We start from the raw sequence: 57,671 nt of genomic DNA on the forward strand, positions 1-57,671 counted from the left end.
TGGTTATTCAACAGGCGTGAAGAATAATAGTTCCCTAAACCTTTCAGCTAAGTCTCCAAACTTGGCTCATTCGCTACATATTCGAAGCAAAATTCCGCTTCATTCGCTTCCTTCAGTTATAGACAATGCGGATAATTCCAACATGCTGTATACATGGGCAAACACAGAATATAAACCTGATAGTGAGGATTACTATCGCAAATGTAATATCCAAATCGTTAGAAATGAAAACACAATCCGAGATATTACGTTTACACACGCTTATGTAGATAAGTATCAAGAACAGATTGATACCAGCAAAGAGATTCTTGAGTTTGAACTTGTTTTAAAACAAAAAGAAGATCAATTTGGAAAAATTCAGTACAGTCCTCAGGTAGAACCTAAGGAAACAAGAGAACAGGATCAGTCTGATGTCTCGCAAAAAATACTGGAAGGCGCATATAGTAAGAATATGCTAGTGTATGCAGGAAATAATACTTTTCCGTTTGAAAATCCGATGGTAGAACTAGAAAAAACTTGGGTACGAGGCGTAGAGAAGGTAAAGGATTCGACAGACACTGTAATACATTATCCTGATCGTAAAGCATTTACATTAGTAGCTGTTCCTATAGCTCGAAAGAAGTACGGGGACATCACAGCCAATTTACTTAAACATTCACTTGATTACAAACCAGGAAATTTAAACTTTAACGAATGGTCATATGAGGCGCAGCAAGTTAAAAAGTCTAAAGAGCACATCGCAATAGTTAATGATGAAGTCAAAAAAGCTAATGCTAAAAAAGTTAAAAGTTTTTCTTATAATGGATCTGAGCAATTAGAAAGTGATAGAGATTTATATAATGCTTTTCACAAAATGAAGTACAAAATAGATGGAACATATGTAAACGGGCAATGGAAAATTACTACAACGTATTCTGATGTCTATAATTTTGAGTATAATTTTAAGCAAATGTTTACTGGGAACAACAAACTTGGTTGGGCTGCAGCAAACCTAACAAATTTAATGGAATCATGGGGAACACTAAATGAGTATACGTCTTATGTAACAGTAACTGATACAAGAAAAGCTTGGAAGTGAGGTGTGAATTGCAGATGAAGCGTAGATATATCTTTATTTTGATCTTGATCTCTCTACTAGTTATAACTACTACTCTAATTTTCTTGGTGAATTCCGGGGATAATACGAAGTATAAATACCCATCAGGCAAAGATACCGTAGAATATTTTGGTGACGGGACTTTTCAAATTTTGAGAGGGGGGCCGCAAGACCCTTTAATACTTTATAATCATCTTGCTGATCCACTAGAAAAAGCTGTTGATAATATTGTGTCATATAAGATAAAAAAAAATATCGTATATGTGGTTGGTGAAAATGGCTTTATTAAATTGGATTCAAGTACCAACACGTACGAGCAAAAGAAACGGATTAACGACTTTACTTCCAAAGATAGAGAGATATTTAATAAATTAATGGAAAAATAAAAGTAAAGTCTCCAGACCTACCTAGAGCTTTTTTATGGTATAATTTGGATCGTGCGACAAAACGGCTATAAAGGGCGGTCGGCTAATCTCCCGGAAGGGAGATGATGCTTGTGGAGGTTAAGATGCTTTGACATTAATGATGATGTTCGGCACGTTATTAATTACGTTGATCGGATTTATCGTTACGATTGTTATTGCGCTGAACCAAGACAAAAGAAATAGACCGCCCCCACTAAGGATACGGTCTTATTCCTAGATCAACACCTTAAACGCCGACCGCTCTTATATCGGCAAGTCGTGCAGGGGAGCGGTGGTAGCCGTTCCCTTTTTCTATTCTTATGTTACCACACGGAAATTATTCAGGCAATAAAATTGCCTTTGTTGACTATGGTCAAATATTAAAACCCCGGATTGCTCCGGGGCTATTTTACCAATCGCGTTTCCAACTATATTTGGTTACCTACTCTGCTTCTACTTCATCACATAACCTCTGAGCCATTTCTGGATTGCCGTCTTTGATAGCTGCTGCAACTTCTATAAATTTCTCTTTTACGTCTTTATCAAATGATTCAGCAGAACTTTCTACAGCAGACGCAATTGTTTCTTGCATGTCAGAGTCTTCTTTTACATCATCATAAAGTCGCGCTAGTCTTACAGTCGTAGCAATGAACCTTGTTTCATCATCTACGTATACAATATCGTCCTGCGGATCATTAGTAATTTCACTATCAGATGTTTGTGTTTGTTTAGGAGCAGGTTGCTCACCATTGGTTGCACAACCTGAAATCAAAAGGATAAGTATGAATAGAAAAGTAAATGTTGTCTGCCTAAACATCTGACCCCAATTGTTCCGCCTCCTTATTAATGGTCATTGAGGGTGTTTCTTTTTTATGTTCAAAGCGATCCAGAATAAAAAAGAAGCATCCAAGTACAGCGAACACAAGGGAAGCAACCCCATATAGCATACCTCGCATACCCATTATAATGTAATTGTACGCATCACCGCCTACAACATGGCCCATCTTATCCCACGAGTTGTCATGCAACGAAGAGTATTCCGCATTATAATCTCCATAGTGATAAGCAACTACAAAACCAGTTATAAGTAATACACACGAAAGCAAAAAGAAAAAATACGAAGCCTGTTTCATCTTTAAATCTCCTTTAGGTCTTTGTTTCAGCCCGTTTTAATAACTTTTAACAAGAATCCATTAGCGTAGATTTCAAAGCGGTAGATGTTCATGATGCGCTCTCCTTTAGAAGTACCGTATATAGTAACATTTTTTAAAGTTCCAAAGGAGAAAAAGCAAACAAAATGTAGGGGGCGAATTGGGGCCGAAATGTACAATTAACCTCTTAGTCCACCTTATAGCCTTAACCTATCACTTCTATAGATATCATATCTTGGATCAATCAAGCATGTCGTGGTATATTGTTGACATCCAAGAGAAAGCCGTACAGCCTTCTCTATAATTAGGTTCGAAAAACACAGGGGTGAATGTTGATGAGCAATAAGACTATGTTCGAGAAAATTTGGGATAACCATGTCATCTATCAGGAAGAGGGAAAGCCGAGTATTTTGTACATTGACCTTCATCTAGTACATGAGGTGACCTCGCCGCAGGCGTTTGAGGGGCTTCGTCTTAGCGGACGCAAGGTGCGTCGTCCAGAGCTTACGTTTGCGACGATGGATCATAACGTACCGACGCAGGATCGTTACAATATTACGGACCCGATTTCCAAGCAGCAGATTGATACTTTGACTCAAAATTGCCGTGATTTCGGTGTCACACTGTATGATCTGGATACGATTGATCAAGGTGTCGTTCACGTTATGGGACCGGAGCTCGGTCTGACTCACCCGGGTAAAACAATTGTTTGTGGTGACAGCCACACCTCCACACATGGCGCGTTCGGAGCGCTCGCTTTTGGTATCGGAACCAGCGAAGTAGAGCATGTAATGGCAACGCAATGTCTACAGCAAACAAAAGCAAAAACAATGGAAATCCGCTTTGTGGGCCGCCGCAAGCCGGGTGTGACAGCAAAGGATATGATTCTGGGTGTCATCGCCAAATACGGCACGGATTTCGCTACCGGTTATGTTATTGAATATACAGGTGAATCTATCCGCGAATTGAGCATGGAAGAGCGCATGACCGTGTGCAACATGTCTATTGAAGGCGGAGCCAGAGCGGGTATGATTGCGCCGGATGAAACAACCTTTAACTACTTGCGTGGACGTCAACATGTAGCGCAAGGAGCTGCTTTCGAGCAGGCGGTTGCTGAGTGGAAAGATCTTGTTACAGATGAAGGCGCTGAGTTTGATATCGTGCTAGAGTTTGATGTGGATGCTTTGATTCCACAAGTAACCTGGGGGACTAGCCCGGGCATGGGTACAGATATCTCTGCCACAGTACCGATTCCGGCAGAATTGCCAACAGAAAACGAACGTAAAGCTGCTGAAAAAGCGCTTGAATATATGGATTTGAAGCCAGGCACACCGATTACGGATATTGCGATTGATTATGTATTTATTGGCTCTTGTACCAACGGGCGAATTGAAGATTTGCGCGCTGCGGCCGAGGTGGCCAAAGGCTATCAGGTATCCGACAGGGTAACAGCAATTGTCGTACCAGGCTCAGGACGTGTGAAAATTCAGGCCGAGGAAGAAGGACTGGACGTCATTTTCAAGGAAGCAGGATTTGAGTGGCGTGAAGCGGGATGCAGCATGTGTCTTGCGATGAATCCGGACGTACTTCAACCGGGACAGCGCTGTGCGTCGACTTCTAACCGTAACTTTGAAGGTCGACAAGGACGTGGAGGCCGTACTCACCTCGTATCTCCGGCAATGGCAGCCGCTGCGGCGATTCATGGACATTTTTTCGATGTGCGGGACTGGAAGTTCAAGCAGGAAGCAGTAGTCCACTAGGATACGGAGGAGGAATTTACAATGGAAGCATTCACAACTTTAAAAGGGATTGTAGCACCTGTGGATCGGGTGAACGTAGATACAGATGCTATTATACCCAAGCAGTTTTTGAAACGAATCGAGCGCACAGGTTTTGGACAGTTTCTGTTTTACGAGTGGCGTTTTGATGAGGAAGGAAATATAAATCCTGATTTTGAACCGAATAAGCCTCGCTATGCAGGGGCATCTGTTCTGATCTCCCGTGCCAACTTTGGCTGCGGCTCCTCCCGTGAGCATGCGCCGTGGGCAATCATGGACTATGGATTTCGTTGCGTAATTGCACCGTCTTATGCGGATATCTTCTACAATAACTGTTTTAAAAATGCTATTTTACCGATCAAGCTGTCTGAGGAGCAAGTAGAGGATTTGTTTCAACGCACAGCCAAGCATGATAACTACCAATTGAACGTAGACCTGGACGAAAAAACAATTACCGACGATTATGGTCTGCATATTGATTTTGATCTGGATGAGCATCGACGTCAATTTTTGCTGCAAGGTTTGGATGACATTGGCTTGACGCTCCAGCATGAGGCTGAAATTCTGGCTTATGAACAGAAGCGTGCTGCGAAGCAAGGCGCATAATTCCAGCTCAGTATGAGTTTGTAGCGATAAAGTGAACTGGTTTGTTGGACAAAAAGCCCGTACTGGCAATTTTTTTGCCTGCGGGCTTTTGTCATATTCATAAGATAAATTGGTAAATAAGGGGTTGACGGTTCGTCACAGCATGGTATGGTAAATGTATAATTGTTGAAGGACTATGCCTATGTAGTAGAACAAAAAAATACATATATTAAGTTAGGGGAATGAGGATGAAGAAATATAGTTGGTTGATACTGGCGGCTATCTTAATTTGGTTGTGGCCGTCCTCCTCTCATGTGAATGCGGCTGGAGCAGATTTGTTTTTAGATGGAAAAAGGATAGAAGCACCTTCAGATGCCAAGCCTGAAATGGTTAATGGAAAAGTCATGGTTCCGCTTCGAGTGGTTGGTGAACAGCTTGGCTATCAATTTAAATGGGAACCACAAGCCTATAAAATCTCAATCCAAAAAAACAGCACGGATATGTCCATGTATGTAGGCCGTACATCGGCTGATGTGAATGGAAAAATGGTCAATTTGGATGCACCTCCTGTGCTGCGTGGTAACTCCACGATGGTTCCGTTACGTTTTGTCGGGGAGCAAATGGGGCTGAAGGTAGATTGGAATAATAAAAATAAATCCGTGAATCTCAGTCAAAAGGTGACAGACCAGCAGACAGAAAAACAGTCTCCATCCCAAAAAACATCACAAACGCAGACACAGATCACGAGTACACTAAAAACGTCTTCGTCAACAACAACGACTACAAAGCTGACTGGATCAGACAAGCTTACACAGGACGAACTCGCATCATCCAAGCAGCAGGATACAGAACAGCTACAAGTAAATACACTACTGGTACAAAACATTACCTTTCAAGATGAAGCATTACAGATTTCATTGAACAGGGGTGTAACGCCCAAAGTGACCCAAATGACGGGACCTGACCGCATTGTTGTAGATCTGGCAGAAGCGGCGCTGACGTCGGAGCTTTCTCAGCAATTTCCGGTTCGTAGCGATGGATTACGAGTGCTGACGAATATTGACAGTGGGGATGTGCAGGAAGTCAGGTTTGCCCCCGCCGATGGACAAAAGGGCGGCGTCCGTATTGTAATTGTTTTAAACCAGGTACGTGACTACGAGCTTTCAACTAACAGCACAGGTGAAATCACACTCCAATTGCGTGAACGCAGTGTTGATCAGGCTGTGACACCAACCAACAGCGGCGGACGGAAAATAGTCGTCATTGATCCAGGGCATGGTGGCAGAGATCCCGGAGCAGGCAGTATCACTGGAAGACACGAAAAGGAGTTTGCACTGGCTGTAGGGTTAAAGGTCAAGCAGCTCTTGCAAAACGATCCTGATATTCAGGTAGTCATGACCCGCAATGGAGATACGTATCCTACGCTGGATGAACGCCCCCAGCTAGCAAACGAACAGCAGGCGAGCGTGTTTGTTTCGATCCATGGAAACAGTATGCTGCCCTCCAATAAAGGAAAAGCTAATGGTTCTGAAACCTACTATGCACGTCAGGGAAGTCTGGCTCTGGCAACAACGATGCATAAGCATCTTGTGGCAGCAACCGGATTTAAGGATAACGGGATTAAGGTGGCGAATCATATCGTAACGAGAAAGGCTCAAATGCCAGCCGTGTTGCTGGAATGTGGCTACCTTAGCAATCTGTCTGATGAAGCAGCCATGTTCTCGGAAGAAACACAGCAAAGGATTGCGGAAGGGATTGTGGACGGTCTAAAGGAATATATGGGGACTGTGACGGTTAACGACACGAGTGATTCTATCAACTCATAATTTTGAAAATTTTAAATGAGATCGTATCAAACTCACCAAAAAGCTGCTTTTTCTCCCTATCCATGTTTAGGGAGAAAGCAGTTTTTTTTGTAATCCGATCAATGACTTTAGCCGCAAAGCGAATGAACTATATTTTTAGCTATAATTCGACAAAATTAGTTCTTTGGCACGTAAATTTCTGTTATGATGGAATATATTCGCAACTTTTGGTGTGGAATAACGTCTAAAAGGTTGTCTGATATTACATAAGCGCGTATATCAGGTCGCCGCACCGGAGCATGTGGCAAAAAAATTATGAATGGAAGGGTGACGAATGAAGAAATTTGGTTTTTTGTTGTTATTATTTGTCTTCATGTGGGCGGTTCCGGGTTATGGACATGCGGCTTCGAGTGGAACACAAATCTATCTCGACGATCAACAGTTAAGTGTCCCGAACGGTGCTAAGGCACAAGTGATTGGCGGAAGTACAATGGTTCCGCTACGGGTAATTTCTGAAAATTTAGGTTATGACGTGACATGGAAGCAGCAGGCGCGAACCATAACGATTGAGAAGGACAGTACCTTGATCCGAATGATAATCGGAAGCAAGACAGCGACTGTCAATGGAAGCGACATTAGTCTGGATGCTTCGCCTCTGCTGCGTTCCAATTATGCTCTTGTACCGCTTCGCTTTATCGGCGAGCAAATGGGACTGGACGTAAAATGGGACAGTAGCTCCAAGTCCGTAAAATTATATACCCGCAGCAGCGGGTCGGGAAACGGGGAATTTACTCCTCCTAAATCTGGGAATAGCAGCACAGATACTGGAAGTGTAACTTTACCAACGAATAATGCCAGTTCAGGTGTAATGCAGGTACAAGGAATCAGTTTCAGTCAAAACCGCTTAACCATTACGACTATGGGTGAAGTGAAGCCAAAAGCATTTACAATGACTGCCCCTGATCGAGTAGTTGTGGATTTGCCGGCTACGGCTTTTGCTGACAACTTTGGGGCCCAGCAAAAGCTGGACAGCAGCCAGAATGGTTCACTGGATATTCAGGATGAAGCGGATGTATCCGGTATCCGTTATGCTTTATTCCAAAAGGAACCTTCAACGGTTCGTGTTGTTATTGATCTGAAGCATGTCATGAATTATACCGCATACAATGACGGCTCGAATCGCGTTATCGTCGATCTGGCATCGAAGGATTCAGTGAATACAGCACCTGATGCTACCTTACCGGATGGGTCACAGACCTCACCAGTTAACAGCAATGGCAAAAAAGTCGTTGTTATTGATGCCGGTCATGGAGCGAAGGATTCAGGAGCCGTAGGGATTTCTAAAAAAAATTACGAAAAGACCTTCAACTTGGCTATGGCTCTGAAAGTAGAAAGCATTTTGAAGCAGAACCCTAATCTTGAGGTTGTGTTGACACGCAGCGATGATACGTTTTTGGAGCTTAAACAGCGCGTAAAAGTGGCTGAAAATCTCAATGCCAACGTATTCGTGTCCATTCACGCCAACAGTAGCGGCAGCTCGGCTTCCAATGGTACAGAGACGTATTACCAGCGTAGTGCAAGCAAAGCGTTCGCGGACGTCATGCATAAGTACTTTGCACCAGCGACAGGTTTGACAGACCGGGGCATTCGTTATGGCAATTTCCATGTCATTCGGGAAACGACGATGCCTGCTGTTTTGCTTGAGGTAGGATATCTCAGTAATGCGAAAGAGGAAGCTACATTGTTTGATGAAGATTTCCAAAACCGGGTAGCTCAAGGGATTGCAGATGGCATCACAGAGTATCTTGGTGTAAAATAAATCTTCAACAAATCGCTTGCCAACGTCAAGCAAGGAGGGGGACATATGAACAAGAAAATCGTAATCGCAGGTCTGCTGGCACTGTTTGCTATTGCAGGTGCAGGCTGCGCTTCCAAGGAGACAGCCGCTCCTGCTGCTCCATCTCAGGAAACGGAAACGTCTGCGGCGCAAAATAGCACACCAGAACAAACGACCCCTGATTCATCGACTCAGTCTGTTGAAAATAACGGAGCGAGTCAAACACCTGCATCCTCGTCAACCGAGCCTACAAACACCAAGACGGATACGGTAAAATCAGGAGACCGCCAAACTCAACAGATCACGGTGTACTACACTGATACACAAGAGACAGGCTTGAAGGAACAGAAAAAGGAAATTACCTACCCAAGCGAGCTGGAAAAATTCCAAAAGGCGTTTGAAGCTCTGCAAAAGAGTGGGAATTCTACCCTGATACCGTTATGGTCTGAGAAAATTTCCGTGCATAAAATCAAATTGGACAATGGAGCATTGACGTTTGATATTTCCCTGCCGGACGAGGCTCGTCTGGGTGCAGGTGGTGAGGACTTGGCTATTGACGCTTTGAAGAAAACGATGTTCCAGTTCAAGGAAGTCAAAACGCTGGATCTGCTCGTAGATGGTCAATCCCTGGAATCCTTAATGGGACATGTAGACCTGGAACATCCGATGAACCGTTAACAGATCAGACTGTATGAAAATTTCTTGGGAATTACACACTTTTCTCGTGCAATCTGTGACAGTTAATGTTAATATAGGAGTGTATTTCTCGCCTATGCAGGCAGTCATGCACAAATAGTATTCGTTTCTTTCCGGATGATTATTTAGAGTGACCGTCTTGATGCGGGCTATCCCGTATCAAGACGTTTTTTTTGGTAGGAGGTAGGATTCCGTGAATGCAGCAACCGCACGTTATATATTGGACACCATCGGTACGATGTTTCCGGATGCCCATTGTGAGTTGAACCATGACAATGCTTTTGAATTAACGATTGCTGTGTTATTGTCCGCTCAATGCTCCGATCAGATGGTGAATAAAGTAACGGCAGACCTGTTTCAAAAATACAAGACACCCGAGGATTATTTGGCTGTTCCCATTGAAGAACTGGAGCAGGATATCCGCAGAATAGGCTTGTACCGGAACAAGGCTAAGCATATTCATAACCTGTGCCGTTTATTGATAGACCAGTATGGGGGAGAAATACCGTCTGAGCATGATGAGTTGGTCAAGCTTCCCGGTGTTGGGCGCAAGACGGCTAATGTCGTTGTGTCCACCGCTTTTAATGTACCAGCTATTGCGGTAGATACGCATGTAGAGCGTGTTTCCAAACGACTGGGCTTTGCGGGATGGGACGATTCAGTGCTAGAGGTGGAGAAAAAGCTGATGAAAAGGGTACCTAGGGACGAATGGTCCTTGACCCATCACAGGCTCATTTTTTTCGGCCGCTACCACTGCAAAGCGCAAAATCCTCAATGTCAGGTATGTCCGTTGCTCGATGTATGCAGGGAAGGCAAGAAACGTATGAAAACGTCCCCGATCAGGAAAGATAAGGAACGTAGAGCTTAAAGACCCCGTAGAAATTTCGAGGGTTTAACCATTTATGTGTAGAAAAGGATGAAGAGTATGAAATGCATTTCGGTATATACAGACAATTTTGAGGCTTTTTCCGATATTTTTGAGCAAATCGTAACATCGGAGTTTGCTGAAAACGAAGAGCGCGAGCTTGAAGGAATCACAGTTAGCCATTCTGGTGATGTACCGGAGCATTATCTGGAGCGTATGTCTCAAAAGCCGGAAGTAGTCGTAATGAAGGACAAATCCCGCGGAATTACGATTTTGCAACATGGTCAAGTATTCGAAATTTTGTTGCCAGTGCTTGAGACGGCAACAAATTAAGTTCAATTAGCGGACATGCTTGCATGTCCGCCGTAGGCGGCTCGGCTGGTCTAACCAGCCTGGGAACGCATGGTGTATAACTTACAGAGGAGTTATTCTTAAATGAGCATTTATGATTATTCAGCCGTTGCAATGAACGGCAAGGAAATCTCCCTTAGTGATTTTAAAGATAAAATGGTGTTAATTGTAAATACAGCCAGCCAGTGCGGTTTTACATTTCAATATCAGGATTTGCAGCGTTTGTACGATCACTATAAGGATAGAGGTTTAGTGATTCTCGGCTTTCCGTGTAATCAGTTTGCCGATCAGGAGCCGGATTCCAATGACAGCGTGCATACTTTTTGTACCCTGAATTATGGCGTAACGTTCCCCATGTTCCAAAAAGTGGATGTACGTGATAAGCAGGCTCATCCGTTGTTTACATATCTTGCTTCATCGTTGCCCTTTGAGGGCTTTGATGAAACGCATTCGGTTGCCAAAATACTTATTCCTTTAATTCATGAGCGTCATCCTGAATACTTAGCTGGAGATTCGATCAAATGGAATTTTACAAAATTCCTGATTGATCGGAACGGGAAAGTGGTCAAACGCTTTGAGGCGACGACGGATCCCCTGGATATGGAAGAGGATATTGAAGCTTTGCTGTAAAGATCAGTTTTGGACAGAATGAGATGAACTTGTTGGTACTATTGATAAAAAGGCGGTTTCCCAAAGTCATGTACATGACTTTGGGAAACCGCCTTTTTTTAACATCTTTTTTAATTCAGGATTTTGCAAAATTAGAATCCAGTCGCTCCAAGGTGCAACATATAGATGAATAAAATCATTTCGATCTATATATTGCTGGTTACACGTCGCTTTGTGGATTTTTTGCGAAATCCTCAACTGTGATGATTCTCACAGCGCCTAAGGAATGCTACAATAAAGCTATTTGAGGCAGCTAAGGGACAAGGAGTGGAACTATAGCTTATGATGCAAACGATTACAGGGAATGCTCGGGAAGAAATGAATACGATAGAACAGTTACGGAATTTTTTGCGCACAGCCGGGGATGAGGAAGGAGCGAAAGCCGTAGCAGACTTGCTGGCTAAGGCGGAAGCAGAGGAATTGACCATTGCATTTTGCGGGCATTTTTCCGCTGGGAAATCGAGCTTGATCAACAGTCTGTGCGGCAAAACGGTGCTGCCATCCGGGCCGGTTCCTACGAGTGCTAATGTGGTGTCCATCCGTTACGGACATTCGAGAGCACGAATTCACCTGGCTAAAACATTTGAAAACCCGGAGCCGGAGGTACTGGAAACCTCTCTGTCCGAGCTGGCTGAATATTGTAAAAATGGCGGAGCTTACGAATCGGTTCAGGTATGGGAGGATGTCCCGATGTTAGCTGGTGGAGGGGTACTGCTGGATACACCTGGTGTCGATTCTACAGACCGCGGCCATGCGCTGGCGACACATTCTGCTTTGCACTGGGCGGATATTGTTTTTTATGTGATGGATTATAACCATGTTCAATCGGAAAATAACTTGTCCTTTGCCAAAAGTCTGTCGGATTGGGGCAAGCCGTTATATTTGATTATTAACCAAATAGATAAGCATCGAGAGCGAGAGCTTTCATTTACACGTTATCGTAGTGAGGTGGAGGCCAGCTTTCATGCTTGGCAGGTTCATTACGCGGATATACTGTTCACCTCCTTGAAAGAGCAAAACCATCCTTTGAACCAATGGGAAGAGCTGTCGTTGCTGATCAAAGCACTGTTGGAGCGAAAAACAGAGCTATTGTCGTACAGTTTGGTTTCCTCCATGCGCCATTTGGCGGATCAACATGTGGAGGTTGTGCAGGCTGCCGAGGAAGAGGAACTGAATACGTTGCTGGAAGAGGCAGGCGGGGAGGAAGTCATTTCGCGTCTGGATATGGAGCTGGAAGTTTTGCAGCAAGAGGATGAACACTGGAATATACTACCAGAGCAGGGGCATAAACGACTGCGGCAAGAACTGGATCATGTACTGGAGCATGCCCATTTGACACCTGCAGAGCTGCGTGAGGCGGCGGGCGAATATTTGGAGAGCCGCAAGCCGGGCTTCAAGGCCGGGCTATGGTTTGCCGGAGGAAAGACGGAGCGGGAGAAGGAAAACCGTTTAGAACGACTGACTGGTATGCTGGCTGATCAGGTGGAGGGGCAGTTGCTTCCTCATGTGCGAGAGCTGCTGCGTTCCTGGGGGGATGGGCATAATTTGTGGTCGGCTGCGTTGGAACAGGGGCTGGACGAAATTCGTCCTGTGACGGATCGGGGACTGATTGAGCAGACGGTGAAGGAAACAGCGTTGTCGCCGGAGTATACGCTGAACTATTGCAAGGATCTGCGCAGCGCCGTCACGGCAGATTGCCGCCGCAAGGCGCTGGCGCTGGCAGACCGCCTGCTGGCGCAGCTAGCTGCGCAGGCCGAAGCACGCCGCGCGGCGCTTGCGTCCGCGCGCACCGAGCTGCTGGCGCAGGCGGACGCGGCAGGCCGTTATCGCGCCCGCCTAAGCGCCTCGGCTGCATACGCGACCGCGCTGCGCAGCCTGCTTCCGCAAGCAGCCGCGCCTGACGCGTTGCCTCAGGCGGCGGCGCCAGCGCCTGCGGCGGAAACCACCGCTGCGGCTTCGGCCACGCCAGCGGGCGCTGCGCGTACTGCCGCCGCTGGCGCACACGCCGCCGCTGGCGCACACGCCGCAGCGGCGCAGCCGCTTGCAGGCACGACGGCAGCACAGCCCGCCGCCGGAGGCCGCCGCACGCGGCTGGATGCAGCAGCGTCCCGGTTGGAGGCCGCTGCTGCATTGTTGAGCCCGTACCCTGCCATGCAAGCGGCAGTACGGGATTTACGCGCCCGCGCCGCTGCGCTGGAGGGCGGGCGGTTCACGCTGGCGCTGTTCGGAGCATTCAGCGCCGGGAAGTCCAGCTTCGCCAACGCTTTGCTGGGCGAAGCGGTGTTGCCTGTATCGCCGCATCCGACGACAGCGGCGATTAACCGGATTATGGCGCCCGCAAGCCAGGAGCGCCATGCCACCGCCGACGTCCATATGAAATCAGTGGACGCTTTGCGGGAAGACCTTAAATACTCGTTTCGGCTGTTAGGGCTGGGAGAACCGGGTGCAGAGGGATGGCAGGATACCGTACATGCGTTGTCCCCGGAAGGCATTCACCCTGCCGGGCGGCCCCATTACAGCTTTTTGAAGGCTGCCGCCGCTGGATGGGAAGAAGCTGAACGTTTGCTAGGCCAGCAGCTTCAAGTGAATCTGGAGCAATACCGGGATTTTGTTGCATCCGAGCATAAGTCATGCTTTGTGGAGCATATTGATCTTTATTATGACTGCCCTCTGACCCGTCAGGGGATCGTGCTTGTGGATACGCCTGGAGCGGATTCAGTCAATGCGCGTCACACAGGTGTGACCTTCAATTATATGAAGCATGCGGACGCTCTTGTATTTGTCACGTACTATAATCACGCGTTTACCCAAGGAGACCGTCAATTTTTGAACCAATTGGGCCGGGTGAAAGAGACGTTGGCAATGGATCAGACCTTTTTTATCGTCAATGCAGCAGACCTCGCTTCGTCCGAAGAAGAGCTGCAATCCGTAACCCGGCATGTGCAGGAGCAACTGCAAGCGAACGGGATTCGTAAGCCGCGTATTTATCCGCTGTCTAGTATGCTGGCGCTGGAAGCAGCCGAGCAAGGAGAGGCTTCGCTGCGTGCCGCTTCACGTTTTGATGCGTTTGAAGATGATTTTTCAGCATTTGCAGCCGAAGAACTGGCCGGACTGTCCATCGCTTCCGCCATGCAGGAGCTGGGTCGGCTGCGAAGCAGGATAGTGCAGCACGCCGCAGATGCCAGATATAGCGTGGAGGAACGCGAAGGACGGTTGGAGCGATTAACCCATATCCGTGAGGAACTGGAGCAAACATTATTGAGCTTGTCTGATAGCAGTGGTGCAGCTGTGTTGTCTGGGGAAACCGATGAACTGCTGTTTCACGTACGTCAACGGCTGGCTTATCGGACTGGAGAGTTTATCGCGGAGGCGTTTCATCCGTCTGTCCTGCGGGAAGGTGTGGGCGATCTTCGTTCAGCCTTTGCTTCCTGTGGTCGTGAACTGATGCGCCTGATCGAACTGGAACTGTCACAGGAATTGCTGGCAACCACGCTGAGGCTGGAAAAAACGGGGCAAAGCTTGGTACGCAAGGCTATACAGCGGTGTGTAGAGGACATAAACCATCAGCTGGAAGGACTGGATTGCACGGTTCCAGAACCCAGAGAATGGGCTGTTCCCGAATGGAGTGATATTTCCCTGCAGGAGTCCATCCATTGGAAAGAATATTGGGGCAGCTTTAAAAATCCTAAGCTATTTTTTGAAGGATCCGGCCGTGCAGGTCTGCAAGCCACACTGGAGCCGGTGCTGCGTGAGCGAGTCGGGGAAGCTGTAGAGCAACAGCGAGAACGAATGTCCTCTTTTTACATTATGCTGGTACAGGAGGAACAAACGTGGCAGACGACTCAGCTTCGGGAGCAGATGCTGGAGACAATTCGCGGTATGGAGCATGCACTTACGGGTGGTGAGCAGCCACAGGTTTGGGAAGAGCTTGCCAGTCGGATCGCCGCCTTGGAGCAGGAAGAATCGCTAACGTAATTCTTTTCGCACATTGCCAAAGTTCATTTTTCAGATGGCCTAATCAGCCGCCTAATAGCATTCCATTCATAGCTTGCGGGCTACCGCCGCTTCATGGACAAGCTATCTTTCATCAGGACACCGGGTTGCGGGACAACCCGGTGTTTTACGCATGCTTCAAAAAGACAGCAATACCGAGTAATTAGCCATATTCAATGATAAGAAAGCGATTTAATTTGTCTAATCACCCGCCAATTGCGAACCTGCCTGAAAACGGTCAGTTATCCTCTTTGCCCCCTTGGAATGCGAATGGTAAACTTCACTAAGCCATATAACAACGTCGTGCAACTAATGGAGGGACATTGACATGGAAGTGCTCAGGCAATTGCAGGGCTTTTTTCGTGAGAGGAGACATTATCTATTTCTTTCCATTCTATGCCTTGCGATAGCGACGGCCCTGGGACTGGTGTATCCAAACCTGCTCCAAAGGCTAATTGATAACGCTATCATTCCCGGTGACTTCGGGAAAGTCCCCGCGCTGGCTCTAACTGTGCTGGGAGTCGTGATCGTCAAAGGCTTTATGCAATTTTTACACGGTTTTTTTGGTGGACGGCTGGGTAACTATCTGGCATACCGACTCCGCAATGCTTGTTATGAAAAGCTTCAATTTTTGTCCTTCAGATATTATGACACTGCCAAAACAGGGGATCTCATGTCCCGTTTGACGGGTGATTTGGAGGCGATTCGCAACTTTATCGGGTTTGGTTTTGCCCAAATCCTCAATGTGGTACTGATGGTCGTATTCGGATCAATAATGATGCTGTATATCAACTGGCAGCTCACCCTCATTACGATGATCAGCATGCCCTTGCTGCTCTTCGTCACGTTTAAGTTCGAATCCCGAATTCACCCCACCTTTCAGGAAATGCGGCTTGCGCTCAGCGCCTTGACGACAGCGGTGCAGGAAAATATAACAGGTGTGCGCACCGTCAAATCATTTGCCCGCGAATCATATGAGGTTGAAAAATTTTCAGTGCGAAATGAGCAATACAAAAATAATCAAATTCAAGCTGCTTCCCTGTGGAGCCGTTTCTTCCCCGCCATGGAACTGATTGCTTCGGTCAGTGTCGTTCTTCTACTGGGCATGGGGGGCTATCTGGTCATTGAAAAGTCGCTGACTCTGGGTCAGCTTGTCGCCTTTTTTAGCTTAATTTGGTACATTATCGGCCCCATCTGGAACATTGGCTTCCATATCAATAACTATACCCAGTCCAAAGCTTCCGGTGAACGGGTCTTGGAGCTACTGAATCAATCGGTGGATGTTACCGATGAAGCTGATGCTCTGTCGCTCGATGCTAATGAGGTAGAGGGCCATGTCACCTTTGAGCATGTCACTTTTGCTTACGGGAATAAGCTGCCCGCTGTCGTTGACATCAACCTGGATGCGCCCCCGGGATCAGTCATCGGTATTTTGGGCGGAACCGGATCAGGTAAATCCACCATTATTCAGCTGCTTATGCGAGCTTACAATGTGAACGCAGGCAGCATCAAGCTGGATGGGACGGATATACGCCATTTGAAAATCCGTGATTTACGTGCTCAAATTTCTTCCGTGTTCCAGGAGACGTTCCTGTTCTCATCTTCCATCCGTAACAACATTGCTTATGGATTAAGCCATGTCAGTAAGGATGACATTATACGCGTATCCAAGCTGGCCCAAGCGCATGAATTTATTACCGAGCTGCCATTGGGTTATGACACAGTTGTCGGTGAACGGGGACTGGGGCTGTCTGGTGGGCAAAAGCAACGGATTGCCATCGCGCGCGCACTACTTAAAAATCCGAAAATTCTGGTGCTTGATGATGCGACCAGCGCGGTCGATATGGAGACGGAGCATGAAATCCAGACCGGTTTTCAAGAGGTTATGCGGGGACGGACGACCTTTATTATTGCTCATCGTATTTCTTCACTTCGCCATGCTGATGAAATTGTAGTGCTGGAGGAAGGGCGGATAGCCCAGCGAGGAACGCATGAACAGCTCATTGCCACTCCAGGTCCGTATCAGGATGTGTATCATATTCAATACGCCGACTACATAGCCCAGACTCCTGACGGTGCATCCGAAAGGCAGGTGAGATCATGAATGTACCCGCTGAAAAAGCCAAAACGATTCAAAAACCAATGAATGAGCGATTTGTGTACCAGGATGATGATATCATCGACAAACCGTTTAACTGGAACGAATTCAAACGGTTGCTCGCATACATGAAGCCTTACGCCCGGCAGATCCTGCCGATACTACTGGTCATGATGATTCTTGGTACCATCACCAAGCTGACTGTACCCTATTTGATCAGTCTGGCCATTGACAAGGCGATTGCTCCCGTAGGGCCTGCACTGCCGAGTGTAAAATTGCTGCTGCTTATAACGGGAGCAGTGCTGTTGCTATATTTAATTCAATGGGCAGCCAGTACGTACCGCATTAAATTCACCAATATTATCGGTCAACGTGTCATTTACGATCTGCGTGAGGATCTGTTCAAGCATATTCAGAAGCTTTCTTTCAACTTTTTTGATAAAAGACCGGCTGGATCTGTCTTGGTACGCGTTACGAATGACATCAACTCGCTTCAGGATCTATTTACGAATGGTGCGGTGAATGTCCTGATTGACTGTGTACAGCTCACTGGAATCATCGTCATTTTGCTGCTGATTAACTGGAAGCTTGGTCTGGCGGTCATCGTGACTGTTCCGATCATGTTTTTAATCTCTACCAAGCTGCGTGTGCGCATCCGCCGTGCCTGGCAGGAAGTACGCATGAAGAATTCCCGTATCAACTCTCATCTGAATGAATCCATTCAGGGTATCCGTGTGACACAGGCGTACACGCAGGAGCAGGAAAACATGGCTTATTTCGATAACATGAACAGCTCCAGCAAGCGATCTTGGGATAAAGCATCTGCCATGAATCAGATATTCGGCCCGCTCATTGATATTACCGGAGGCTTGGGTACGCTTGTGCTGTTCTGGTTCGGAGCGCATCTGATTCAGACGGATCAGCTTACGGTAGGTCTGCTGGTTGCGTTTGCCAACTATGTGGGGAACTTTTGGGACCCGATTAATCGACTGGGCCAGATGTACAACCAGTTGCTGGTAGCGATGGCTTCGTCGGAAAGAATTTTTGAGTTTATGGATGAACAGCCGAATATTGCGAATAAGCCGGGAGCCCAAGACCTGCCGTCTATTCGTGGCGATATCCATTTTGAAGAAGTTATTTTTGAATATGAAAAGGGGCGTCAGGCGCTTAAAGGCATTCATCTCTCTGTCGAGGCGGGTCAATCCATTGCGCTTGTCGGGCATACCGGATCTGGTAAAAGCACAATCATTAACCTGCTCAGCCGGTTTTATGACATTACATCAGGGCGACTTACGATTGACGGTCATGATGTGCGTGACGTAACGGTGGAGAGCTTGCGTAGCCAAATTAGCATCGTACTTCAGGATACATTTATTTTTTCAGGTACGATCCGCGATAATATTCGATTCGGTCGACTGGATGCAACGGATGAGGAAATTGAAGCGGCTGCGAAGGCAGTCAATGCTCATGAATTCATCGTTCATTTGCCGGGCGGCTATGAAACAGAGGTAGAGGAGCGGGGCGGGATGCTGTCCATGGGCCAGCGGCAGCTGCTATCCTTTGCCCGCGCTTTACTGGCTAATCCACGTATTCTCATATTGGATGAAGCCACAGCCAGTATAGATACGGAAACAGAGCTGAAAATTCAGGAGGCTCTTCAGGTGCTGCTGGAAGGCAGAACCTCCTTCATGGTTGCTCATCGTTTGTCCACCATTCGGAATGCGGATCATATCGTCGTGCTGGATCACGGGCAGATCCAAGAAAGTGGGAATCATGAACAATTGATGAAAAAACATGGAATTTATCGGGGGCTGGTGGAAGCACAATTTAGATTTTTGTAAAAAAAAGATCAAAAAATCGCGATTTTTGTAAATTTAAATGCGGAGCGCTATTGCATTCTTGGAGCTAAACCCTGAAAATAAAGATGAAAAGAGATCAGAGCAATATCTTCAGAGGGGGAAGAGTTCAAGATGTGGGGTGCTCCTTTTTCTGCCGGGGCTAAAAAGATGCTGCTTCTGGGTAGCGGCGAATTGGGAAAAGAAGTCATTATTGAAGCTCAGCGGCTTGGCGTGGAATGTATTGCTGTAGACCGCTATGAACTGGCTCCAGCAATGCAGGTGGCTCATCGTTCTTATGGTTTGGATATGCAGGATGCTGAGGCATTGAAGGCACTGATTCGCAAGGAAAAGCCCGACATAATTGTACCTGAAATCGAAGCTATTGCTACGGGTGCTTTGGAAGAATTGGAGCAAGAGGGATTTCACGTAGTTCCAACGGCCCGGGCCGCTCGTCTTACGATGGACCGGGAGGGTATTCGCAGGCTTGCTGCCGAGAAGCTGCTGCTTCCGACCGCCTCCTACCGCTTTGCAGATGATTTTGAGCAGTTGCGGTCAGCGGTTCATGAGCTGGGCACGCCATGCGTGGTCAAGCCCTTGATGAGTTCGTCGGGTAAAGGGCAGTCTGTATGCCGGACACCCGAAGACGCGGAATCCTGCTGGAATACAGCGTTGGAAGGCGCACGTGCCAAAACAACACGTGTCATTGTTGAAGCTTTTGTTCCGTTTGAAAGTGAAATTACGTTATTGACTGTCAGATCGGTATCGGGTACGACTTTTTGCCCACCGATTGGCCACATTCAAAAGGATGGGGATTATGTCGAATCTTGGCAGCCTCATGGCATGACGGACAAGCAACTTTCGGACGCGGAGGACATTGCCCGTACGATTACGGATGAACTGGGTGGTTACGGATTGTTTGGCGTGGAGCTGTTTTTAACGGCTGATGGCGTCGTATTCAGTGAAGTATCCCCCCGTCCGCATGATACGGGAATGGTAACAATGATTACGCAGGATTTGTCGGAATTTGCGCTTCATGTACGGGCCATTCTCGGATTCCCGATACCGTCTGTTACACTGCTAACCCCTGGGGCTTCGGCTACCTTGAAGGCAGAACAAGCTACACGGGATTTTGTAATCGGTGGTCTGCATGATGCATTATTGCTACCCCGGACACAGGTGCGAGTGTTCGGTAAGCCAGAAACCAAGCCGGGACGCCGGATGGCTGTAGCGCTTAGCGCTGCGGGAGATGTGGAAACAGCACGGAAGACGGCCAAAGAAGCTGCCAATATGCTGAAAGTGGAGGTAAATCATGTCTAACAGTGTGATGATTCCAGTACTGACAATTCGTTCCGTAGAGCTTGGCGATTGCGAAGCCGTAACAGGACTGCTAAGAGAAGTCGGATATCCGATGACTTGTGGTGTGATGAAAGAAGTTATGGGAACTACGCAGGAGGACTGCCAAGCCAATATGATGGTCGCAGAAATGGATGGTCGTGTTGTCGGCGTAATCGGCATGCATACGGCTCAAAGCCTGGCTTATCCTGATCCTGCCGTACAAATCACCATGCTGGTCGTGAGCAAGGAGTATCGCGGCGAGGGCATCGGCAAGCGCTTGGTGGCCTGCGGTGAGGAGTGGGGACGTGCACAAGGAAGCTTTCATTTGTTCATTACCGGAGCAAATAACCGCATCAAACAAATAGAGGCCCAGGCATTCTACAACCGAATCGGCTTTGAAAAGCAAGGCTATCGTTTTAGCAAAAAGCTTAAATAACAGCCCTGTACAAGCCCGGATTATATTCAGAGCCTCATTACCATAGATCAGTTCCGTTTAGGCCATTGCCGAACGGGGCTATTTTTTTTCCAACTTTTATACCATTGATCCTGCTATGAAACATGTTATACTGCTAGAGTAAAGATTACAAAGTTGTAACCAGGCAGGTTCACAACAAGGCATTATACAATAAGGAGATGACGAAATGAAGAATATGTTGAAAAAAACACTGGTGATGGGAAGTTTAACCGCTATGTTATCCGCAGGATTCATCGTTCCGGCATCAGCTTCACCAGCTGACGATTTGTCTGCCCAATTACAACAATGGTTCCAGGATAACGGATATACGGTGAATACCTCTAACGGAACGACTACGATTACGAAGACCGTAATTCAAGATTTGTCCGGACAGGCTCAAGCGAAAACAAAGACAACGAATCCTTCTTCCGACAAGCAAGTAGCAAAGCCTGCTAACCAAAAAGGTTCACAGCCTGCTACCAACAAACAGTCGAAAGCTCAAAATACGAATTCAGGAGCAGGTCAGTCCGCCGGGTCGGATGCACAGCTCAGTAAGTCTCAATTTGCTGTAGAAGTAGTAAAGCTGGTGAATAACGAGCGTAGCCAAAAAGGTTTAAGCCCACTCGCTTCTAACGCGAAGCTTACCGAAGTAGCTTTGGCCAAGGCAAAGGATATGAGTACAAACAATTACTTTTCCCATACATCACCGACTTACGGCTCACCTTTTGATATGATGAAGAAATTCGGCGTAACTTATACGTATGCGGGTGAAAATATTGCGATGGGACAACAAACACCGCAAGAAGTTATGAAAGCCTGGATGAACAGTCAGGGACACCGTGAAAATATTTTGAAGGCAGAATATACACAAATCGGTGTGGCTTACTATAATGGATACTGGGTACAGGAATTTACACGTAACTAAAAGTCGATCATAAAAAAAGCGTTTCAAACGTCATTATGATATTATACTGACAACCTAACGCTAAATTCAAGGCCTGCTGACACGTTCAGCGGGCTTTTTACGTTGTTTTCCCCTCTATTGGTGCGCTTATCTATCACTTTTACTTATATGCAAGAACAGGCATAAGTGCGACAAGTATAGTATGATAACACTAAACTATATTGATAACTGATAACTGATAACTGATAACTTATGGGAAAGTCAGGTGAACGAATGAGCTACGAAATTGTGCATGAAGGTGCCTTTGCTATGCTCAAGGTACAGATGAACCCTGGAGAAACGATTAAAGCGGAGATGGGAGCTATGGTTTCCATGTCTTCCAGCGTGGATATAAAGGGGACTGTGGATGGTGGGTTGTTGCGCGGCTTAGGCCGGATGCTGAGCGGGGAGAAATTCTTTTTTCAGGAGCTGAGAGCATCTCGAGGGCCAGCTGAGGTGCTGCTTGCTCCGGCAAGTATAGGCGATGTACAAGCAGTGGAATTGGACGGTACGTATAGACTTTTGGTGCAAAAGGATGGCTTCCTGGCGTGTACGGAGGGCATTGAGGTCAGCACTAAAATGCAGAATCTGATGAAAGGATTGTTCTCGGGCGAAGGTTTTTTTATCGTTGAAATTAGCGGTCGCGGAACTGTGTTTTTATCCTCTTACGGAGCCATTTATCCGATTTATGTTGCACCCGGAGAAGAGCGTATTATTGATAACGCTCATCTGGTGGCATGGCCGGACTATATGGATTACAAAATTGAAAAAGCGTCCAAAGGCTGGTTGTCCAGTGTAACGAGCGGAGAAGCACTTGTATGCCGTTTTCGCGGCGAGGGGACGATATTGATCCAAAGCAGAAATCCGGGCAGCTTCGGACAATGGATCAAAAGCTTTATACCCGATACCAAGTGAGTTTTTCAGCTATGCAGAGGTAAAGGACGAACTGTATGAACCAAAAAGTCGTAATAAAAAGGATGGCGATATGCCATCCTTTTTAGCATGCTACAGCATTTTGCATCATTCGATTCCCAACGCTCGAAAGTACAATAGATAGACGAACTAAACCGTTTCGATTTCTATATTGCTGATTTGAAATAGCTCTTGGGATTGTTGCAAAATGCTCATGTATGCTTCATAACACTCAGAACGGTTTATTTGCAAAATGATATGAGAAGCTTTATGTTTATTTCACTAAGTTATCAGGAGGGAACACGAGTGAATTCATCAAAATGGATCTGGCGGTCTGTCGGTTCCGTGTCCATCGCCGCCACACTGCTATTATTGTACGGATTTATTGCCGCAGTACGAAGCATTACGGCTCCAGAGCCGCTCGTTAGCACCAAACCTGTAAATTCGGGTTCATCGCAGATACAAAATGCGCCATCCGCTGCAACTCAGACGGGGGAGTTTCGGGTAGCTGCCATTGGAGATTCGCTGGCGAAAGGAACTGGCGATGACTCAGGCAGCGGTTTTGTACGACGGTCGGTGACCTTGTTAAATGATCAGGAAGGCCATAAGGCTCAGCTCATTAACAATCTGGGCATTAACGGCCTGACGACTCAGGGACTTTTGACCAAACTGGATGAGCCTGGCGTGGCCTATGTGTTGAAAAAGGCCAATGTTATTATTGTGTCCATTGGCGGAAATGATTTGTTTCAGGGGGCACAAGCTGCCCAAACCGGCAAAGAGCCACCTACGCTTAATGGCTTGCGCAAGGCTCTGCCTGATGCAGCCAAGCGTTTACAAAAAGTGCTGTTAAAAGTCGGGAAAATCAATCCTAAGGCAAAAATTATATACGTTGGACTATATAATCCATTCAGTGACCTGCCGGAAATGAAAATTCCGGGAAATCTGGTCGTGACGGAATGGAATTTGGCTGCTATGGCAATTACCAATAAAAACAGTCATATGACGCTGATTCCAACCTTCGATTTATTTCAGCAAAATTTGCCGGTTTATTTATCCTCCGATCATTTTCATCCTAACGGACAGGGCTATCAGGCAATTGCTGAGCGAATCGCTCAAGGGTTTGCAGTAGCAGCAGCGGCTAAGGAAGGCGACAATACGGGGGATGGACAACAGTCCACGAGCAGTCAACCTGCTGAAGTGAAGAAGGGAGGGAACAAGTGATGAGCATCCAATCTGCTGACAAGACTGAGTCCGATGTAGCCAAAGATTCGACAAGGATGAATGGAGCATCCGGCTATCATTCCGACTACCAGATCGGAAGTCAAGACGGAGGCAGAAGCAACAACGAAACGGTTCTCTCTGTTCAGCACGTCAAAAAGCGTATTGGACGCAAAATGATTATTCAAGATGTAACCTTCGATGTGCGTGCGGGTGAAATTTTTGGCTTTCTTGGTCCCAATGGGGCTGGAAAAACGACGACCATTCGGATGCTGGTCGATCTGATCAAGCCTACGGAGGGCACCATTACTGTGTGCGGTCATAATGTGAACCGTGATCCGGAGCAGGCTTTGCGGCATATTGGTTCTATTGTGGAAAATCCGGAGGTATACAGCTATTTGACAGGGTGGGAGAATCTGGAGCATTTTGCCCGCATGCAGCGTGGCGTGAATGAACAGCGCATTCGTGAAGTGGTGGAGCTGGTGCGGCTGGATCGCCGTATTCATGATAAAGTAAGTACGTATTCTCTTGGGATGCGCCAGCGTCTCGGTATTGCTCAGGCATTGCTTGGCAGACCCAAGCTGCTTATTCTGGATGAACCGACAAACGGATTGGACCCCAAGGGGATCAAGGAAATGAGAGCTTTTATACGTCTGCTAGCGGCAGAGGGCATGGCTGTATTTGTTTCCAGTCACTTGCTTAGTGAAATCCAGTTGCTGTGTGATCGTGTCGCGATTATTAGCAGGGGAAGGGTGCTTGCTGTTGGCGGTGTGAGGGAATTGGTTGAAACACATTCGCGTATGGCGGTATGGCAACTGGAGCCCCATGATCAGGGTCTTGCCCTGTTGGAAGGCTCTCCGCATGTACAAATCATTACAAACGCCGATGAACTGATTGATGATAGCATTGTTGCAGGCAGCGGAGCGGATGCTATTTTTACAGAAATGGACGAAGAGCATATCGCGGAGCTGGTCGTACAAATGGCGGCTTCCGGCATTTCCGTTAAAGGTGTAACCAAAATCAGCCCTACACTGGAGCAGTTATTCCTGAAAATGACGGAAGGTGAGATTCTTGAATAACATTTTACCGCTCGTACAAAATGAAACACTCAAAATCATCAAGAAGAAACGATTTTATGTCATTTTACTTGTTTTGCTTGTGCTTGTGCCGATTTTTACGTACGCTCAGATGAAGGTGGCAGAAAATAACCGCGAAAAATTCGGCAATGACTGGCGGCTGGAGCTGCGTCAGGCCATTACCGACAACCAAAATTCGCTGGGCAGCGACCGGGTTCCGGAGGAATGGAAGACCTACAGGCGTGTATTTGTCCAACAAATGCAATATTATCTGGAAAATGACGTGAACCCGAATGAACCAAGTGGTGTAACCTTTACCAGAGAGTTTATGGACAATTCCATTAATTTGTTCGTTCCATTGCTTATTATGGCGATTGCCTCCGATCTGGTTTCAGGAGAACGGACGACGGGTACGATAAAAATGCTGCTGACCCGCCCTGTCAGGCGGTGGAAGGTGCTGCTAAGCAAGCTGCTAACACTGTATATGTTCGTTTCGCTCATCATTTTGGCTGTGTTTGTGATCAGTTATCTTATATCAGGACTGTTTTTTGGCTTTAAAGGCTTTAATGTTCCGGTATTTACGGGCTTCCAAATTGCTGGATCAACGGTGGATGTGTCGGCGGTACATGCGATCCCGCAATGGTACTATCTGATGCTGCAAGCCGGATTGATCTGGTTCGTCAGTCTTGTGATAGCTTCGCTTGCCTTTATGGTTTCGGTGCTGGTACGTAGTACGGCGGCAAGCATTGTGGTGATGATGGCTGCGCTCATTTCGGGCACGATTTTAACGAATATGGCCTCATCCTGGCAGAGTGCCAAATATTTATTTATGGTTAACCTCGAATTGACCGATTATTTATCAGGAAGTCCCGCCCCGATTGAGGGGATGACCTTGCCATTTTCTTTAGCTGTACTGGGCATTTGGGGGGCTGCGGCGCTGATTGTTTCATTCGCCGTCTTTACGAAACGGGATATATTGAATTAAAATGGACAAGGTAAAAGAAAACATCTGTTTGCATTTTTGGTGAAAATCATCAAGAATAAGGCAAAACACGGTTACGATTAGACAAAGGGGGAGCATGAATGGTCGACAAAATCGACTTGTCTGCGGGAGCGACCGGCACTCAGAACGGAGCTTCAGAATATGGCGTGGACGACATTCAAGTGCTCGAAGGGCTTGTGGCAGTTCGCAAACGGCCGGGCATGTATATTGGGAGCACCAGTTCTTCGGGACTACATCATTTGGTATGGGAAATTGTGGACAATGCGGTGGATGAGCATCTTGCCAAGTTTTGCTCCCGCATTGACATTACAATGCATAAGGACGGTTCCGTTACAGTAACAGACAACGGACGTGGTATTCCTACAGGAATGCACAAAACAGGAATCCCAACACCGCAGGTAGTATTCACCATTTTGCACGCCGGAGGTAAGTTCGGCGGTTCGGGATATAAAAAGTCCGGGGGTCTGCACGGTGTAGGCGCGTCAGTAACGAACGCTCTTTCGGAATGGCTTGAAGTGGAAATTTACCGGGACGGCAAGATTCACCGTCAGCGGTTTGAATATTGGCAGGACAAGAAGGGCGTGGAACATGTCGGGGAACCGACCACAGGCCTTGAAGTGCTGGGCAATACCAACAAGACAGGTACCAAAATTACTTTTAAACCGGATATTCGTGTATTTCAGGCGGGCATTTATTTCAATTACGATACGCTGGCCGAGCGTCTTCAGGAAATTGCTTTTCTGAACTCAGGTCTTCGTATCCAGCTTAAAGATGAACGCAGCGGGAAATCGGATGAGTATTTTTATGAAGGCGGAGCAAGCCAATTTGTTGCTTTTCTGAATGAAGGTAAGGACGTGCTGCATGACGTCATTCACTTCAACGCGGAGAAGGAAGACGTTGAGGTGGAAATTGCCATTCAGTACAACGCAGGTTATACCGAAACGATTGCTTCGTTTGTCAACTCCATTCCGACACGCGGCGGGGGTACGCATGAAACGGGCTTCAAAACCGCTTACACCCGTGTCATGAACGACTATGCGCGACGCACGGTAATGCTGAAGGAAAAGGATAAGAATCTGGAAGGCAATGATTTACGTGAGGGAATGATGGCCGTAATCAGTGTCAAGATGGCCGAGGTTGAATTCGTCGGTCAGACGAAGGATCAGTTGGGTAGCGCTTCCGCACGTAGTACGGTGGATGCAATTGTATCGGAGCAGATTCAGCGTTTTCTGGAGGAAAATCCGCAGGTAGCGCAAACGTTAATCAAAAAGGCAGTTCAGGCGTCCAGAGCGCGTGAAGCAGCACGTAAGGCTCGTGACGAAATGCGTTCCGGCAAGAAACGCAGTGAAAGCTCTAATCTGAATGGCAAGCTATCGCCTGCGCAGTCCAAGGATTTTACACGAAACGAGCTGTTTATCGTGGAAGGTGATTCGGCTGGAGGATCGGCGAAGCAGGGACGGGATTCCAAAATTCAGGCTATTTTGCCCTTGAAGGGCAAGCCGATGAACCCGGAGAAATCCAAGCTGGCGGATGTTATGAAAAATGATGAGTATCGCGCGATTACAGCAGCAATCGGGGCGGGGGTAGGAACAGAATTTACGCTTGAAGATAGCAATTATTCCAAAATCATCATTATGACGGATGCGGATACAGACGGCGCCCACATTCAAGTGTTGCTGCTGACGTTCTTTTATCGGTATATGAAAGAGCTGATTGATGCGGGACGCATATTTATCGCTCAACCGCCATTGTATAAAATAACCCGTAAGTCAGGTAAGCTCGAAACGGTACGTTATGCTTGGACTGATGAGCAGCTTGACAATTACTTAAAGGAATTTGGACGGAATTTTGAGCTTCAACGCTATAAAGGACTCGGGGAGATGAACCCTGATCAGTTATGGGAAACAACGATGAATCCCGAGTCACGTACCTTGCTACGCGTCCAGATTGAGGATGCAGCCAAGGCTGAACGCCGTGTGTCCACATTGATGGGCGACAAGGTTGATCCGCGCAAGCGCTGGATTGTGGAAAACGTAGATTTTACGGAATATGTAGAGTAGTGCTATCAAATGAGGTGTATACATGAGCTTATCGGAGCAATTTTTGCCAGCTTTTCTGGAGGAAGTGGTCGGTGACCGCTTTGGCCGATATTCCAAATATATTATTCAGGATCGGGCGATACCGGATGTGCGGGATGGGTTAAAGCCAGTACAGCGCCGTATTCTGTACTCCATGTACGATTCCGGCAACACACCGGATAAGGCTTATCGGAAATCTGCCAAAACCGTCGGGGATGTGATGGGTAATTATCACCCCCACGGTGACTCGTCAATTTACGATGGTATGGTACGGATGGCGCAGCCTTGGAAAATGAGTCACGTACTGGTGGACGGTCATGGCAACTGGGGTTCCCAGGACGATGACCCTGCGGCAGCTATGCGGTACACGGAGGCACGTCTGTCTCCAATCGCGATGGAAATGCTGCGTGACATTGAAAAACGAACGGTTTTGTTCAAGGATAACTTTGATAACTCGACCAAGGAGCCAGTTGTGCTGCCTTCCCGTTATCCGAATCTGCTAGTCAACGGCTCCAGTGGAATTTCAGCTGGATTCGCGACTGAAATTCCAACACACAGCTTACGTGAGGTCATTGACGCCAGCATTGCCGTGATGGAAAAGCCGGATATTGAGCTGGAAGAGATTATGACCTTTATTAAAGGCCCTGATTTCCCGACGGGCGGACTAATTATGGGTGGCGAAGGCATTAAGGACGCATATCGTACAGGCAAAGGACGTATTTATATCCGTTCCAAAACGGAAATACAGTCTTTGCGCGGAGGTAAGCAGCAACTGGTGATTACGGAGATTCCATACCAGATTGTCAAATCAAGGCTCGTAACCGCCATGGAGAATATCCGTCTGGAGAAAAAGGTGGAAGGGATTGCCGAGGTTCGTGACGAGAGTGGCCGGAACGGTCTGCGAATTGTTGTGGAACTGAAGAAGGAAGCCGATGCGGAAGGAATTTTGGCATATCTGTTGAAAAAAACTGACCTTCAGGTGGCTTACAGCTTCAACATGGTAGCCATTGTGAACAAAGCGCCGCATCAGCTTGGTTTGAAATCCATTTTGGAAGCGTATATTGCCCATCAGCGCGAAGTTGTCACACACCGTATCCAGTTTGAGCTGGAGAAGGCGGAGGATCGCGCCCATGTGTTGGAAGGCTTGGTTAAGGCGCTGAACATTCTGGATGAGGTCATTGCGGCCATTAAATCTTCCAAAAATCGCCAGGACGCGCAAAATAATTTGCAATGGATGTTTGGCTTTAGCGAACGTCAGGCAGATTCTATTTTGACCTTGCAGCTGTACCGTCTCACGAATCTGGAAATTACTACGCTGGAAAAGGAATTAAGTGAAATCCAGAAAAAAATTACACAGTACCGTTCTATTTTGGAAAGTGATCGCAAGCTGGTCAGCTTGATCCGCAAGGAACTGCTGGAAATCCGTGAAAAGTACGGCATTGACCGCCGTTCAGACATACAGGGTGAGGTTGATGAGATTAAGGTAAATCTGGAAGTCATGGTTGGGGCAGAGGATGTATTGTTGACTCTTTCCAAAGACGGCTATGTGAAGCGCACAGGTATGCTGTCCTTCACCCGCTCTGGTGGGGAGCGTTCAGCTTCCGGCGTCAAGGAAGGAGATTATGTCACCCAATTGCTTGATGTCAACACACTGGATGTGCTGCTCATCTTCACTCAGCGCGGACAATATTTCTTATTGCCTGTGCATCAGGTGCCAGAGTATAAGTGGAAAGAGCCGGGAACCCCGATTGTTAACGTTATTCCTTTAACCAAGGATGATCGGATCGTGAGTGTCATTCCGATCAAAAATATGGAGGAAATCGGCAAAAGTCTGGTGTTTGTAACGAAGAAGGGCCAAGTGAAGCGAACCGAGCTGAAGGATTATGCAACGAAACGTTCCAGTGCCGTAGCAGCCTGCAAGGTAGCAGGGGACGATGAGGTATTATCGGTAACGCTAAGCGACGGTACCCGGGATATTATGCTAATTACCCGTGCGGGGATGAGCATACGCTTCAAGGAGCAAGAGGTTAATGCAATGGGTCGCGTCTCGGCTGGTGTCAAAGGTATACAGCTGGCGGAAGGCGACGAAATTGTTGCAGCGCTGTGGGTGGAAGAGGATGAAGGAGAAGTGCTGGTGCTGACGGAATCCGGTTATGGCAAGCGTACGCTTCTACTGGATTATCCTGCTCAGGGACGAGGCGGTAAAGGAATCACCACCTTCGAATTCAAGGAGGGCAAACGGGTACGTTCGAACGGAACTCGGATTGTGGCTGCCTTCTATTGCCGTGAAGCTATTCAATTGTTTGCGATCACTGCAGATGGACAGACGATGTCCTTCCTTTCGGAAAAAGCTCCTTTGACTGACCGCAAGGATACAGGCAAGCTGCTGGCTCCTGTGGAGAAGAAGGACGAAATTGTGAATGTGCTGCCGCGTAGTGAGCCACAGGCTTCCCGGTCCATAGAATAACAGGAAAGTCAAGCGCTTTTTAGCTCGAAAAAGAGAGGTCCTCTCGTGCCATTCCGGCACGAATGAGGACCTTTTTGCCGTCATGCTGTCGAACCTTGACCAGCCTCCAAAACCGAAGTGAGACTTCCTTCCCCTTTTCAATTGATGCTCCAAAAAGGGCAGGAAACCGGGGCTGAATGGCGAAAATTTAATGTGATGAAATACAATCCGGACGGTGGCCCATACGGTAACTATGATGCTTTTACTGACCCTGTTATTCAAAGGAGTGAGGCAAATTGCAAACGACCGAATTTGCGAAAATCTGGTCCAGAATGGCTAAGGATTACAAGGTTCATATGGAGCAGAAGTTGGCTCCATCATTAACTGAGGCTCAGCTTACGGTGCTGGAGGTTCTGAATGATTACGGCCGCATGAAACCGTCTCAACTGATCCCGTATCTCGCAACCACACCTGCGGCGGTTACAATGCTGCTAGACCGGATGGAGCGGAATCGCCTGGTCACCCGCTTTAGAGACGTAAAGGATCGCAGAATCGTATGGATTGTTATTTCGGATCAAGGAAGAGAAGAAGCGGAACGGGGACTGCAAATAAGGGATGATTTTCTAGGCTCTGCACTAAACCGCATTTCGCAGCATAATCAAAATTTGCTGGTTTATTTGTTAGGTAAAATCACCACAAAAACGAAAACTTCTGCATCGGCAAACGAGACAAAGGCAGTAAAGGAACAAATGGAGCGAGCGGAGTAAGCATCTCCTCTTTCATATTCTAAATAAAAATGCGCGGATAAGGCTGGCCAAAGGGGTCACACATATCCGCGTTTTTGTGTTGAAAAAACACATTCTGTAGCTGGTGACACCTTTTTTAAATGGATTTCTGTATTCTGTAAGCTTCATCTGCTCTTTTCAATACTTATATTTGTTACAGGGGTGAATGTTGACATTTACATATAACATGATAAAATTATTATACATGAATAACATTTCGTATACGAATAGTTGCTTGATTATGTATATGGAATGTGAATTGGGTAATGGGAAGAAGGATGGTTCCAATGAGTGACAGAGAGGAAGACAAACTTGAGGTGTATCGGATTATTCAGTCGGTAAGGGAGGTTAACAAAACGATATTTTATGCCTTCTGGAATGAGGAGCAGCATTTGGATCTGACAGCCGTTCAGCATATGGCTTTGGCGATTCTGAATAAACGACCCAATATCGGGTTATCTGAGCTGGCAGACTTAGCCCATATGGGTTGTAGCTCCATGAGCGGGGTGGTTGACCGCTTGACCAAGGCAGGATATATCGCTCGCGGACGGCATGAGCATGATCGTAGATCCTTAGTGCTGACGCTTACGGCAGAAGGAAAAGACATCATGCAAAAAGTAGACGCCATGTGGATGGAGCGCGTCTTGCCCATTCTGGACATCCCGAAGGAGCATCTGGACATGGTCTTGGATATCCATAAACAAATGATGATGAAATTGACACCGAAGGGAATGAATCAACCTGAGCAGTCCTCAAATGACACTACCGGGTAATGTACGCAGAGCACCCATTGTGGCCGCTCTGTTGATTGGCGCGTTTGTTGCGATTTTAAACCAGACGTTGATAAGTGTGGCTTTACCGAAAATGATGAGTGATCTGAATGTAGATACCAATGTGGCTCAGTGGCTTAGTACGGGCTTTATGCTCGTGAACGGGGTATTGATCCCAGTGACCGCATTTTTGATTGCGCGTTATTCCACTCGTAAATTGTTTATTAGTGCAATGATTATCTTTTCAATCGGCACGCTGTTGTGCGCTATTGCGCCGAGTTTTAGCATATTGTTGATCGGACGTCTCATTCAGGCCGCGGGCGCGGGTATTATGATGCCTTTAATGATGGTCGTTATCTTGAACATCTACCCCATTGAGCGTCGTGGCCGGGCGATGGGAACACTGGGGATTGCGATGGGTTTTGCTCCAGCCATTGGACCAACCTTGTCCGGTTATATAGTCCAGCATTACGACTGGCGGGTACTGTTTTGGATCATCCTGCCGATTTCAGTGATTTCGATTGTGATCGGATTTATTTTTCTGAAAAATGTAACGGAGCAGTCCAAGCCTAAGCTGGACATTCCCGGCATCATTTTGTCTACGCTCGGTTTCGGCGGACTGTTATACGGCTTTAGTGATGCAGGAACATCGGGCTGGGGAAGTATTCCGGTTCTGTCTACGCTTATTGTGGGGACGATTGCACTCATTCTGTTTATTGTTCGCCAGTTGAAGGTTGATGAACCTATGCTGGAGTTCCGCATCTTCAAATACGATGTGTATAGCTTGACGACCATCATTAATGTCATTGTGACGATGGCTTTGTACGCTGGTATGATATTACTACCGATTTATTTGCAAAATATTCGCGGCTTTTCACCGCTTGAGTCCGGTATGCTCATGTTGCCGGGGGCGATTCTGATGGGGGCCATGTCTCCTGTGACCGGGGCTATTTTTGACCGAATTGGAGCACGCTGGTTGTCCGTGATCGGCTTGTTGATCATGGCTGTGACGACTTGGGAGTTCTCACGCTTGACCGAGACAACGACCTATATGACACTGCTGGTTAATTATACGGTTCGGATGTTCGGGATGTCATTGCTGATGATGCCGATCCAAACGGCCGGGTTGAATCAGCTTCCGCAACGATTGAATGCGCATGGTACGGCGATGAGTAATACACTGCGTATGATTTCCGGTTCAATCGGGACGGCAATTCTGGTGACGGTGATGTCGACTCAAAGCAGCAACCGTCTGACGAATATTGTTGCATCTGAGGGATTATCTGTTACAGATAAAGCAGAGATGCTGGCAGCAGGCAATCAGGCTACGATTTACGGTATCAACTCAGCCTTTATCATTGCGACGCTGTTGAGTGTGGCGGCCCTGATTTTGGCGTTTTTCATCAAGAATACGAATGCTCAAAACGCTCGGCCCCGTCAGCAGTTGGTGAACAGCAAGAAAGGGCAGTCTGTGGTCTCCTCGTCATAAGGATGGGAAGGTTAATAGATTTTTTTTAAAAAAACCCGTAATGCATGTTTGTTTGATTACATGCGTTACGGGTTCTTTTTGTATATTGATTTGAAGATATTAAAAGCTAAATACGCAGACTTGCCTGCTCAATTCTCAGCTTCGATCATGCTTTCATAAAGCGATTTAGGCCACTCACTCCATGGGAATTGGGCTGGAGGGAACGAGTGGAAGCTCATGTTCTCCTTGCTAACTGGATGCGGCGCTCCGGCAAGCAGAGACCAGAGCGCCAATTGTTGACCTGGGCGGCTCAGGCTGCCACCGTATTTTTGATCCCCGTATAGAGGACAGCCGATAGCCTGCATCTGTACACGAATCTGATGCGAGCGTCCGGTGAGTAGCTCAATTTGTACAAGACTGAGCCCATCTGCTTGTCCAAGTACGCGGTACTCCAAAATAGCCTCCTTGGAGCCAGCCGTGCCGGGACGAACCGCCTGAACAGTGTTAGTGCGGCTGTCCTTTAGCAAGTGATGGGTCAGACGGCCTTGTAAGGCCGTGGGGACACCGTTTAGAACCGCTACATACATCTTGCGGAAACTACGACCTCGAACCGACTCAGACAGCCGGGAAGCAGCTTTGGACGTCTTGGCAAAGATCATGGCCCCGCCTACAGGCCGATCCAATCTGTGAACCAGTCCCAAAAACACGTTACCAGGCTTATTGTGTCTGATCTTGAGATCTTCTTTGAGTAAAGAGAGCAGATCAGGATCACCGCTGGCATCCTCTTGTGTTGGAACATTGACAGGCTTCACAATCGCCAACACATGGTTGTCCTCATAAAGAACAGCAATGTCCGATTGTGTATGCCCATGCCGGATAAGCTTATCTGGAGTCATAGGAGGAATTAAGCCTCCCAGCGTCCGAGAATACCGCATGGCAGGTTCAAGCCCGAGCGGGTGATCGGCAATCCGATTTCACCAGCACTGATTTGACCGCCGTACTTTTGCTGCATCGTCATGCTCAGCATGTTGCGCAGTACGGTAGGGGAAATACCCGTGGTATAGGAGTTAATCAGCATGAATAGCGGTTGATCGGAAATGATACTCATGCAGGATTCCAGGAACGGATACAGGCTTTCTTCCAGTTTCCACGTCTCACCGTTGGGTCCGCGCCCGTAGGAAGGAGGGTCCATAATGATCGCATCATATCGGTTTCCCCGGCGTTGTTCACGTTGCACGAATTTGAACACATCGTCCGTAATGAAGCGTACCGGACGGTCGGCCAAGCCGGACAATTGCACATTCTCCTTCGCCCACTGTACCATGCCCTTGGCGGCGTCCACGTGAACTACACTGGCCCCGGCATACGCTGCGGCAGTAGTGGCTCCCCCAGTGTAGGCGAACAGGTTCAGTACCGAAATCGGTCTGCCAGCGCCTTTAATCTTATCCATCATCCAGCTCCAGTTCGCTGCTTGCTCCGGAAAAAGACCAGTATGCTTGAAGCTGGTCGGTTTAATGTGGAATTTAAGCGGCCCGTAGCTGATCGTCCAGCGCTCGGGAGTAGGCTTTTTCATATCCCAGCTACCGCCCCCGGAGGAACTGCGATGGTAATGTCCATGAACATCGCGCCACTCGGCTGTTTCTTGGGACAACGGCCATATAATTTGCGGATCAGGCCGCCGCAGGACAATATCGCCCCAACGCTCCAGTTTTTCGCCGCCGCCTGTATCCACTACTTCATAATATTTCCATTCTTGTGCTACATACATGTACAATCCATCCTTCAGCAGTCAATTCAGGATTCCGGCAGTCCTCTGCACAAAAATCCTCATATGGAATCTATTGTACAACAAACCTTAGCAACAATCGAATGATTCCGTGGTGAAGCAAACAGCCTGAAAGGCCAAAAATATTTTTTTGCCGAATACACTTGTAATTAGAGCGCTTCCATATTAAAATGAAATCAATCCCACTTGTACGTACAACTAATCATTTTTCATCATAATGTTGAGAAAAATATTAGATTGTACGTACATAATATTTTATCTATGAATACAGCTGCAATTATACTTATTTCCTGACTGGAGGAATTTTTAATTATGAAACCGTTTAAATTTTGGTTTGCTACAGGAAGTCAGCATTTGTATGGACCCGAGACGCTCGATCAGGTACAAGAGCATTCTCGTCAAATTGTAGAGGGATTGAACCGTAGTGGTCATTTACCGTTTGAAGTGGTACTCAAGCCGGTTCTGACGAATTCCGACGCGATTCGTCGTCTCATTATTGATGCGAACGGAGATGACCTGTGTGCAGGGATTATTACCTGGATGCATACTTTTTCTCCGGCGAAAATGTGGATTGCTGGCTTGACGCGTCTGGCAAAGCCTTTGTTGCACCTGCATACTCAATTTAACCGTGATATCCCTTGGGATAGTATTGATATGGACTTTATGAACCTGAACCAATCCGCGCATGGTGATCGTGAATTTGGTTTTATCGGTGCCCGTCTGGGTGTAACTCGCAAAGTCGTCGTAGGCTATTGGGAGGAAGAAGGCGTTCAGAAACGCATCGGAGGATGGATGTCTACGGCTGCTGCTTATAGCGAAAGCCAAAATCTCAAAGTAGCCCGTTTTGGTGACAATATGCGTGAAGTAGCTGTAACCGACGGCAACAAAGTATCTGCTCAGGCCCAGTTGGGCTGGTCCATCAACGGCTATGGTGTGGGTGATCTGGTTGAGGTCGTTAATAACGTGTCAGAGGGGGATATCAACTCTCTGTTCGAAGAGTATAACGACCTGTATGAGTTGTCCGCAGAAGCCAAGCAACCGGGTGCAGTACGTGATTCTATTTTGGAGCAGGCTCGTATTGAGCTGGGCTTGAAAAAGTTTTTACAGGATGGAGAATTCGGGGCCTTTACGACGACGTTTGAAGACCTGCATGGTCTGAAACAACTGCCTGGTTTGGCGGTTCAGCGTTTGATGGCTCAAGGCTACGGATTCGGTGGCGAAGGTGACTGGAAAACGGCAGCATTGACACGTCTGATGAAGCTGATGGCGAATAACGTGGATACTTCCTTTATGGAAGATTACACCTATCATTTGGAGCCGGGCAATGAACTGAATTTGGGTTCTCATATGCTGGAGGTATGTCCGACGATTGCTGTGAACAAACCGCGTATTGATGTTCAACCGTTGGGTATTGGTGGCAAAGCCGATCCGGCTCGTCTTATTTTTGAAGGCAAACCGGGTAAGGCGCTCGTAGCATCCATCATTGAGCTGGGAGGACGTTATCGTCTGATCATTAACCAAATCCATGCTGTGGAAAATAAAAACCAAATGCCGAAGCTGCCTGTAGCCAGCGTTTTGTGGAAACCAGAGCCTTCGCTGGAAGTGTCCGCAGAAGCATGGATTCATGCGGGTGGAGCGCATCATACGGTGTTGTCCTATGCTGTAACCACAGAGCAATTGCTGGATTACGCAGAGCTGACAGGCATAGAAGCCGTCGTCATTGACAACAACACGAACATCCGTCAGTTCCGTCAGGAGCTGCAATGGAATGAACTGTACTGGCGTAATAAATAATGGATGCAATATATAAACAAGCTGCTTGTTGAAGCAGCTTACTCATAGGGTTTATCTGCGAACAGCCGCATGCTATGCGGCTGTTTTGCGTATGTTGGACCATGTGTAAAACACATATTTGAAATTAATATTTGACAATGATAATCATTATCAAATATTATTTGAGTAATAGGGAATGAATGCGTTCCATATGTCAAACAAAAGTGAGGGATGAACTTGGGTAAAATCATGATTGCTTATGCCAGTATGACTGGTAATACAGAGGAAATCGCAGAATTGATCGCCGAAGGCGTCCGCCAGGCAGGACATGAGGCGGAGTTGAAGGCTTCGTATGATTGCAGCGCGCAGGAACTGCTCGGTTATGACGGGTTCCTGTTGGGTGTATATACATGGGGAGATGGTGAGCTTCCTGATGAATTTTTAGATTTTTACGAGGAACTGGATGAGCTTGATCTATCTGGTAAAAAGACCGCTGTATTTGGCAGTGGAGATACATCCTATACACTATTCTGCGGCGCGGTTGATCTGGTAGAGGAAAAAGTCAAAGAACGTGGCGCAGCTGTTGTTCAGGAGAGCTTGAAGATCGAATTCAACCCACTGGACGATGAGAAGGAAAATTGCCGGGCTTACGGAAGACAATTTGCACAGGCTGGTATTGGGGTGTCCTGAGAAGAGAGCGAGGGATAGGTATGCGCAACAGCGATAGCTTAAGCGGCTTTCCTCTTCTGCACGACTACCAGCTTGAGGAGATGTGGAGAACTCCGCAGTCTACACGTCAATCGCAGGGAAAACGCGGGCGTGAAGGCTGGAATTGGAGGCAGCGGGTTCAATATGCGGTAGGGCATGCGCTAAATGAATACTTCGGTATGGAAGTAGAGGTGCGGCGGGAAATCCCCGTCCAGTACGTACTGGAGAAATGGTGGCCCACACAGCCAGTCGGCTTCGAATCGTTGTTCCATTATTGGGACGTCAAAAATAAAGTGTCAGGCGAGCTGTCTAACATTTGTGCGTTAAATAGGGACTTGTCAGTGCCGGTGATGTTGTACGAGCAATTTTGCACGTCGGTCCCTGAGCTTGAGGTTGACATTTCACTTATTGTACAGTCGGCCTGGCAACTGTCAGCTGGAGCGGATTCCTTACTGATTCAGAAGTACATCGTGGATTATAATCCCAACGTTATTCATACATTTCAACATTTGACGAATGTTTTTTGTTATTATGCATTTGGCGCTCTTCCGCAGCTTATGGAGGTCTACTGTTTGCTGGAAGGCAAAAAAGTCCGCTTTATGCCTGGTGCTGCTTCTTTACAGCAATCTTTGGATTACGTTCAGTTATTGCGGGACTCCAGAAAGGATGTACACGCGACAACAGAACGATGTCGTTGCGGAGCCTGCATAGAGGAACAACGATCACAGGGCAATAGCAACAGGATGGATAAGAACAAAAAAGAGCAGCAGGAGGCCAAAAACCGTAAAGAACGGTTGTTGGGACCTATGCTTTTCTCTTAGTACATTTTTTAACCCTTTAAATGCGAATAATCCCTTTTCATTGAAGAAGCCTTGGGAAACAAGGCTCTTTTTTATGAAATTTTTTTTGAAAAACTGAAAATTTATATTGCCTGAATAGATAAATATAACTATAATACTTCAATGTAAGATATTTATATGAAAATATTTAAATATAAAAGGAGACGATGTGTGTGTGCATAGTCAAGGATTACCTACCTACATAGATCATGTTCTTTCTCTAAGCATGGTATCCTGCTATGTGCTTATTTTACGTTCACGATTGGTTTGATGGCCTAATATTTCAAAATTAAAATATTAGCGTTGAATAATAAAATTTTTTGGACAACAGGGGTGGAAGAAGTGAGTAAGAAAACCGTACTGCCAATTCTCATCATACTGCTCATTCTGAGCGGCGGAACCATTGGCTACTATTATTGGTATCAGGCAACACACTTTGTTAAGAGTGACGATGCACGTATTCAAGCGGATCAATATAAGGTAATGCCGCAAATTTCCGGAGAGATTACACACATTGATGTGGAGGAAGGCGATGTTCTTCAGCGCAATGAACCGATTGCCGAGCAGGATGTATCGGGGCTGGATTCCAGCATGATCAGCAAGTCTGTACTGCGTGCGCCGATCAATGGTACCGTTATTAAGATTTATTCGAAGGAGCATGAAATCGGTTCTCCGGGCAGTGCTGTTGCGACCATGGTTGATATGAACAGCCTGTATGTCTCCACGAATATTGAAGAAACCGATATTGACCGCATTAAACCGGGACAGCTTGTTGACATTACGCTTGATGCAGCAGGTGACAAGACGATTCAAGGCAAAGTTCGCAAAGTGGGCGAAGCCTCAAATGCGGTGTTCTCGCTCATTCCTGCGGTAAACACAAGCGGTAACTTTAACAAGGTGACCCAGCGTGTGCCTGTAGAAATAGCTGTTAACAAGCCGAAGGATATGAAGCTCATTCCAGGAACGAACGTGGAAGTTAAAATCCATACATCTTAAAAAGGAGGGGTCCATGTGGCTGCCAATGAAACTGCTGCTGCTCCTTCGACAGATTCCTCCAAAGAACGCTGGCTTGCTTTTTTTGCCATCGTTTTAGGCGCCTTTGTCGCCATTCTGAACAACAGTCTGATCAATGTCGCCATTCCTCGATTGACGACGGACTTAGGATCAACGACGACACGTATTCAGTGGGTTATTACAGGTTACACGCTTGCATCTGGTGTAATCGTCCCGATTACCGGATATATGGAGCAGCGCATCGGATACAAAAAGTTTTTAATACTTGCGCTCAGCGTGTTCTCGCTGGGAACGGGAATATGTATTTTTGCATGGAGTGATTCTTCCCTGATCGCGGCACGGGTGCTGGCTGGTCTGGGAGGCGGTGTTATTATGCCGCTGAGTATGACGATTATTTACAAAATCATGCCGCGTGAACAAATCGGGATGTCCCTCGGGATATGGGGGATCGCCGCAATGGCGGCTCCAGCCGTTGGACCTACACTGAGTGGCTATTTAATTGAATGGTTTAACTGGCGTTTCTTGTTTATTGTCAGTGTGCCGGTAGCTTTATTTGCAATTTTAATGGTTATTCTTCTGATCAAGGAGCCGCCTAAAGCAACACCGAAGCCATTTGATTTGCCGGGCTTTTTGCTGGCCGCAACTTGCGCAGGAACACTCTTGTACGCACTGACCAACGGTCAGCATGATGGCTGGACTTCTTTTAAAATTGTCTCTCTACTGTTCATCGCCTTCTGGGCGCTTGTCTTTCTTATTTATGTGGAAAGCGGAAAAGACAATGCTGTAATCGAAATTTCATTATTTAAAAACTCAAAATATACGATTAGTGTCATTGCCTCCAGTCTGGTCATGATGGGGATGTACGGAGGAACGTTTTTGACACCGTTGTTTTTGCAAAATATTCAGCATGTGTCACCGATTGATACCGGAATCATCCTCATTCCACAGGCGATTGCAATGGCGGCTATGATGCCGATTGCCGGGCGGTTATTTGATAAGTTCGGCATTGTGCCTCTGGGACTTGTTGGCCTGACGCTGACCAGCTTTATGACATATCATTTGCATCAGCTTACGCCAGACACACCGCATATTTGGCTGGAAACCGTAATGGCATTTCGGGGCCTGGGAATCGGTATTTGTATGATGCCATTGTCTACAGTCGGTATGAACGCTGTTCATCCGAGTAAAGTAGCGAATGCGTCTACAGCATCCAATCTGGTGCGTACCGTTGCAGCTTCTATGGCTATTGCAGTGTTGACAGCGATTATGCAAAGCCGTTCGGCAGCTCATGCTCAACAAATTTCGGAGACTGTTACACCGGACGCGGCTCATGCGCTGCAAGCGTCGTTGGGTAGCTCATGGATGTCATCCGTAAGTAGCTTAATCACACTGGATGCCACATCAAGAGGAATTGCGGATACGTTCCTCATTTCATCCATACCGCTCTTTTGCACGATTCCACTAATCTTTTTGTTTATTCAAAGGAAGAAAGCAAAAACACAGCCGGAAGCTTTATAAAGAACTACAAAATATCGACTGGATGGCTTACATTATTTCCACGGACAGAAAGAAAGGGAATTATCATGAAAATATTGAGAGTAGAAAGTACATTAGCGGCCTTAGTGCTCAGCGGCGCAATGCTGGCAGGCTGCTCCAGTAATAGCGGCGCGGCACAGGATATGGTCGTTCCTGTCAAGATCAGCCAAGCGCAGCAGGGTATCATTGGGCAAGGGAACATTTATACAGGAACGGTAACACCTTCAGAGACGGTGAATATCGTTCCAAAAGTGGGCGGTAAAGTAGTTGAACTGCCTGTGGATATTGGCGCAGAGGTCAAAAAAGGTCAAGTGCTGTTCAAGCTTGATGACAAGGACATGCGGAATAATGTAGCGAAGGCCCGCGCCGCCGCTGCAGCAGCAGCAGCAGGAGTGAGCTCTGCTCAGGCATCCCATGAATCGACGATGGTTCAAGCCAACTCGGGCGTAGTACAATCCAAAAGCGGCGTGATTCAGTCCCAAAGCTCAATCAATCAGGCGCAGGGAGCCATTAATCAGGCTACTACAGCCGTAGAACAGGCGACACACGGCGTTTCCTCAGCGGCCAATACGGTGAAGCAAACGCAGCAAGCCTTGGCGGATGCTCAGAAAAATGTAACGCGTACACAAAGCCTGTTTGATGCGGGTGCGAGTACGCAAGCACAATTGGAACAAGCAAAAACAGCCGTTGTGAACGCAGAAGCGACATACAACAATGCGCAAAATGCACAGGCTAATGCCCAGGACCAACTGGTGGCTGCTCAGAAGGCGCTCACTACGGCCCGTAACAGCTACGATTCAGCAAAAAACAGCTACAGTAATGCTAACAGCGGTTACAGCAATGCACAAAATCAACTGAAGGTATCTCAAAATACAGCGGTTATCGAGTCCAGCCAACAGTCTCTCAAGCAGGCTCAGCTAAATGTGAGCATTGCTCAGGACGCACTCGACGATACCGTGATTACATCACCGATTAACGGTATTGTAGGTACAAAAAATGCAGAAGTAGGCGAAATGGTATCCGCACAGACGCCTGCGCTGGTCATTGCCAACCTGAGTACAGTTAATACACTGATCTATGTACCGGCAGAGCAGATCAACAATGTAAAAGCAGGCGACAAGGTACAGGTACGTGTAGCAGCTTCCAATATTGTGACAACAGGTACAGTGAAAAATGTAAGTCCGTTGGACGCAAGTGGAAAAGGATATCCTGTGGAAATTTCGGTGGCTAATCCGGACGTGAGACTGAAATCCGGTATGCTGGCTGATATCAGCTTTGTCGCTGCGAATGCACAAGAAGGTATTGTCGTTCCTACTGCAGCGATTCAAAAGGATCAGGGCAAGCAATATGTATACGTTGTGAATGGTGACCATGCGAAACGCAAGGAAGTGAAGACAGTTCAAACGACAGGCTCACAAACACTGGTTACCAGTGGGCTGAGCAACGAAGAGAGTGTAATCGTGAATAATCTGGCATTGCTGTCGGATAACTCGCCAATCACCATTAGCCAATAATTCGGCTTCAAAATCTATTGTGTTATATAGTAGAGATTTATTTGGGGAGTATCAGCCTAGGGCAGACTGGAGTAATTTTACCGGGCTGCCCTAGGCTGATTTCATGCGTACATTTTACATAGGATTAATGTCGATAGGGGTCTATTTTTGACGAACATTGGTATGATAGGATAGACTAAACTGGGAATAGATAGTTTACAAGGTAGGGATTTATTACATTTTTAAATCAGTGATCGGAGGTATTACGAGATGGAAGTAAAGCTGGTTGTAGATTATGATGCTTATGAGAAGGGTCAAACGATGGCTAAGTCCATTGAAGAACAGGCAGTCAAGCCAGAGAGTGCAGAAATAACGGATTTGATTATTGGAGACTGGGGCGGAGCCTACGAACAATCGCCGGAGGATTTTATTCCGGTACTGGTAAAGCACAAAGATCAATTTCCGAAGCTGCGTAAGCTGTTTATCGGGGATATGGAATATGATGAGTGTGAGGTTTCGTGGATTAATCAGACGAATCTGTCTCCGCTGCTGGAGGCGTTTCCAGCATTGGAATCCTTTTATGCCAAAGGAAGTCAGAACTTGAGCCTGGAACCGTTGCGGCATAGCCATCTTCAGGAATTGGTTATTATTTGCGGAGGCTTGCCAGCGAGTGTCATTCAGGAGATTCGCAATGCCGAGCTGCCAGAGCTGCGCAAGCTGGAGCTGTACTTGGGCGTGGACGAATACGGTTTTGACGGTGGTCTGGAGGACGTATTACCGTTCCTGAACGATAATCTTTTTCCCAAGCTGACTTACTTGGGGCTGAAGGATAGTGAAATACAGGATGAAATTGCGATTGCTGCGGCAAACGCACCCGTGATTGGACAACTGGAGGTGCTTGATCTGTCTCAAGGCACGTTGTCCGATAAAGGGGCAGAGGCACTACTCGCTAGTGAAAGCATCAAAGGGCTGAAGCACCTGGATTTGAGCTATCATTATATGTCTGATGAAATGATGAAACGTTGGAAAAGCTCAGGACTGAATGTGAATGTGGAGGATCAGCAGCAAGCGGACGAGGAAGATGATTGGCGTTATCCATCGTTGACGGAGTAAGTGAGGTGAGGCGGCTTTATGGCTGGGATATCAGACAGTAATGTCAGCGAGCCGTTTATTTTGTTCGGCAATCCAGGGAATCGGCGGACCACAGGACTACAGGAGGCGCGAAGCAGATTGAAGCTGTCGCCAGCTGTTGAGATTTCCTATAAAAATGTGCTGGAAGCCATCCGGGAGAAGCAAAGTCTGGACGAACTGATGGTCCGAATAGCTGGACAGTCTGCGTCAGACGGTGTAAATGCTAGTGTTTATGTGCAAGAGAGCATCCGTCAGTTACAGACGGGGCGGGCGGACATTAGTCCGCTGCTTCGTCTGGATGCACCGGGTGAAAGCTTTGAGGTAGAGCGTGAATTGATTGCTTTGGGAGCCCCGGATGCGGAGGGAGACGATTCTTTGTTGCCGTGGGCAGAATTAGCACATGACCCAGGTATATTGGCGTCAGAAGCGCGAGGCCTGCTGGAGCAGCACGGTCGTATTTGGCACCCGGCACAATGGTTCCGGGGCTATTGCCGTCTGTTGGCGTGGCTACAGCAAGAAGCGGCCCTGCTATGGCCCTCCTCGCGCTGGATGAATGATCCAGTGGAAGTGGCTGTGATGTTCGACAAACGGCGTTGCAGCGTCGTATTGGACAAGGCGGGCATAAGGGTTCCGCCTGTGCTTTCACCACCAGACGGTACCTTTCGTGATGTTGCTGATCTGCACGCAGCGATGATGGAAAGCGGGGTTCACCGCCTGTTTGTGAAAATATTTTGCGGGTCCGGTGCTTCTGGTGTAATAGCTTATCAGGTGCATCCGCGGACACGGGCAGAACTGGCGGTAACCACCATTGGAACGGAAATCGTACACGGACAGCGTGTGTATTACAATGCCGGACGCTTGCGCCGTTATACGGACAAGCAGGACATTCATGCTATCCTGGGCTGGCTATGCTCGGAAGGGGTGCATGTGGAGCGCTGGATACCTAAAGCGAGTCTGAGCGGACGTGTTTACGATGTACGCCAGCTCGTTTGCGGATCAGAGGCTTGTCATGCTGTTTTACGTTTAAGCCGAGGCCCCATTACGAATCTGCATTTGCGCAATGAACGGCTGTTGCTGGAGGACGCCGGGTTGCCGCAGGATACGATAGAATCGGTGCAGCAGACTGCGGAAGCCGCAATGAGCGCTTTTCCGGCGTCTATGGTTGCTGGGCTGGATGTGCTGGTTCCGGCGCATGGCGGTCGTCCCTACGTGCTGGATGTAAATCCGTTCGGAGACCTGCTATACCGTGTAAAACATCAGGGCTGGAATCCTTATGAATGGGAAATGCTGCATCTCGCCAATGGGACTTCAACTTTGGAAAGGAAAGACTTGTTATGACCGATATGAACCAGATTGTCGGTTCTCATGATATTGTCATGATTACGCTCGACACGCTGCGTTACGATGTAGCCAAGCTGGAGGAAGAGAACTGTCCGAACCTGTGCGAGTCCGGGCCGTGGGAAAAACGCCATACGCCGGGCAGCTTTACCTATGCTGCACATCATGCGTTTTTTGGCGGATTCTTACCTACACCAGCCAATACAGATAAGGCCTCTCACATACGGCTGTTTCATACAAAAGATACGGGACTGCGAACGCATCCGCATACGTGGCTGTTTGATGCACCGGATATTGTATCCGGGCTGGCGGGTGAGGGCTACCGGACGATCTGCATTGGTGGAGTTATTTTTTTTACAAAAAAAAACAAGCTTGCCAAGGTGTTGCCGGGGTATTTTCAGGAAAGCTACTGGCGTATGACCTTCGGCGTTACGAATCCCCGTTCGACGGAGCATCAGGTGAATCATGCCCTAAAGCTGCTGGAGAAGGCGGACCCGGCGCAGCGGCTGTTTTTGTTCCTGAATGTTTCAGCTATTCATGGCCCTAATCACTATTTTCTGGAGGGCCCAGCCAAGGATTCCGTGGAGTCCCAACGTGCAGCCTTGCGTTATGTGGATGGGCAGCTTGGACGTTTGTTCGACGCTTTACGAAACCGGGGGAAGACATTTTGCATGGCCTTTTCCGATCATGGTACGGCTTATGGGGAAGACGGCTACGAAGGGCATCGTCTGGCGCATGAGGTCGTATGGAATGTGCCTTACCGCGAATTTGTATTGTAGGGTAAAAGAAATGATAGACTGCACTGGTAAAATGTAAAGAAATCAATCCAGCGCGAGGAGGGAGCAGAAATGAAAGCCATGAATCTGAATCACTCGCTTCTAACGGGAGCAGGAGCCAATCCCCCTGCGGGGCTGGACACAAACTCGACATCAAGGTCTTCATGGCCTGAGAACCCTGCCCAATGGGCACGCACGATCCGTGAAGCTCCCTACCGCTCCTATTTGTACTCTTACCCGCATAAAACGGCCTATCGGTCGTTTGATACACCACTCTCACTGCAAGAATTGTGGGAGAAGGAGGAGCTGGAGAGCTATTTTTTGTATATGCATATTCCGTTTTGCGCGGCTCGTTGCGGGTTTTGTAACCTGTTCACTTTGCCGGACAAGCGGCTGGATGTGCATAAGGAGTATGTGGATGCGCTTGAAAGACAAGCTCGCCAATGGGCGCCAATCATGGGTGGTCGGCCGTTTTCACGCTTTGCCATCGGCGGTGGCACGCCAACCTTGCTGGAGGCTCCTTTGGTCGAACGATTGTTTGACATTGCGGAAAATCTGATGGGTTTAGACCCTGAGCATGCTTCCATTTCGGTGGAAACGTCGCCGGATACGGTAACCGAAGATCGGCTGGAGGTGCTCAAGCGGCGTCGAACGGACCGTGTCAGCATGGGGATTCAGAGCTTTGTGGAGTCGGAGAGTGCGGCCATATACCGTCCTCAGAAGCCCAAGCTTGTGCGTGAAGCGCTTGCGCGGCTGGTGGAGTACGATTTTCCACTGTTGAACGTAGATCTGATCTATGGTCTCCCCGGTCAAACGGCGGAAACGTGGCTGTATTCTCTGGAAGAGGCGTTATCTTACGCACCGGGTGAAATTTTTATTTACCCATTATACATTCGGGAAAATACGATTTTAAAGCCGGGCTATACCGGGCTGGAGCATGATATTCGTCTCAGCTTGTACGAAGTAGCACGTGAAAGACTCAAACAGGCGGGATATGTACAATATTCCATGCGCCGTTTTGCCAAAAATGATGATGCACCCGGCAAGGAGCTGCTGCCATACAGCTGTCAGGAGGAAGGCATGGCCGGTCTGGGCTGCGGTGCGCGCTCCTATACGCGTAATGTCCACTATGCCAGCCGATACGGTGTTAGTGCAGCGGCAACGCGTGGCATTATTGCTGATTATGTCGCCGCCGAGCGTCATGATCTGGCTGATTACGGCTTTATTTTAAATGTGGAGGAGAGCAAGCGGCGTTTTATTCTGAAGGCACTTCTCCATCGTGAAGGTCTGGAGCTATCTGCTTACGCCGCGCGCTTCGATGCGTCTTTGGCGGATGATTTTGCAGGAATGTCCTTGTTATTGGAATCTGGTATGGCAGTGGTTGTAGACGACACATTGCGACTGACCGAGGAAGGAATGGCTTATTCCGATGCGATTGGCGACTGGATGATATCCACGGCAGTACGGGAGCGAATGGAAGGCTACGTAGGCGCATGAGAGCAACCCTATATTATCGTGGCTCGTTGACTTCCTGCAACTATACTTGCTCTTACTGTCCGTTCAGCAAAAACGTGGATAGCCGTGAGACATTGCACAAGGATCGGGCGCAACTGGAGCGTTTTGCCGATTGGGTACGGGAGCAGGGAACTTTGGGGCATCGACTTTCCATTTTTTTTAACCCGTATGGAGAAGCTCTGATTCATTCCTGGTACCGCAAAACCATGATTGAGTTTTCCCATATGGCGCATGTAGATAAAGTGGCTGTACAGACGAATTTGTCCACTAAGCTGGATTGGGCCAAGGAATTGAATCCGAGGACGGCTGCGTTGTGGGCGACGTATCATCCGGGAGAGACGAAGGAGCAGGCTTTTATATCTCAAGGCATGAAGCTATATGAACTTGGTATTTCCTACAGTGTCGGCACCGTGGGATTGAGGCAGGCTTTTCCCGCTATTCATTCCTTACGATCACAGCTTCCGAAGGATGTTTATTTGTGGGTCAACGCTTATAAGGATCGACCACATTATTATAGCGATGCCGAGATTGCTAAATTAACGGCTATAGATCCCTATTTCCAATGGAATTTGCAGGATTACAGCAGTCAGGGACGGGCGTGTCGTGCTGGGGAGGATGTATTTTACGTACAGGGTGACGGACGTGTAAAACATTGCTACCAGGATCGGCGAGTGCTGGGTCACTTGTACAGAGATGGCCTTGAAGGAATAAGCGCCAAGCGCCCGTGCCGGATGAAGGAATGCGGCTGTTATATCGGGTACATTCATATGGAGGAGCAACCGTTTCGGGAAATGTACGGCAGTGGTCTGCTCGAAAGGGCACCCCAGGTTCCTGTATCCTCAGCTCCACATATTTAGCATGGTCCTATAGAACGTAAAAATGAACCGACCCTTGCATTAAGCGAAGGTCGGTTCTTCCGTTTCACTGCATATTTTGTTAGGTGACTCTACACTTGATTCAGTCAGTCTGGACAATAGCTGTAATTTCTTCGTCCAGATCCAGTCTGACCTGCTCGCGATAGGCACGGATATTGTACTCGGAATGCAGGTATCTCAGGATGGCCTCAATCATGTTGGCTTCCACCAGATACTGGCTGCGACCCTGTACATGGACTTCTGCTGAGTATCCTGTATCCTCTTCCCAGCTTAATTCTACTGTCACATCATTGGGCTGGACACCTTTGCGTTCAGCCATATGCAGACAGATGGCGTTTACAATTTCATCCATACTTAAAATCATAACTTAGTAACGTCCTCCACGGGAATCATCAGGTCTGCGACGATTTTTAATCGCACGGTAGATACCTACTCCGACCATGATCAGGACGTATATAGCGAGAACGTTGACCGCAAGGCCAAGCAAGCTGCCCAATGCGCCCATATTACCGAACAGTCCGCCGAAGAGCATACCTGCCAAGCCACCCAGCATCATGCCCTTCAGGAATCCGCCGCCACCACCAAGGAATCCACCCGTTCTGCTTGCATTACCCGCAGTTGCACTGGATTTGGATCCGCTATCAGACTTATTGACTCCGTTGTTGTTAGTGGCCTTGCTCGGTGTAGATTGGTACGATTTTGGCCCGGATTTAAATCCGCCGCCTCGCCTCGCGTCAGCTGTAGATGGTGCGACCATAACAATCAGCAGGGTAAAAGCCATCATCAGCATCATCATATTTTTAAAAGTAAAAGTTTTTTTCATGTAAATATAATCCCCCTTGGTATGTTGGTTTGATATAGGTCAAACAGCCGCTTACCAGTAATACGAAACGGATAGAAAAGGGTTTCAAAAAAATTAAAACATTCAAATTTTATTGATATATAAAGCCTATGCTGAATGGACTAAAGCATTCTGTCTTACGGTTTAAGTGAAAATGGATTAGTATCCGCTCTTACATCTCCGGCAAGCAGCATACGCAGTACCATTTGGCACCACTCCAGACCCGCTTTGGCATTCATAAGCCCTTTTTGCACGAGAATGTAATCGCCGAAGCTTTTGCTGCCAAAATGCAGATCCTCGTCGGGAATGTCGTTCAGAATATCCTCAAGGTGCCGTATTCGCTGAATAAAATGACGCTTGCGTTCCTCCAGCATACGGTTGGCACTGCTTTTGTCCGTCAGCCAGAGACAGAACAGCCGCAGACTTAATTCGTCCCGTGTGACCGGAGCGGCCAGTGATTCCTGGGACCATTGCTGAAGCATATGAATTCCCTTGTCTGTAATGGTATACATTTTTTTATCAGGTTTGTCGGACTGCTGAATCCAGCGGGAAGCAAGCAATTCCTTGCTTTCCATACGCGCTAGCAGTGGATAGATCTGACTGTGCTTAGCCTGCCAAAAAGGCTGGATACGCAGCATCAGATCATAGCCGGAGGATTCTTCTCTGGCGAGAAGGCCCAACAGACCATACGATAGTAAATTCATAGATTTTATCTCCTTCATCCATCTTAGTAACGGTTATAACGGCTCTACGGCAGGTGTTCTGCCGCTTCATGAAAAGTGTACACTGAAACTGTATGGTTTGACAACTTTCAGATAGGCCGTTCACAGGTTAGCCAAAATTAACTCCGATCATCATACACTCATATGTGCTTATTTTCATAAAAAAGAGGGTATCTTTAGGCCGTTTTATGACCTAAATATACCCTCTTTAACGTTAATTATAGGATTTTTACTGCTTATTTCCATCAACAACCAGCGTCAGCTCCCCGGTGTCCGGATGGATGACCATACCGTGAACAGGTGCATTAGGCGGAAGCAAGGGGTGATTCTTAATAAGCTTTACAGTACTTCTAACCCCTTCCTCGATGTTGTCAAAACCTTTCAGCCATTTATTTAGTTTAATTCCTGCATTCTCCAAAGTGCTTAGTACCTCTTGTGAAATCCCACGCTCCAGCATTTCATTGACCATGTGGTCGGCATTCAGCGCGGCCATACCGCATTCGTAATGGCCTATGACGAGCACTTCATCCGCTTCCAGCTCATACAGGGCAACGAGCACACTACGCATAACGCTTCCAAAAGGCTGGGAGATAATCGCACCCGCATTTTTAATAATTTTGACATCACCATTGCGCAGATTCATGGCTTTGGGCAGCAGTTCGGTCAGACGCGTATCCATACAGGTAATGATGACCATTCTTTTATTGGGGAACTTGCCTGTACGATAGGCTTCGTATTCTTTGTTTTCCACGAAAACGCGATTGTATTCCAAAATCTCTTTGATGTGATCCACGATTGTTCCCTCCGTATGCTATTTAATGTTGAACTATTTTTTGCAGCAGACCAGCATGGAAAAAGCCTAATCCAGGTTTTAGCAGGCCGGAAATCAGGCTGTACCCCTTGACAAATATGTACTATCTGACGGGTTTTCGAAGCCTTCAGGAGCTGGTCGCAAATGTTGTGTGTTGATTATACTTTTTAATATAAGTATCATCAAGTATAAGAAGTATAAAGTTTTATCCATTTTTAGATAAGAGGTGACCTCGATTATGGCGCAACAGACGTTGGATCAATTGGCAGCTTTAAAAGAATTAGCACACAAAATCAAAAGTTATGGTGAGGCCGTGGGCTTGATGCACTGGGACTTACGGACAGGTGCTCCGCGCAAGGGCGTTGATATTCGTTCGGAAACGTTGGGTATGTTGTCCACTGAGATGTTCAAGCTGATTATTTCGGATGAAATGGGACAATTGCTGCAATTTTTTACAGCAGAAGACAAACTGGAGCAACTGGAGGAAAATGATCGCAGACTGGTGGAAGAATGCCGCAAAAATTATGAGCTGAACCGTTCGGTTCCGGCTGACCGTTACCGGGAATACAGCGTACTCGCTGCTCAGGCGGAGAGCAAGTGGGAGGATGCCAAGGAACATAGCGATTTTGCCGGATTCGAGCCTTATTTGTCTAAAATCGTAGAGATGAAGCGAGAGTTTATCGGTTATTGGGGAGTCAAGAACACGGAATACGACACGCTTTTGGATCAATATGAACCGGATATGACGGTAGAGAAGCTGGATGCTGTGTTTGATCGTCTCAAAAAGCGTCTGGTGCCGCTTTTGTCTAAAATTCAGGCTTCACCAAACCAGCCGGACAAGAGCTTTCTGGATGGTGTGTTTGATGTAAAGCAGCAAGAGAAGTTCGGCCTGTTCATTTTGAGACAGATGGGTTATGATTTCGACGCAGGTCGTTTGGATGAGAGCGTGCATCCTTTTGCGACAGGATTAAATCCGGGCGATGTGCGTATAACAACACATTATTTGCAAGATGATGTGACTAGCGCGATTTTCAGCTCATTGCATGAAGGTGGTCATGCGCTGTATGAGCAAAATATTGCGCCTGAGCTGGCAGGATCGCTGCTTTCTGAAGGAACCTCCATGGGGATACATGAATCCCAGTCTCGCTTGTGGGAAAATATGATTGGACGCAGCCGTGCTTTTTGGGATCGGTATTATACTGACCTGCAAAAGCATTTTCCAGACCGTCTGGCAAAGGTCACGGCAGATCAGTTCTACCTGGCCGTTAATCGTGTGGAAAATTCACTGATTCGTATTGAAGCGGATGAGCTAACATATAACTTACATATCATTATCCGCTATGAAATTGAAAAAATGCTGTTTAATGAAAAGCTGGATGTGAAGCGCCTTTCAGAAGTATGGAATGCGAAATATAAGGAATATCTGGGAATTCTACCGCCGGATGACGGGCATGGCGTTCTACAGGATGTTCACTGGTCCGGTGGTGCTTTTGGTTATTTTGCCTCTTACTCGCTTGGCAATATGTATGCAGCGCAAATTTTGGCGACACTGCGCAAGGAGCTGCCAAATCTGGATGAGCTGATTGCTGCTGGAGAGCTGGAGCCGATCAAGCAATGGTTGACTGAACGGATCTACCGTTATGGTAAGAGCCGGACGCCGTCCGAGCTGATTGTAGCCATTACGGGCGAGGATCTGAACCCGGATTATCTGGCTGATTATCTGGAAGAAAAATATACCTCCATATATAAGCTGTGATTTACTAGCTGTCATATCATCATTGGTGCATCTACCCCGCGTTCCTGGGCGAACGTGGGTTTTTTTTGTGTGATTAACCATTGAGTAGGCAGTCGCATAACAATATATGAAGTCTATAATGCAAAAAGGTGGGGAGGGAACAGGGATGAACATCGGCGCTCGTTTTAAAGCTGTGGGGGCTGCGGCACTGCTCGGGTTGCTGCTGCTCGGCGGGTGCGCACACAAAGGGGAGCAGACGATTGAGATCAGACTGGGTGAAGTAGCTCGAACGGTCTTTTATGCGCCACAGTATGTAGCCTTGAGCCAAGGGATGTTTGCTCAGGAGGAACTGGATGTCCAACTGGCGACGATTCCCGGTGGCGACAAGACGATGACGGCGTTGCTGTCCAATCAGGCGGATATCGCGCTTATCGGTGCGGAAACATCTATTTATGTGTATCAGCAAGGGGCAGAGGACCCCATCATTAATTTTGCACAACTGACGCAGACGGACGGAACCTTTTTATTTGCCCGGCAAATGCAGGCTAGCTTTGACTGGGAAAAGCTGAAAGGGCAAAATTTTCTTGGACAGCGCAAGGGTGGGATGCCACAAATGTCGTTGGAATTTGCACTGCGCAAACACGGCATTGATCCACATAAGGATTTGAAGCTGATTCAAAATATTGATTTTGCCAATGTTGCCTCTGCTTTCGGTTCCGGTACAGGGGATTATGTGCAGTTATTCGAGCCACAGGCATCTATTTTCGAAAAAGAAGGCCGGGGACGCGTAGTGGCCTCCATTGGTGTGGAGAGCGGCGAGCTGCCTTATACCGTATATATGGCTAAACGAAGCTATCTGAACGAAAATGGCGAGGCCGTACAAAAATTTACGAAGGCTGTATATCAGGCACAGCAGTGGATTGCCACGCATTCACCTGAGCAGATTGCTGAAGCCATTATGCCCTATTTCAAGGACACAGATCTGGCGGTTTTGACCAGTAGTGTCAAGCGGTATAAGGAACAAGGCACCTATGCCCTGAATCCAATGATTGAGGAAAAAGAATGGAAGAATTTGCAGGATGTTATGACTTCGGCGGGCGAGCTGAAAAGTCCAGTTGCGCTGGATCAACTGGTGAACCGAAGCTTTGCAGAGAAGGCGATTGCAGCAAGCTCATCAGGGAATGCCGACCAGCCTGCAAAAGCGGGAACAAATGGAGCCGCTGATACAGGTGAAGACGCCGGAGGCTCGCCATGACAGAAGAATGGAGTTGTCTTATTTCGGATGCAACGGTCCCGGTGGTGGAGCTGAAGCAAGTAACGCATGTGTATGTAACAGACCGGGAGGCCTCGCTTGCGGTTGAGGATATCGACTTTGCTGTAGGGACAGGAGAGTTTATCAGTTTGGTTGGCCCAAGCGGCTGCGGCAAAACGACAATCCTGTCCATGATCGCCGGATTATTGCGACCGGCGATGGGCCAAGTGCTGCTGCAAGGTCAGCCCGTAAATGGTCCGAGTCTGGAGGTCGGCTACATGCTGCAGCAGGATTATCTGTTTCCGTGGCGTACGATCATGGATAATGCGTTATTGGGTCTGGAACTGGGCAATCGGGTAGATGAAGCCTCGCGTGAACGGACCCGACTGCTGCTGGAAGGCATGGGGCTGGGAGGGAAGGAGCATCTGCATCCGTCCCAGTTATCCGGGGGGATGCGCCAGCGTGTGGCGTTGGTACGGACGCTTGCGACTAATCCAGGGCTGCTGCTGCTGGATGAGCCATTCTCCGCGCTGGATTATCAGACCAAGCTCCAACTGGAAGACCTGATTGCCGAAACCTTGCGTGAGCGGGGGAAGACGGCTATTTTGGTCACACACGATTTGGCCGAGGCGATTGCGGTCAGTGACCGGATTATTGTGCTGGGCCGAAATCCGGGCCACATCCGGCGTACCTTTGCAATTCCGGATGCGATCCGGGAAGTTCAGCCTTTTTATGCGCGCGAGCAGCCGGGCTTTAATGAGCTTTTTCATGAAATATGGGGTGAACTGGAGGCTTCGGGAGCAAAGGAGTGAGTCAAAGGATGAAGGGCGAAGATGATCGGCTTGGACAACACTGGATTCAAGGGCTGTATCAGGAGTGCCGACGCAGAAGGCGTTCGGAGCGGCGGTTGGTAACGGGTGTACAGACAGCCATTTTAGTTTTTTTATTCGTGTTGTGGGAAATTGCGGGTCGGATGAAATGGATTGATGTACTACTGTTTAGCTATCCAAGCAAAATATTTACCCAAATTGGCAAGGATGCGGTCAGCGGTGAGCTGTGGGGGCATGTCGGTGTCACGGTTGGAGAGACGTTGGTGGGTTTTTTACTGGGAACGCTGCTGGGGACACTGCTGGCTGTGCTAATCTGGTGGTCGCCGTTTCTTTCGAAGGTACTGGACCCCTATATGGTTGTCTTCAACAGTATGCCCAAGGTGGCGCTGGGGCCCATTTTTATCGTCATGTTCGGAGCCGGATTTACCGCTATTTTAATGACGACCCTCTCGATTACGGTCATTATTACGACGTTAGTTGTGTATAACAGCTTTCAGGAAGTGGACTCGAATCTGATCAAAGTGGTTCGCACATTTGGTGGATCGCGGCGCGATACGTTTAGCAAGGTGATTTTGCCTGCGTCCTTTCCGGCTATCGTCTCTACACTAAAGGTGAATGTCGGTATGGCCTGGGTTGGCGTGATCGTCGGTGAATTTCTGGTAGCTAAAAACGGGTTGGGCTATTTAATCATCTATGGCTTCCAGGTATTCAATTTTACGCTGGTGATGTCCAGTCTGCTTATCATTGCGGTCGTAGCGACACTGATGTATCAGGCGGTCGTGTATGTCGAGCGTCTGCTGCTATCTGATCGTCCTCAGCGATAAGAATCAAACTTCTATACAGTTCAGGATTTTTCAAATTCCTCATTTGTGTAAAATGTGAAAATAAAGTACCATGAAAATGAAAATGATTCAAAGTTTACGAAAACAGATTTCATCCAGAGAGGACAGAATTTTTTCATGGGCTTTCGTACGATTAAAACAGCTATTGCCGCATTAATGGCCGTACTGATTGCGGATGGTTTTGGCATTCATGGAGCCACCTCGGCAGGGCTTTTGGCTATTTTGGGGGTCGATGTCACGCGCAAAAGAAGCCTCCGTACCATTTCGGCGAGATTTTTTGCATCCGTTGTGGGGCTTCTTTTTGCTTGTGTTTTGTTTGTTGTATTCGGATTCCATGATTGGGTACTGGCATTATATATTTTATCGGCGTTTCCGGTCATTGTACGGGTGGGCTTTAAGGAAGGAATTGTCACGGGTTCGGTTGTGGTTTTCCGTGTGTTCAGCGGTGGTGTGATTGATATGCAGGTGCTGCTGACCCAGCTGTGTCTGCTGGTCATCGGACTGGGGTCCGCGATGGTTGTCAATTTGGCCTACATGCCACGCTCCGATAACACCATGCAGCAAATCCGGCAGGAAGTAGACCGGACGTTTTCCATTATATTCACAAATATGGCCAATACATTACGCAGTCCAGCATACATATGGGATGGCAAGGAAGTTATAGAAGCGAACAGCGTCATAGCCAGAGGGGTGACCGAGGCAGGGCGTTCATTGGAAAATCAGATGCTTCGTCCGCAAGAGGGCTGGAATGTGTATTTTTATATGCGCAGGGAACAACTGGATTCGATTCAAAATATGATGCAGCTGATCTCGCAAATGTATCAGCATATGCCGCAGGCCAAACTTTTGGTCGAGCTATTCGATCAGCTCAGCAATGACGTCCTGGCCGGGCATTATACGGGACAGACGGAGAAGCTGCTGGAGCAGGTACGTGAGGAATTCAAAAAAATGGAGCTTCCCGCAACCCGGGAGGAGTTCGAAATTCGTTCGACACTGTTGCAGCTTACACATGAATTACATCAGTATTTAAAAATTGCTAAAAAGGACAAGGCCCCCACTCCAGTCAAAGCTTAGAATCGGGGCCCAATCTAAACGGCTACTGTCTAACGATGGACAGTAGCTTTTTCTTGTTCAGTGATGACGGACGCAGCAGGAAGGGGTCGTTTGTGCCGAATTCGACCTGCAATCCATATGGCAACGGTGATCAGGCAAGGATAAAGCATGGCCCAGCCGACAAAGGGGAACACCACCGCCGTCGAGATGAATGACACCCAACTAATGGCTACGCCCCAGCGATTACCCCGTAGCAGCTTGATACCCGCAGCACACCCGCCCAGATAGGTCAGGATAAAGGTGGCGTTGGGGAACTGGATCAGGTTGGTAAGTGAAACAGTACCGCTACCGTAAAGAGACATAATGATGACGAAACAAAGGAAGAGAAACGCGATACCCCCAATTGGCGTATGAAAACGTCGGGACAAGAGGCCCATCCAGCGGAAGGCGTGTCCTTGCCGGGATAAGGCATACGCGACGCGTGAAGCAGCACCTACATAAGCGATAATTGTAGCTGTACAAATAAAGATGCCCGTCAGGCCCGCGATCACTGCGCCCCACGGACCAATAGCCCGGCTAATCACCCATACGAGCGAAGCATCTGATCCACCTGCAAGGTAGCTTTGTGTCCCGACTGTAGCCAGTGCAGTAAAAAAATAAAGCAGGCCAACGATGATGGCTGCAACGGTGACACCCTTAACAGCCGCCCGCTGAGGATTGGTGAATTCCTCCGACAAATGGGAGACGGCTTCCCAGCCGATGAAGCACCAGAACAGAATCGCGGCTGCCTGACCGACAGGAAGCCAACCGTGCGGAGCAAACGGTGTGAAGTGTACGGTTTTCATCTGAGGCAGCGCTGCGGCAATGGCGAAGATGAGGACAGCAACAATAGCAATAACAACGGCGATCTGAATACGTCCCGCAACTTTCATCCCGACCCAGTTAATGATCAGTCCAACCGCCAGCATGGCAGCAGCCAATCCCATGCGGCTCCCCTCTCCCCAGCCCATGGCGGCGGTCATATAGCCAGCTCCGGTGAGTGCGGCAACAGGTGCCCCAATCGGAACTGACATCAGAAAAAACCATCCGATATAAGAGCCTGCACGTGGTGAAAAAGCCAGCGTAACAAAATGTGAAACCCCTCCAG

The 57,671-nt window shown here is 47.7% G+C and carries 50 protein-coding genes and 1 pseudogene (1 of these 51 running past the window's edge); 42 read left to right on the forward strand and 9 right to left on the reverse strand.

Features of this window, described 5'->3' with window-relative positions:
- From ACIFO6_RS21265 to ACIFO6_RS21275, 3 genes and pseudogenes are all read left to right on the forward strand, one after another.
- The coding region (locus tag ACIFO6_RS21265; RefSeq protein WP_430043633.1) for a hypothetical protein at positions 1-1,078 on the forward strand (1,078 nt) is incomplete at its 5' end.
- Between the two features lie 14 nt (positions 1,079-1,092).
- Entirely contained in the window at positions 1,093-1,482 is a 390-nt protein-coding gene (locus ACIFO6_RS21270) for a hypothetical protein (RefSeq protein ID WP_340958640.1), read from the forward strand.
- A gap of 127 nt (positions 1,483-1,609) precedes the next feature.
- A pseudogene (locus tag ACIFO6_RS21275) lies at positions 1,610-1,699 on the forward strand (putative holin-like toxin); the annotation flags it as partial.
- Between the two features lie 243 nt (positions 1,700-1,942).
- On the opposite strand, the gene ACIFO6_RS21280 reads toward ACIFO6_RS21275, so the two are convergent.
- Together ACIFO6_RS21280 and ACIFO6_RS21285 are read right to left on the reverse strand one after the other, a co-directional pair.
- The gene (locus ACIFO6_RS21280; RefSeq protein WP_430043635.1) at positions 1,943-2,317 is read right to left on the reverse strand and encodes a hypothetical protein; all 375 of its coding nucleotides are present in this window, start codon (positions 2,315-2,317) and stop codon (positions 1,943-1,945) included.
- The gene (locus ACIFO6_RS21285) at positions 2,310-2,633 is read right to left on the reverse strand and encodes a hypothetical protein (protein ID WP_430043638.1); all 324 of its coding nucleotides are present in this window, start codon (positions 2,631-2,633) and stop codon (positions 2,310-2,312) included. The genes ACIFO6_RS21280 and ACIFO6_RS21285 overlap by 8 nt, the downstream gene beginning before the upstream one ends.
- A 353-nt stretch (positions 2,634-2,986) precedes the next feature.
- On the opposite strand from ACIFO6_RS21285, the gene leuC reads away from it, so the two are divergent.
- The 23 genes from leuC to ACIFO6_RS21400 all read left to right on the forward strand — a co-directional run bounded on the left by leuC (position 2,987) and on the right by ACIFO6_RS21400 (position 33,675).
- Positions 2,987-4,411: a 3-isopropylmalate dehydratase large subunit gene (gene leuC, locus ACIFO6_RS21290; protein ID WP_430043641.1), complete on the forward strand. Its 1,425-nt coding sequence runs from the start codon at positions 2,987-2,989 to the stop codon at positions 4,409-4,411.
- 21 nt (positions 4,412-4,432) lie between these two features.
- Complete coding sequence (gene leuD, locus ACIFO6_RS21295; protein ID WP_430043642.1) at positions 4,433-5,035, forward strand: 3-isopropylmalate dehydratase small subunit; 603 nt, start codon at positions 4,433-4,435, stop codon at positions 5,033-5,035.
- Between the two features lie 227 nt (positions 5,036-5,262).
- On the forward strand, positions 5,263-6,840 hold the full coding sequence (locus ACIFO6_RS21300; RefSeq protein WP_430043645.1) for an N-acetylmuramoyl-L-alanine amidase: 1,578 nt from the start codon (positions 5,263-5,265) through the stop codon (positions 6,838-6,840).
- A gap of 313 nt (positions 6,841-7,153) precedes the next feature.
- On the forward strand, positions 7,154-8,638 hold the full coding sequence (locus ACIFO6_RS21305; RefSeq protein ID WP_430043647.1) for an N-acetylmuramoyl-L-alanine amidase: 1,485 nt from the start codon (positions 7,154-7,156) through the stop codon (positions 8,636-8,638).
- Positions 8,639-8,683: 45 nt separating this feature from the next.
- Positions 8,684-9,334 carry a GerMN domain-containing protein gene (locus ACIFO6_RS21310; RefSeq protein WP_430043649.1) on the forward strand — a complete coding sequence of 217 codons (651 nt, stop codon included), beginning with the start codon at positions 8,684-8,686 and terminating at the stop codon, positions 9,332-9,334.
- Between the two features lie 211 nt (positions 9,335-9,545).
- Positions 9,546-10,220: an endonuclease III gene (gene nth / locus ACIFO6_RS21315; protein ID WP_430043651.1), complete on the forward strand. Its 675-nt coding sequence runs from the start codon at positions 9,546-9,548 to the stop codon at positions 10,218-10,220.
- A gap of 57 nt (positions 10,221-10,277) precedes the next feature.
- Positions 10,278-10,550: a hypothetical protein gene (locus ACIFO6_RS21320; protein WP_014282011.1), complete on the forward strand. Its 273-nt coding sequence runs from the start codon at positions 10,278-10,280 to the stop codon at positions 10,548-10,550.
- A gap of 102 nt (positions 10,551-10,652) precedes the next feature.
- Positions 10,653-11,198, forward strand: a complete 546-nt coding sequence (locus tag ACIFO6_RS21325; protein ID WP_430043653.1) for a glutathione peroxidase — start codon at positions 10,653-10,655, stop codon at positions 11,196-11,198.
- Positions 11,199-11,519: 321 nt separating this feature from the next.
- On the forward strand, positions 11,520-15,212 hold the full coding sequence (locus tag ACIFO6_RS21330; protein WP_430043654.1) for a dynamin family protein: 3,693 nt from the start codon (positions 11,520-11,522) through the stop codon (positions 15,210-15,212).
- A gap of 346 nt (positions 15,213-15,558) precedes the next feature.
- Positions 15,559-17,334 (forward strand): ABC transporter ATP-binding protein, encoded by a 1,776-nt coding sequence (locus tag ACIFO6_RS21335; RefSeq protein WP_430043656.1) that lies wholly within the window; start codon positions 15,559-15,561, stop codon positions 17,332-17,334.
- Positions 17,331-19,169, forward strand: coding sequence for an ABC transporter ATP-binding protein (locus tag ACIFO6_RS21340; protein WP_430043658.1), 1,839 nt, complete (start codon positions 17,331-17,333; stop codon positions 19,167-19,169). The genes ACIFO6_RS21335 and ACIFO6_RS21340 overlap by 4 nt, the downstream gene beginning before the upstream one ends.
- Before the next feature lie 129 nt (positions 19,170-19,298).
- Positions 19,299-20,483 (forward strand): formate-dependent phosphoribosylglycinamide formyltransferase, encoded by a 1,185-nt coding sequence (gene purT / locus ACIFO6_RS21345; protein ID WP_430043660.1) that lies wholly within the window; start codon positions 19,299-19,301, stop codon positions 20,481-20,483.
- Entirely contained in the window at positions 20,476-20,937 is a 462-nt protein-coding gene (locus ACIFO6_RS21350; RefSeq protein ID WP_430043661.1) for a GNAT family N-acetyltransferase, read from the forward strand. Before purT ends, ACIFO6_RS21350 begins: the two co-directional genes overlap by 8 nt.
- A 205-nt stretch (positions 20,938-21,142) precedes the next feature.
- The gene (locus tag ACIFO6_RS21355) at positions 21,143-21,880 is read left to right on the forward strand and encodes a CAP domain-containing protein (RefSeq protein WP_430043663.1); all 738 of its coding nucleotides are present in this window, start codon (positions 21,143-21,145) and stop codon (positions 21,878-21,880) included.
- Between the two features lie 252 nt (positions 21,881-22,132).
- A complete protein-coding gene (locus ACIFO6_RS21360) occupies positions 22,133-22,813 on the forward strand; it encodes a TIGR00266 family protein (protein ID WP_430043665.1) in 681 nt (226 codons plus the stop codon).
- Positions 22,814-23,080: 267 nt separating this feature from the next.
- Complete coding sequence (locus tag ACIFO6_RS21365; protein ID WP_430043667.1) at positions 23,081-24,031, forward strand: GDSL-type esterase/lipase family protein; 951 nt, start codon at positions 23,081-23,083, stop codon at positions 24,029-24,031.
- Positions 24,031-25,107, forward strand: a complete 1,077-nt coding sequence (locus ACIFO6_RS21370) for an ABC transporter ATP-binding protein (protein ID WP_430043669.1) — start codon at positions 24,031-24,033, stop codon at positions 25,105-25,107. Before ACIFO6_RS21365 ends, ACIFO6_RS21370 begins: the two co-directional genes overlap by 1 nt.
- Positions 25,100-26,089, forward strand: a complete 990-nt coding sequence (locus ACIFO6_RS21375) for an ABC transporter permease (RefSeq protein WP_430043671.1) — start codon at positions 25,100-25,102, stop codon at positions 26,087-26,089. Before ACIFO6_RS21370 ends, ACIFO6_RS21375 begins: the two co-directional genes overlap by 8 nt.
- 98 nt (positions 26,090-26,187) lie before the next feature.
- A complete protein-coding gene (parE, locus tag ACIFO6_RS21380; protein WP_430043673.1) occupies positions 26,188-28,167 on the forward strand; it encodes a DNA topoisomerase IV subunit B in 1,980 nt (659 codons plus the stop codon).
- A 22-nt stretch (positions 28,168-28,189) separates the two neighbouring features.
- Positions 28,190-30,652, forward strand: coding sequence for a DNA gyrase subunit A (gene gyrA, locus ACIFO6_RS21385; protein ID WP_430043675.1), 2,463 nt, complete (start codon positions 28,190-28,192; stop codon positions 30,650-30,652).
- Positions 30,653-30,927: 275 nt separating this feature from the next.
- A complete protein-coding gene (locus ACIFO6_RS21390) occupies positions 30,928-31,398 on the forward strand; it encodes a MarR family winged helix-turn-helix transcriptional regulator (protein ID WP_430043677.1) in 471 nt (156 codons plus the stop codon).
- Positions 31,399-31,703: 305 nt separating this feature from the next.
- Positions 31,704-32,189, forward strand: coding sequence for a MarR family winged helix-turn-helix transcriptional regulator (locus ACIFO6_RS21395; protein WP_430043678.1), 486 nt, complete (start codon positions 31,704-31,706; stop codon positions 32,187-32,189).
- Positions 32,173-33,675 carry a DHA2 family efflux MFS transporter permease subunit gene (locus ACIFO6_RS21400; RefSeq protein ID WP_430043681.1) on the forward strand — a complete coding sequence of 501 codons (1,503 nt, stop codon included), beginning with the start codon at positions 32,173-32,175 and terminating at the stop codon, positions 33,673-33,675. Before ACIFO6_RS21395 ends, ACIFO6_RS21400 begins: the two co-directional genes overlap by 17 nt.
- 128 nt (positions 33,676-33,803) lie before the next feature.
- On the opposite strand, the gene ACIFO6_RS21405 is transcribed toward ACIFO6_RS21400, so the two are convergent.
- Entirely contained in the window at positions 33,804-34,550 is a 747-nt protein-coding gene (locus ACIFO6_RS21405) for an RluA family pseudouridine synthase (RefSeq protein ID WP_430043683.1), read from the reverse strand.
- Between the two features lie 8 nt (positions 34,551-34,558).
- Positions 34,559-35,422: a class I SAM-dependent methyltransferase gene (locus ACIFO6_RS21410; RefSeq protein WP_430043685.1), complete on the reverse strand. Its 864-nt coding sequence runs from the start codon at positions 35,420-35,422 to the stop codon at positions 34,559-34,561.
- 330 nt (positions 35,423-35,752) lie between these two features.
- On the opposite strand from ACIFO6_RS21410, the gene araA reads away from it, so the two are divergent.
- The 11 genes from araA (at position 35,753) to ACIFO6_RS21465 (ending at position 48,420) form a co-directional block, all read left to right on the forward strand.
- Entirely contained in the window at positions 35,753-37,234 is a 1,482-nt protein-coding gene (gene araA / locus ACIFO6_RS21415) for an L-arabinose isomerase (protein WP_430043687.1), read from the forward strand.
- Positions 37,235-37,444: 210 nt separating this feature from the next.
- Positions 37,445-37,903 (forward strand): flavodoxin, encoded by a 459-nt coding sequence (locus ACIFO6_RS21420; RefSeq protein ID WP_430043689.1) that lies wholly within the window; start codon positions 37,445-37,447, stop codon positions 37,901-37,903.
- A 20-nt stretch (positions 37,904-37,923) separates the two neighbouring features.
- A complete protein-coding gene (locus ACIFO6_RS21425; RefSeq protein WP_430043691.1) occupies positions 37,924-38,742 on the forward strand; it encodes a hypothetical protein in 819 nt (272 codons plus the stop codon).
- A 360-nt stretch (positions 38,743-39,102) separates the two neighbouring features.
- Positions 39,103-39,756: an HlyD family efflux transporter periplasmic adaptor subunit gene (locus tag ACIFO6_RS21430; protein WP_430043693.1), complete on the forward strand. Its 654-nt coding sequence runs from the start codon at positions 39,103-39,105 to the stop codon at positions 39,754-39,756.
- Positions 39,757-39,771: 15 nt separating this feature from the next.
- A complete protein-coding gene (locus ACIFO6_RS21435) occupies positions 39,772-41,292 on the forward strand; it encodes a DHA2 family efflux MFS transporter permease subunit (protein ID WP_430043694.1) in 1,521 nt (506 codons plus the stop codon).
- Between the two features lie 65 nt (positions 41,293-41,357).
- A complete protein-coding gene (locus ACIFO6_RS21440) occupies positions 41,358-42,824 on the forward strand; it encodes an efflux RND transporter periplasmic adaptor subunit (protein ID WP_430043696.1) in 1,467 nt (488 codons plus the stop codon).
- Positions 42,825-43,073: 249 nt separating this feature from the next.
- On the forward strand, positions 43,074-43,916 hold the full coding sequence (locus ACIFO6_RS21445) for an STM4015 family protein (protein ID WP_430043698.1): 843 nt from the start codon (positions 43,074-43,076) through the stop codon (positions 43,914-43,916).
- A gap of 18 nt (positions 43,917-43,934) precedes the next feature.
- Complete coding sequence (locus ACIFO6_RS21450) at positions 43,935-45,272, forward strand: STM4014 family protein (protein ID WP_430043699.1); 1,338 nt, start codon at positions 43,935-43,937, stop codon at positions 45,270-45,272.
- Complete coding sequence (locus tag ACIFO6_RS21455) at positions 45,269-46,051, forward strand: STM4013/SEN3800 family hydrolase (protein ID WP_430043701.1); 783 nt, start codon at positions 45,269-45,271, stop codon at positions 46,049-46,051. The genes ACIFO6_RS21450 and ACIFO6_RS21455 overlap by 4 nt, the downstream gene beginning before the upstream one ends.
- A 69-nt stretch (positions 46,052-46,120) precedes the next feature.
- Entirely contained in the window at positions 46,121-47,545 is a 1,425-nt protein-coding gene (locus ACIFO6_RS21460; protein WP_430043702.1) for an STM4012 family radical SAM protein, read from the forward strand.
- Positions 47,542-48,420, forward strand: coding sequence for an STM4011 family radical SAM protein (locus tag ACIFO6_RS21465; protein WP_430043705.1), 879 nt, complete (start codon positions 47,542-47,544; stop codon positions 48,418-48,420). The genes ACIFO6_RS21460 and ACIFO6_RS21465 overlap by 4 nt, the downstream gene beginning before the upstream one ends.
- 100 nt (positions 48,421-48,520) lie before the next feature.
- On the opposite strand, the gene ACIFO6_RS21470 is transcribed toward ACIFO6_RS21465, so the two are convergent.
- From ACIFO6_RS21470 to ACIFO6_RS21485, 4 genes are all read right to left on the reverse strand, one after another.
- On the reverse strand, positions 48,521-48,802 hold the full coding sequence (locus ACIFO6_RS21470) for a YxcD family protein (protein WP_430043707.1): 282 nt from the start codon (positions 48,800-48,802) through the stop codon (positions 48,521-48,523).
- Between the two features lie 3 nt (positions 48,803-48,805).
- Positions 48,806-49,261, reverse strand: a complete 456-nt coding sequence (locus ACIFO6_RS21475; protein WP_430043710.1) for a hypothetical protein — start codon at positions 49,259-49,261, stop codon at positions 48,806-48,808.
- Between the two features lie 155 nt (positions 49,262-49,416).
- On the reverse strand, positions 49,417-49,983 hold the full coding sequence (locus ACIFO6_RS21480; RefSeq protein WP_430043711.1) for a PadR family transcriptional regulator: 567 nt from the start codon (positions 49,981-49,983) through the stop codon (positions 49,417-49,419).
- A gap of 247 nt (positions 49,984-50,230) precedes the next feature.
- Positions 50,231-50,794, reverse strand: a complete 564-nt coding sequence (locus ACIFO6_RS21485; RefSeq protein ID WP_430043713.1) for a beta-class carbonic anhydrase — start codon at positions 50,792-50,794, stop codon at positions 50,231-50,233.
- Between the two features lie 256 nt (positions 50,795-51,050).
- On the opposite strand from ACIFO6_RS21485, the gene ACIFO6_RS21490 reads away from it, so the two are divergent.
- The 5 genes from ACIFO6_RS21490 to ACIFO6_RS21510 all read left to right on the forward strand — a co-directional run bounded on the left by ACIFO6_RS21490 (position 51,051) and on the right by ACIFO6_RS21510 (position 56,545).
- On the forward strand, positions 51,051-52,568 hold the full coding sequence (locus ACIFO6_RS21490; RefSeq protein ID WP_430043715.1) for a carboxypeptidase M32: 1,518 nt from the start codon (positions 51,051-51,053) through the stop codon (positions 52,566-52,568).
- A 145-nt stretch (positions 52,569-52,713) separates the two neighbouring features.
- Positions 52,714-53,802, forward strand: a complete 1,089-nt coding sequence (locus ACIFO6_RS21495; protein ID WP_430043717.1) for an ABC transporter substrate-binding protein — start codon at positions 52,714-52,716, stop codon at positions 53,800-53,802.
- A complete protein-coding gene (locus tag ACIFO6_RS21500) occupies positions 53,799-54,611 on the forward strand; it encodes an ABC transporter ATP-binding protein (RefSeq protein ID WP_430043719.1) in 813 nt (270 codons plus the stop codon). Before ACIFO6_RS21495 ends, ACIFO6_RS21500 begins: the two co-directional genes overlap by 4 nt.
- Before the next feature lie 8 nt (positions 54,612-54,619).
- Positions 54,620-55,453, forward strand: coding sequence for an ABC transporter permease (locus ACIFO6_RS21505; RefSeq protein ID WP_430043721.1), 834 nt, complete (start codon positions 54,620-54,622; stop codon positions 55,451-55,453).
- Between the two features lie 135 nt (positions 55,454-55,588).
- A complete protein-coding gene (locus ACIFO6_RS21510; RefSeq protein ID WP_430043723.1) occupies positions 55,589-56,545 on the forward strand; it encodes an aromatic acid exporter family protein in 957 nt (318 codons plus the stop codon).
- A 29-nt stretch (positions 56,546-56,574) separates the two neighbouring features.
- Here the strand turns inward: ACIFO6_RS21510 and ACIFO6_RS21515 are convergent, their stop codons facing one another.
- A protein-coding gene (locus ACIFO6_RS21515; RefSeq protein WP_430043725.1) for an amino acid permease crosses the window boundary here: on the reverse strand, positions 56,575-57,671 show its 3' portion. It continues 214 nt past the right edge of the window; only the last 1,097 of its 1,311 coding nucleotides appear in the window; the start codon falls outside the window, past its right edge; its stop codon occupies positions 56,575-56,577.

It is taken from the genome of Paenibacillus sp. NRS-1781, assembly GCF_050467745.1.
GTDB classification, from domain to species: domain Bacteria; phylum Bacillota; class Bacilli; order Paenibacillales; family Paenibacillaceae; genus Paenibacillus; species Paenibacillus terrae_A.

What these genes read in the sequence shown, in the direction of transcription:
- ACIFO6_RS21510 (WP_430043723.1), top strand. Translation starts at nt 55,589, where the DNA reads ATGGGCTTTCGTACGATTAAAACAGCTATTGCCGCATTAATGGCCGTA.
- ACIFO6_RS21360 (WP_430043665.1), top strand. Translation starts at nt 22,133, where the DNA reads ATGAGCTACGAAATTGTGCATGAAGGTGCCTTTGCTATGCTCAAGGTA.
- ACIFO6_RS21500 (WP_430043719.1), top strand. Translation starts at nt 53,799, where the DNA reads ATGACAGAAGAATGGAGTTGTCTTATTTCGGATGCAACGGTCCCGGTG.
- ACIFO6_RS21460 (WP_430043702.1), top strand. Translation starts at nt 46,121, where the DNA reads ATGAAAGCCATGAATCTGAATCACTCGCTTCTAACGGGAGCAGGAGCC.
- ACIFO6_RS21475 (WP_430043710.1), bottom strand. Translation starts at nt 49,261, where the DNA reads ATGAAAAAAACTTTTACTTTTAAAAATATGATGATGCTGATGATGGCT.
- ACIFO6_RS21480 (WP_430043711.1), bottom strand. Translation starts at nt 49,983, where the DNA reads ATGAATTTACTATCGTATGGTCTGTTGGGCCTTCTCGCCAGAGAAGAA.
- ACIFO6_RS21330 (WP_430043654.1), top strand. Translation starts at nt 11,520, where the DNA reads ATGATGCAAACGATTACAGGGAATGCTCGGGAAGAAATGAATACGATA.
- ACIFO6_RS21370 (WP_430043669.1), top strand. Translation starts at nt 24,031, where the DNA reads ATGAGCATCCAATCTGCTGACAAGACTGAGTCCGATGTAGCCAAAGAT.
- ACIFO6_RS21410 (WP_430043685.1), bottom strand. Translation starts at nt 35,422, where the DNA reads ATGTATGTAGCACAAGAATGGAAATATTATGAAGTAGTGGATACAGGC.
- ACIFO6_RS21325 (WP_430043653.1), top strand. Translation starts at nt 10,653, where the DNA reads ATGAGCATTTATGATTATTCAGCCGTTGCAATGAACGGCAAGGAAATC.
- leuD (WP_430043642.1), top strand. Translation starts at nt 4,433, where the DNA reads ATGGAAGCATTCACAACTTTAAAAGGGATTGTAGCACCTGTGGATCGG.
- ACIFO6_RS21355 (WP_430043663.1), top strand. Translation starts at nt 21,143, where the DNA reads ATGAAGAATATGTTGAAAAAAACACTGGTGATGGGAAGTTTAACCGCT.
- araA (WP_430043687.1), top strand. Translation starts at nt 35,753, where the DNA reads ATGAAACCGTTTAAATTTTGGTTTGCTACAGGAAGTCAGCATTTGTAT.
- ACIFO6_RS21445 (WP_430043698.1), top strand. Translation starts at nt 43,074, where the DNA reads ATGGAAGTAAAGCTGGTTGTAGATTATGATGCTTATGAGAAGGGTCAA.
- ACIFO6_RS21340 (WP_430043658.1), top strand. Translation starts at nt 17,331, where the DNA reads ATGAATGTACCCGCTGAAAAAGCCAAAACGATTCAAAAACCAATGAAT.
- purT (WP_430043660.1), top strand. Translation starts at nt 19,299, where the DNA reads ATGTGGGGTGCTCCTTTTTCTGCCGGGGCTAAAAAGATGCTGCTTCTG.
- ACIFO6_RS21465 (WP_430043705.1), top strand. Translation starts at nt 47,542, where the DNA reads ATGAGAGCAACCCTATATTATCGTGGCTCGTTGACTTCCTGCAACTAT.
- ACIFO6_RS21495 (WP_430043717.1), top strand. Translation starts at nt 52,714, where the DNA reads ATGAACATCGGCGCTCGTTTTAAAGCTGTGGGGGCTGCGGCACTGCTC.
- ACIFO6_RS21300 (WP_430043645.1), top strand. Translation starts at nt 5,263, where the DNA reads ATGAAGAAATATAGTTGGTTGATACTGGCGGCTATCTTAATTTGGTTG.
- ACIFO6_RS21405 (WP_430043683.1), bottom strand. Translation starts at nt 34,550, where the DNA reads ATGACTCCAGATAAGCTTATCCGGCATGGGCATACACAATCGGACATT.
- ACIFO6_RS21305 (WP_430043647.1), top strand. Translation starts at nt 7,154, where the DNA reads ATGAAGAAATTTGGTTTTTTGTTGTTATTATTTGTCTTCATGTGGGCG.
- ACIFO6_RS21505 (WP_430043721.1), top strand. Translation starts at nt 54,620, where the DNA reads ATGAAGGGCGAAGATGATCGGCTTGGACAACACTGGATTCAAGGGCTG.
- ACIFO6_RS21335 (WP_430043656.1), top strand. Translation starts at nt 15,559, where the DNA reads ATGGAAGTGCTCAGGCAATTGCAGGGCTTTTTTCGTGAGAGGAGACAT.
- ACIFO6_RS21350 (WP_430043661.1), top strand. Translation starts at nt 20,476, where the DNA reads ATGTCTAACAGTGTGATGATTCCAGTACTGACAATTCGTTCCGTAGAG.
- gyrA (WP_430043675.1), top strand. Translation starts at nt 28,190, where the DNA reads ATGAGCTTATCGGAGCAATTTTTGCCAGCTTTTCTGGAGGAAGTGGTC.
- ACIFO6_RS21270 (WP_340958640.1), top strand. Translation starts at nt 1,093, where the DNA reads ATGAAGCGTAGATATATCTTTATTTTGATCTTGATCTCTCTACTAGTT.
- ACIFO6_RS21490 (WP_430043715.1), top strand. Translation starts at nt 51,051, where the DNA reads ATGGCGCAACAGACGTTGGATCAATTGGCAGCTTTAAAAGAATTAGCA.
- ACIFO6_RS21450 (WP_430043699.1), top strand. Translation starts at nt 43,935, where the DNA reads ATGGCTGGGATATCAGACAGTAATGTCAGCGAGCCGTTTATTTTGTTC.
- ACIFO6_RS21280 (WP_430043635.1), bottom strand. Translation starts at nt 2,317, where the DNA reads ATGTTTAGGCAGACAACATTTACTTTTCTATTCATACTTATCCTTTTG.
- ACIFO6_RS21470 (WP_430043707.1), bottom strand. Translation starts at nt 48,802, where the DNA reads ATGATTTTAAGTATGGATGAAATTGTAAACGCCATCTGTCTGCATATG.
- ACIFO6_RS21455 (WP_430043701.1), top strand. Translation starts at nt 45,269, where the DNA reads ATGACCGATATGAACCAGATTGTCGGTTCTCATGATATTGTCATGATT.
- ACIFO6_RS21420 (WP_430043689.1), top strand. Translation starts at nt 37,445, where the DNA reads ATGAACTTGGGTAAAATCATGATTGCTTATGCCAGTATGACTGGTAAT.
- ACIFO6_RS21440 (WP_430043696.1), top strand. Translation starts at nt 41,358, where the DNA reads ATGAAAATATTGAGAGTAGAAAGTACATTAGCGGCCTTAGTGCTCAGC.
- ACIFO6_RS21285 (WP_430043638.1), bottom strand. Translation starts at nt 2,633, where the DNA reads ATGAAACAGGCTTCGTATTTTTTCTTTTTGCTTTCGTGTGTATTACTT.
- ACIFO6_RS21310 (WP_430043649.1), top strand. Translation starts at nt 8,684, where the DNA reads ATGAACAAGAAAATCGTAATCGCAGGTCTGCTGGCACTGTTTGCTATT.
- ACIFO6_RS21400 (WP_430043681.1), top strand. Translation starts at nt 32,173, where the DNA reads ATGACACTACCGGGTAATGTACGCAGAGCACCCATTGTGGCCGCTCTG.
- ACIFO6_RS21320 (WP_014282011.1), top strand. Translation starts at nt 10,278, where the DNA reads ATGAAATGCATTTCGGTATATACAGACAATTTTGAGGCTTTTTCCGAT.
- parE (WP_430043673.1), top strand. Translation starts at nt 26,188, where the DNA reads ATGGTCGACAAAATCGACTTGTCTGCGGGAGCGACCGGCACTCAGAAC.
- ACIFO6_RS21395 (WP_430043678.1), top strand. Translation starts at nt 31,704, where the DNA reads ATGAGTGACAGAGAGGAAGACAAACTTGAGGTGTATCGGATTATTCAG.
- leuC (WP_430043641.1), top strand. Translation starts at nt 2,987, where the DNA reads ATGAGCAATAAGACTATGTTCGAGAAAATTTGGGATAACCATGTCATC.
- ACIFO6_RS21425 (WP_430043691.1), top strand. Translation starts at nt 37,924, where the DNA reads ATGCGCAACAGCGATAGCTTAAGCGGCTTTCCTCTTCTGCACGACTAC.
- ACIFO6_RS21365 (WP_430043667.1), top strand. Translation starts at nt 23,081, where the DNA reads ATGTTTATTTCACTAAGTTATCAGGAGGGAACACGAGTGAATTCATCA.